Below are 57,671 nucleotides of genomic sequence, written 5' to 3' on the forward strand. Positions count from 1 at the left end.
ATCGCTGTCGGAGTCGGAGTCGCTGTCTGAGTCACTGTCGCTATCTGAGTCAGAGTCGCTGTCTGAGTCTGAATCACTGTCAGAATCAGAGTCGCTATCGGAATCTGAATCGCTGTCAGAATCGGAATCGCTGTCGGAATCAGAGTCACTGTCAGAATCTGAGTCGCTGTCAGAGTCAGAGTCGCTGTCTGAATCGGAATCGCTGTCGGAGTCGGAATCACTGTCGGAGTCGGAATCGCTGTCTGAGTCAGAATCACTATCGGAGTCGCTGTCCGAATCGGAGTCACTGTCGGAGTCGGAATCGCTGTCGGAATCAGAGTCACTGTCGCTATCTGAATCAGAGTCGTTATCATTTGTTGGGACAGTGGCTGTTGCACTATCACCAATACCAGCATTACCTGTTAGATCAGTAAAACTACCATCTGGAATACTGACTGTTACACTGCCTGTAGTTCCTGGATTTCCATTTGCAATTACAGTACCTGTCCAGCTACCGTCAGGTTGTTGAGTCAAGCCTGTAATTGTACCGCCTGTTACCACAACGTCACTTGGATCAAATCCCTGCACAGGCTCACTAAATGTAATCGTAACTTTACCTGTGGCTTCATCAATCGTAATGTTTGCGACTGGAGGAGTCGTGTCGGCTTCATTGTTATTATTAGATCCCGAACCACCTCCACCAGCGGCGGCAATCGCACCACCCGCAACCAGTGCCCCTCCCCACAATGCAGCGGAACTTAACCCCGCCGATGCTGCTGCACCTGTCAATGCAGGTGCTACGGCTGCTATTGGTTGCAATACCGCAGACTCAGCCAAAGCAGGCACAATCGCTGGAAGTTCTTCTAGAAAAACCGCATTTTCATCATCAAAATTATCTGCCGCTACATCGGAGTCTGCATCCGCATCCGCGTCGGCATCTGCGTCAGCATCCGCATCGGCCTCATTTTCTAAATCCTTAAACTGGGCCCATAATAATTGGTTATCGTCACCCTGAAGTACAAGACTATTTTCCGTTGCTCCACCATTATCAAAGAAATTTTGAATAACAATAATTTCTCCATTTTTTAATAGTACAACCGCGTTTGAACCATCTCTTTTTACTTGAGCGATATCGTTAATCTCTACTTTTAGTAATACAACGACTGGTTCAGACGAGGATAGTTTAGTAATGTTATCCGTTGTATTTAAAAGCGTTTTATGGTTTTCCTTGGAAATAATTTGTATCTCAGACATGATATTATTCCTCATTATAATTTATTTGTTTTCAACCGTTTATCAATCATTTTATTGAGTTTTGGTTTGAGTTATTCTGTTTTTGCTTGTGATAGAGTTATCAACTCCACTCTAAAACAATTTAAAAAAATGTTAAATACATCACATAAAATAAAAATAATGTGTAAAAAACACATTACAAAAAATGAGATTTAATTTCATGTTTTTAAATAATTTTTTTATTATCCCAATTATTATTTATTTTTTTAGTTACATTTATACAGCAATAGTAATAAAAACAGTATTAAATCAAATTAAAAAAGCACCCAATTAAATGGATGCTTAATTTAAAGATATAATGAGCAAACATACATAATGACATTTACTCAATAGAGAATATAATATTAAAAATTATCAGGATTTTCTAAACGTTTCACTTCTTCACGTTTATTTGGATGATGTACAGTTGCGACCCCATCATCCGATTTCTTATCCAGTAAAATTTCAGGATTATAAATCGTCAATGTTTCCCGACCCAAGGCATCCTCACCCACAATATATTTAAACCCACGGCGGTTCATTTTATTACATAGGCGTTGATAAACACCTTTAAGTCCTTGAGTTTCTTCATTTGGATTAAAATAAAATGCATTCATTACAGCTGGTAAACCCAATCCACAAACAACACCTGAAAGCAGTACGCTAATAAAAGTATAACCAATCAGGATACTACTATAGGGACTCAACTGAGGAACATTTGCAACAGCAAGGATTAATGCCAGGGAGATCCCACCACGTACCCCACCCCATGAGAGAATGGTTAAACTGCCATTGTAGCTTTTTTTACGGAAAGATGGGAATAATGCAAAAGCTGAGAAGTTTGCTGCGAAACGAGATAAGTGCAGGATTAAAAAGGCAATAATACCGCCAATAATTAAATTGGCACTTAAATCCAGAATAAACAATTCCAAACCAATTAAGGTAAATAGGAAAGAGTTAATAATCCCTTCAACAGTATGCCAAAAATGATTAACTTCCTGAATCTCCTGCTCTTCCCTAAATTCCTGCCATTTATTACCCACGATCAAACCTCCAATAACACAGGCGATCGGAGCGGAGGCATGGGCGAATAAAGCCACCAAATATGAACCACTAGCCAATAATGCAGTGGTTAAAATGAGTGACTCCATCTCATGTTTACCACGTAATAAACGCAAGATTGCCAAACCAAAGCCAAAACCAATAATAACCGCGACAAAAATTTCATATAACAAGGTTTCAATTGTTGAAATCAGTGAAAAATGAGCACCTTGTAGAACTTTTAATAAGGTCATGAATAATGCAATACACATCGCATCATTAAATAGAGATTCACCCTCCAGTTTTACCATTAAGTGATGCGGTGCTTTAATCGAACTTAATACCCCTTTAACACCAATTGGGTCAGTTGCACCTAAAGCCGCACCTAATAATAATAAAACTTCAATTGGTACTGGGTATCCAACAGCCCATTGAAATAAATAGAGTAATCCAGCATAAAATCCAGCACATAACACTAGGGCGATTGTTGCCAGAATACCAATTGGCTTCCAGTAGTTGCGTAAATCAGAAATCTTAAACTTTAATGCAGAGGAGGTTAGAATGAAACAAATGACACCATTGATTAAAAAGTCATAAAAATCAATTTCACGTACAGCAGATTCAATATTGTGAATATTAATGGTAATAAACTGGTTACCATTGAGTAAGCTTGCACCCCATTGCAAGATAAAAACGAAAATTGCCGAAACAATCGGTACCCCTATCGCCTGTGGAAAGCCAAGTATTCGTTTATTAAAAATGGTGGTGGCGATGGAAAGTGCAAAAATAACGGTTAATGCTTGCAGAAGAAAGAAATTGCCCATAACACCTCTTTATTTATATCAATCGCATACACGAAAGTATCTCGTTCAAAATTTATAACTTAAATTCAATAATGTATTTCAAGCTGCCAAGTTAGTCATAATAACTGAATTTTGAAAGGATTTTATCTATAAGTTTTTCATTTTATTCATATCACAATACAAACATATCAACACACTTGCCTAAAGTCTCTAACAATGACCCAACCCCATTCATTTACAATTTATCTTTTTAAATAAGGATGAAATACCTTTAAGCTACTTAAAGGTATCACACTGATTGATATCCCCCGATTTCAGTCCCAACTGGAACCAATGCATACGCTGCTCACTGGTACCATGTGTGAAACTATCAGGAACAACCTGTCCTGTGGCACGTTTCTGCAAATAGTCATCACCAATCTTTTGGGCAGCATCCATCGCTTCCTCGATATCACCCTGCTCCAGAAATTGTGTACGCTGCTGGTTCTGATGTGCCCAGATTCCTGCAAAACAATCCGCCTGCAATTCCAAACGTACTGAAAGCTGGTTGCCCTGTGTCTGACTCATTTGTGAACGTGCCTGCTGCACCTGAGAGGAAATGCCCAACAGATTTTGAATATGATGACCAACCTCATGTGCAATCACATACGCTTGAGCAAAGTCACCCGCCTGATCCTGACGGGAAAGTTCTGTTTGGTTCTGTTCTCCAGAGATTCCCATTTGCTGGCGCATTTCTTTAAAGAATGAGGTATCAATATAGACTTTTTGGTCTGTTGGACAATAAAATGGCCCCATTGCAGCCTGGGCCGTGCCGCAACCAGAGCGCACCACACCATTAAACAGCACTAATCTTGGTGGCTTATAGGACATGCCCAACTGTTGAAAGATAGGAGTCCAGGTATCTTCTGTATCTGCCAGAATGGTTCCGACAAAATCGCTGGCTTCTTTCTGGTCGGCAGTCAGGCTTTGTGGCGCACTGCCCTGTGAGGATTGCGCACTGGTCACAGCCTGAGTCGCCTGATAAGCTTGTTGGGGGTCAACCCCAAAAAACTTCCATGCAACAAAAGCAACAATAAGCCCCAGTATACTGATGCCGCCTGCTTTTGCCCCACCACCACGACGGTCTTCAACATTGGTACTGATTCGACGACCTTTCCAGCGCATAGTGACCTCATATGATTATATTGTCCAAGATTTAAACCGAAGCCTTTGACCACACTTTCTGAATCAACCCAACAATGATCAGTACAATAGCACCTGCAACCAGACCAATACCCAAATTAATCAAGGTCGGTGTCAATGCGCCAATAATTGAACCAACGCTTGGAATCAGTTCCAAATGGTCTACCGTTTCTTCAGTAAAATGATGCAGCAATGGAATGGTATGGCTAATAATGCCACCACCAACCAAGAACATTGCAACCGTTCCAACAATGGAGAGTGTTTTCATCAACACAGGGGCAAAGGCCAGCAAACCACGCCCAATCTTATTTTTAAATTCAGATGCCTGTTGTGTTAAATATAACCCTAGATCATCAATCTTGACGATCATGGCAACAAAGCCATATACGCCAATGGTCATCACAATGGCAATAATGCTTAATACAGTCACTTTAGTCATAAATGCTGCTGTTGCAACGGTACCTAACGAAATTACCACAATTTCAGCGGATAAAATAAAATCGGTACGAATCGCACCTTTCACTTTTTCTTTTTCAAACTTGACCAGATCAACTTCAACCTGTTGCAGGTTTTCACTCGCCTCTTCGGCTGTCTTGGCTTTTTTGTGGTGCAGCATATGCACAACTTTTTCTACACCCTCATAACAGAGGAATAGGCCACCAATCATCAGCAATGGATTAATCAACCACGGCGCAACCACACTGATTAAAAGTGCCAGTGGAACAAGAATCAACTTATTCACAAAAGAGCCTTTGGCGACACTCCAGACCACTGGTAATTCACGGTCAGAACGCACACCACTCACTTGCTGGGCATTCAACGCAAGGTCATCCCCCAATACCCCAGCAGTTTTTTTGGCTGCCATTTTGCTCATCACGGCAACATCATCTAAAACTGTCGCAATATCATCCAGCAGTAATAATAAACCACTCGCCATTTTTATATCCTAGTTTGTATTTATGCGGCTATTGTAAAGTGGATTAAAGCCATTTTTATATTTATCTATTGAAAATTCTTTGCGTATTTTTTGTAGGTCTGTTTTACAGAGATTACCCGCATTCCCGCAATATACCGTACAATATGCTGCATTAAATATTTATCAAATGACTGAATCTTGGAACATATCATGAGCAATGCTGATCAACGTCCAATAATTTTGACAGGCGACCGCCCTACTGGACAACTTCATCTTGGACACTTTGTTGGTTCATTACGCTCTCGTGTAGGCCTACAGGACAGCCATCATCAGCATCTTTTACTGGCCGATGCACAGGCCCTGACTGACAATGCCGATAATCCAGATAAAGTTCGCAACAATATCCTACAAGTGGCTCTCGATTATCTGGCAGTGGGTATTGACCCAACCAAAACAACCATTTGTGTGCAGTCCTGTTTACCTGCCCTGAACGAACTCACCATGCTTTACCTGAACTTTGTCACTGTGGCACGTCTGGAACGCAATCCAACGATCAAGTCAGAAATCCAGATGCGTGGTTTTGAACGTGACATCCCAGCAGGTTTCCTATGCTATCCAGTGGCTCAGGCAGCGGACATCACCGCATTCAAGGCAACTGTGGTGCCTGTGGGTGAAGACCAGATTCCAATGATTGAACAAACCAATGAAATCGTGCGCCGTATCAACCGTCAAATCGGACAGGATTTATTACCTGAATGTAAGGCGCTGTTATCCAATATGGGACGTTTACCAGGTTTTGATGGCAAGGCCAAAATGTCTAAGTCATTGGGCAACACCATTGTCTTAAATGCTTCAGATAAAGACATCAAGAAAGCGGTCAATGCCATGTATACCGACCCAAATCACTTGCGTATTGAAGATCCAGGTCAGGTTGAGGGTAATATTGTATTTACCTATCTGGATGCCTTTGATCCAAACAAGGAAGAGGTTGAGGAACTCAAGGCGCATTACCGTCGTGGCGGTTTAGGTGATGGAACAGTTAAAAAACGTTTAGAGGGTGTGTTGAAAGAATTGATTACTCCTATTCGTGAACGTCGTACAGAACTGGAAAAAGATCCCGACTACATCATGGACATACTCAAGCAAGGCACTGAGAAATGCCGTGACATTACCCAACAAACTTTGGATGAAGTAAAAGCGGGCTTGGGTTTATTTAAATTTTAATTTACGTTACTTTTACCATAAAAAAGCCCATATTTCTGGGCTTTTTTAATTAACTTACTGATTTAAGTCTAATTTAAGAACTACCCAATAAAATTCACAACTAACATTTTTCGTCACTTATTAACATCTATTAACAGTAGGTAACATGAATACCTATGAACTTGGTCAAGTTTTTTTATATTATGGCTATGTAGATTAGAGAAAACTAATCTTATGACATTTCTCCTTTTCATCGGAACTGTTTTTTAACAGATTCGTTGTTCAACGCAATGACAACCCCAATCATTGCGTTTTTTTTCGCCTAAAAAATCCTACCTTTTTACAGGAATATACTCCACAGTGAAATAATCCCAATAAGGCTGAATTGGCATGAATTTAGGTTGAATTTAATACTCATTACATTTACTCTTATAACTGATTTATTTTTATAAAAATTTTATTAATTATCTCCACAAGAAATAAGAGTAATAGTGATGATATGGGATTTATTAACACATCCTTCAAATATTGTTTTTAGCATTTCTTTAATGCTATGCCTGTTTATTGGCGTACTTGAATTCATCTTGCTGCTGTTTGGGGGTAGCTCAAGTTTTCTCGAACAGTTTTTACCAGATAGCCTCACCGATGTAGACCATGCCGATGTCGGAGTGGATCATCCAGAGAATCTCTTTACCCAGTTATTGGAATGGCTGTATTTAGGCAAGGTTCCCTTACTGATCTGGCTCATTATTTTCTTAACTGTATATGCACTAACGGGCCTGATTATTCAGGATATCTTCTTCCACCTAACCGAACATTACCTGTCTGCATGGATTATTGCACCTGCCTGTGTGTTTCTGTGTATGCCTGTCGTGCGTATCAGTGCTGCGCTCATCGCCAGGATTATTCCCAAAGATGAAACCACGGTTATTTATAGTGAAGACTTGATCGGCAGGACAGCCCAAATCATTTTAGGGGATGCCAAACCCAACTCCCCTGCACAGGCCAAAGTGAAAGACCAGTTTGGTCAAACCCATTATGTTTTGGTTGAGCCAGAACTCGACATTGTTTTTCAGCAAGGACAAGAGGTTATTTTGACGCAGAGAACCAAGATTGGTTTTCAGGCAATTTCGATTTAATTTTTATATTGATGATACGAGGGCATTTAAATGTTTAATTCAGCATTGACTGAAATTTTAATTATTACAGGTGTTATTTTTGCGGCACTGATTTTTATAGGGATTATTATTGCTCGCCTGTACACACGTTCCAGCAAGGAAGTGTCTTTTGTACGTACAGGTTTTGGTGGGGAGAAAGTAATTTTAAATGGCGGGGCAATTGTTCTGCCTGTATTGCATGAAATTATTCCTGTAAACATGAACACCTTGCGTCTGGAAGTCAAACGCGCTGCTGATCAGGCACTGATTACCCGTGACCGTATGCGGGTGGATGTCATGGCTGAATTCTATGTTCGGGTAAAACCAACAGGTGAGTCCATTGCAACGGCGGCACAAACGCTGGGTCGCAAAACCATGTCGCCTCAAGAGTTGAAAGACTTGGTTGAGGGTAAGTTTGTTGACTCCCTACGTGCTGTTGCCGCTGAAATGGCGATGGAAGAACTGCATGAAAAGCGTGTTGATTTCGTGCAGAAAGTTCAACAAGTGGTGTCAGAAGATTTATCTAAAAATGGTCTAGAACTTGAAACGGTGTCATTGACTGGCTTAGATCAAACCAGCTTTAAGTTCTTTAACCCACAAAATGCCTTTGATGCGGAAGGTTTAACCAAGCTGACCGAAACCATTGAAGACCGCCGTAAAAAGCGTAACGACATTGAGCAGGATGCTGATCTGGCGATTCGTGCAAAAAATCTGCAAGCTGAACAGGCAAGACTACAAATTTCTCGTGAAGAGGAATATGCCAAGCTACAACAGGAACGTGAAATTTCAATTCGTAAAGCCGAACAAAGTGCTGAAATTGCAGCGCAGGAAGCAGCTAAAAAACGTGAAGCAGAAGAAGCCCGTATTGCTGCTGAACGTGAAGTTGAACTGAAACGGATTGCTTCCGCACGTGATGTGGAAAATGAGAATATCCAGAAAGCTCAGCTCATTCAAAAAGCACAGGTTGAGCAGAAGAAAACCATTGAGCTTGCAGAGCAGGATCGTGCCATTGCGATTGCAGAAAAGTCCCGCGCTGAATCAGAAGCCAAAGCCCAAGCAGATAAAGCCCGTGCCGAAGCAGTAAAAGCCGAGGAAGAAGTTGTGACTGTACGTGAAACACAACGTGCGGAACGTCAAAAAGCGGTGGAACTGGTTGCTGCTAAACAAACCGCTGAAAAAGAAGCAATTGCCATTACCGTTGCTGCTGATGCAGGTAAAAAAGCGGCTGCTGATGAAGCCGAGGCAATACGAATTGGTGCGGAAGCCGAGGCTGAAAAAGTACGTTTAAAAGCCAAAGGTGAAGCGGATGCCAAAATCCTGCTTGCTCAGGCGTTAGAGAAACAATATCAAGTCGATGCAGAGGGTGCCCGTGCAGTGAATGAGGCGGCCAATACCCTTTCTGCTGAACAGGTGGAAATGCAAATTCGTTTAGCCTTGCTCAAACACTTACCTGAAATCATTCGTGAAAGCGTTAAACCAATGGAAAATATTGATGACATCAAGATTTTACAGGTGAATGGTTTAAATGGTTTTGCAGGTGGTTCTGTATCAGGTGAAGCAGTTGAAAATACCCAAACCTCTTTGTCTGATCAGGTTGTGAATAGTGCCCTACGCTATCGTTCACAAGCCCCGTTAATTGATAGCTTAATGAATGAACTTGGTTTACAAGGTGGTGATATCAATGGTTTAACGCAAGGGTTGAAACCAAAAGCAGAGTAAGTGTTTAATATCCTCAAACTGAGATTTATTAAATGATAATAAAAAAACCCCAATGTCTCCATTGGGGTTTTTTAAGATTAAAATCTAACGTATTACGCCAAACCTTTCTCTTTTAAAACTTGTAGCATGGTTGAACCAAGCTCCGCTGGGCTACGTGTATAAGCCATGCCTGCTTTTTCAAACGCAGCAAATTTCTCTTCTGCGGTACCTTTACCACCAGAAATGATCGCACCCGCATGCCCCATACGCTTACCTTTAGGCGCAGTTACACCAGCGATGTAACCTACAACTGGCTTAGTCACATTAGACTTGATGAATTCAGCAGCTTCTTCTTCCGCTGTACCACCAATCTCACCGATCATGATGATTGCATCAGTATCTGGATCGTCCTGGAACAATTGAAGCGCTTCGATCTGGTTCATACCTGGGATTGGGTCACCACCAATACCGATACAAGTAGACTGACCTAAACCAAGCTTGGTTGTTTGAGCAACAGCTTCATAAGTCAATGTACCAGAACGTGAGATAATCCCAATACGACCTGGTTGGTGGATATGGCCAGGCATAATACCGATCTTACATTCACCTGGAGTGATCACGCCTGGGCAGTTAGGACCAACTAAACGAGTACCGTTACCGTTAGTTTCCAAGTAGCGTTTAGCTTTAAGCATGTCGATGGTTGGAACACCTTCAGTGATCACAACGATTAGGCCAACACCTGAATCAACCGCTTCAACGACAGAGTCTAAAACGAATGGCGCTGGTACATAGATGACAGATGCATCAGCATTTGTTTCACGTACAGCATCTTTCATCGTGTTGAATACTGGTAGGTCAAGGTGAGTTGTACCACCTTTACCTGGAGTTACACCCCCCACAACTTTTGTACCGTAATCCAAAGCTTGTGCAGAGTGGAAAGTACCGTTTTTACCAGTAAAACCCTGTACCAATACTTTAGTGTCTTTATTAATTAATACGCTCATGATTGATACTCCCCTTACGCCTTAACTGCAGCTACAACTTTTTCTGCGGCATCAGATAAACCATTCGCAGAAATTAATTTCAAACCAGATTCATCAAGTAATTTCGCACCCAACTCAGCGTTGTTCCCTTCTAAACGAACAACAACTGGTACAGTTACGTTTACTTCCTGAACCGCTGCAATAATCGCTTCAGCAATCATGTCACAACGTACGATACCACCGAAGATGTTAATTAAAACACCTTGTACAGACGTATCAGCAAGGATGATTTTAAACGCTTCGATTACGCGTTCTTTGGTTGCACCGCCACCAACGTCAAGGAAGTTTGCAGGCTGACCACCATAAAGTTTGATAATGTCCATGGTTGCCATTGCAAGGCCAGCACCGTTCACCATACAACCGATGTTACCTTCTAAAGCAACATAGTTAAGGTCAAATTCAGATGCTTTTAATTCACGCTCATTCTCTTGTGATTTGTCACGTAAAGCAGCAACTTCTGGTAAACGGTAAAGCGCATTAGAGTCGATACCAACTTTTGCATCTACACATAAAATCTCGCCATTTTCACGAACTGAAAGTGGATTGATTTCAAATAATGCAAAATCATTTTCTACAAATGCCTGGTAAGCAGCAGACATAATTTTCACAAATTGACCAATTTGCTTGTCTTTCAAACCTAAAGCAAACGCAACTTCGCGCGCCTGGAATGGTTGTAAGCCAACGAGTGGATCAACTTCAACCTTGATAATTTTTTCTGGTGTTTCTTCTGCAACTTTCTCGATTTCTACACCACCTTCGGTAGAAGCCATGAAAGTAATACGACGGCTAGAACGGTCTACAACCGCACCCAGATAAAGCTCACGTTCAACTGGGTAAACATCTTCAGCAACGATAATACTGTTAACAGGTTGACCATTTGCATCTGTTTGATACGTTACAAGACGAGTACCAATGATATTGTTTGCAAATTCGATTACATCTTCTTTTGATTTTGCAACTTTAACACCACCAGCCTTACCACGACCACCAGCATGAACTTGCGCTTTCATTACAGCGAATTTACCACCAAGCTGTTCAAATGCAGCAACTGCCTCATCTGCATTTGTTGCCAAAATACCTTCTTGTACTGGCATGCCATATTTTTTTAATAACGCTTTAGCTTGATACTCATGTAAGTTCATTTAGTTACCTACTATGTTGTTTATTTTGATACAGCCTTAATATTCTTAAAACCAGACTGCTACATATTGAGTAAATGATTGCCTTATAAAACCAATCATCATCATTCAAAAAAGTGTGGCGAACCACACTCAGAGGGTCGGTTGACATTTCAACCATGCTTGCGTTATCGGCTAAAACGACACAAGCAAGGCAGGAAACGCAGGCAATGGCGACTCCCTTGTCAAGTTTCATAACGAAGCTTGTGGATGTTTTAGCCATAACCCTTTGGGACAGTGACATTTTTTGCTGCTACTGCGTTATGTTTTACTTACTTAGATTACTAAGCTTCGCAAAACATGCCTTGTATCATCTAAAAAATGTCCTCTGTCGCAAGCATCTGTGAAATATCAACCGCCCCTCATTACTTACGCTTACGTTGAATGGCGTGGATTGCACGACCATCAACAGAAAGCGCCGCTTCATGTACAACTTCAGAGAATGTTGGATGACCGAAAGTCATTAATTGCAGGTCTTCCACAGAAGAAACAAACTCAAGTGCAATCATGCCTTGGTGTACGATATCAGATGCATTAGGACCCACAACGTGCATTCCTAAAAGACGATCTGTTTTCGCATCAGCAACGAACTTAACAAAACCAGCAGTATCGCCCGCAGCCAATGCACGACCATTCACCGCAAACGGGAATTGACCTGCTTTAACTTCGTGGCCTTTTTCTTTAGCCTGTTCTTCAGTTAAGCCCACCCAAGCCGCTTCTGGATGCGTATAAATGACGCTGATGATGGTGTCATAGTTCACTTGAGCAGCATGACCGTGGATACGCTCAACCGCCATGACACCCTCTTCCATTGCTTTATGGGCAAGCATTGGACCGCGTACCAAATCACCAATCGCGTAAACACCTTCAACAGATGTCTGGCACTGATCATTAACATCAACCAAACCACGTTCGGTCAATTTAATGCCTGAATCTTCAGCTAATAAACCTTCTGCATAGGCTTTACGGCCAACACAAACGATTAACTTGTCAAAAACCTGTTCTTTGTCTTCGCCGGCTTGGTTATATTTAACCGTTACTTCGCGACCATTGGTTTCAGCACCAGAAACTTTGGCACCGATACGGATATCCAAACCTTGTTTCTTCAAGATTTTTTGATATTCCTTCGCCAATGCTTTGTCCGCCATTGGTAAGAATGCATCTAATGCTTCAAACACAACAACTTCTGAACCAAGACGACGCCATACTGAACCAAGTTCTAGACCGATCACACCTGCACCGATGACACCAAGACGCTTAGGAACTTCTGCGAATTTCAACGCACCAGTCGAATCAACAATCAAGTCTTCATCAACAGGCGCCACTGGAATATTGACAGGTACAGAACCCGTTGCAAGGATCACGTATTTCGGTTCTAAGACCTGTACTTCACCTTCAAATGGTGTGAATTCTACTTTCTTACCTGCAAGTAATTTACCCGTACCTTGTAACCATTCGATACCATTACCTTTCAGTAATTGAGCAACACCACCTGTCAATTGATCAACAACCTTGTCTTTACGTGCCAACAAAGTGTCTAGATCAAATTTAACTTCACCTGTGGTGATACCATGTTCAGCAAGTTCGTGAACGGTTGCTTCATAGCGGTGGGAAGAGTCAAGCAGTGCTTTAGATGGGATACAGCCCACATTTAGACAGGTACCACCTAAAGATGGCTTACCGTTGTGGATACGTTTTTCGATACAAGCGACTTTGAAACCAAGTTGTGCAGCACGGATCGCTGCCTCATAACCACCAGGTCCACCGCCAATGACAACAAGATCAAACTGTTGAGACATTTTTATCTCCAAAGTCCCATATAAAGGATCACCTTATATGGGAGATATATTTCTAGTATTAAAGGTCAAGAATGAGTTTAGCAGGTTCTTCCAACAATTCCTTGATCGTCACCAAGAAACCGACAGCTTCTTTACCATCGATTAAACGGTGGTCATAAGAAAGTGCTAAATACATCATTGGCAAGATTTCAACTTGACCATTCACCGCCATAGGACGTTCCTGGATTTTATGCATACCCAAAATCGCAGTTTGTGGCTGGTTTAAAATAGGAGTTGAAAGCAATGAACCGAACGTACCACCATTGGTAATCGTGAATGTACCGCCAGTCATTTCTTCAATTGACAACTTGCCTTCACGCGCTTTCGCAGCATAGCCAGCAATGCCATTCTCAACTTCGGCGTAGTTCATACGGTCAGTATCACGGAGAATTGGCACAACCAGACCACGGTCAGAAGAAACTGCTACACCAATGTCGTAGAAACCGTGATAAACAATGTCATCACCATCAATCGATGCATTTACCGCTGGGTAGCGTTTTAATGCTTCAGTCGCCGCCTTAACAAAGAAAGACATAAAGCCTAAACGCGCACCATGACGCTTTTCAAAAGCATCTTTATATTGCTTGCGCATTTCCATGATTGGCTTCATGTTGACTTCGTTGAATGTTGTCAACATCGCTGTTTGCTGTGTAGCGGCCAATAAACGCTCAGCAACACGCTTACGCAAACGTGTCATTGGAACACGTTTTTCGATACGCTCGCCTACCGCCACGCTTAATGGCTGAACTGATGCAGCTGGTTTCGCCTGATGGCTTGCAACATCTTCTTTGGTGATGCGACCACCGCGACCTGTACCTTGTACATCAGCAGCGTTGATACCAGTTTCAGATAATACTTTACGAACAGCAGGAGCCTGATCCTGCACTGGCACAACTGGTGCCGCACCCGCTTGAGTATTTGCGGCAGCTTGCTCCACCTGAGCAGGTGCTGCACTTTGCACTGCCTGAGTATCGGCAGCACCAGAAACAGCCCCTGCCTCAAACTGTGCGATCACTTCGTCAGATAAAACGGTGTCCCCTTCATTTTTGATGATTGCAACTAAACTACCGTCAGCTGGAGCAACCACTTCTAAAACAACTTTATCGGTTTCAATGTCACAGATCACTTCATCACGTGATACAGGTTCACCTACTTTCTTGTGCCAGGTTGCAATCGTACCGTCAGCAACTGACTCTGGAAATACCGGTGCTTTAATTTCGGTTGCCATTATTTAGAATCTCCTGATTGTTCAGCTTCAATTGCCAGTGCGTCATTGACGAGCTGAGCTTGTTGTTTTGCATGCAAGTATGGTGAGCCACAGGCAGGTGCGGCAGATGCTTCACGACCTGCATAGCTAATGCGAATTTGTTTACCAGATTTAAGAACATCTTCGTATAGACGAGGAACGATAAATAACCAGGCGCCCTGATTCTTCGGTTCTTCCTGTGCCCAGACAAGTTCCTGGATGTTTGGATACTGAGCCATCACTTCAGCTAAACGCTGTTCTGGGTATGGATACAACTGTTCGATACGAACAATCGCAATATGGTTTAAACCAAGCTCACGACGTTTTTCGAGTAAATCGTAATAAACCTTACCACCACACAGCACCAGACGAGTCACATCGGCCTTGTTGACTTGATCAATTTCATCAATCACGGTCTGGAATGAACCGTTTGCCAACTCATCCAAAGTTGAAGTCGCAAGCTTATGACGTAATAACGACTTTGGTGACATTACGATCATTGGCTTACGGATAGGACGAACCGCCTGACGGCGTAACGCATGGAAAATCTGCGCTGGAGTTGTCGGTGTCATCACCTGCATGTTGTCTTCAGCACACAACTGTAGGAAACGTTCCAAACGTGCAGATGAATGCTCTGGACCTTGACCTTCATAACCGTGTGGCAACAACATGGTAAGACCACAAACACGCTCCCACTTGGTTTCACCCGAAGCGATAAATTGGTCAATCACAACCTGTGCACAGTTTGCGAAGTCACCAAACTGGGCTTCCCAAACGATCAGGCTTTTTGGCAAGGTGGTTGAATAACCATATTCAAATGCAAGCACCGCCTCTTCTGACAATAAAGAATCATAAACCGCTGTACGTGGCTGGTTTTCCTTAATGTGGCAAAGTGGGATATAAACCGAACCATCCGCCTGATTGTGCAGTTTGGCATGACGGTGTGAGAATGTACCACGACCAACGTCTTCACCTGTGATACGCACAAGGAAGCCATCATCCAGCAAGGTTGCATAAGCTAGAACCTCAGCAGCACCCCAGTTGAGTGGCATTTCACCCGTTTGCATTTTCAAACGGTCATCAATCACTTTCTGGACCTGACGCTGCAATACAAAACCTTCAGGTAATGTATTCATGGTTCTGCCAAGCTCTTTTAAGCGGTCAATACTGACTGTGGTATCCCAAACATCAGTATATTCATGGCCTAGATATGGAGACCAATCCACAAACATTTTCTTGTTTGGTTCAGTCACCAACGCGTTCGCCACATGGTTACCCGCTTCAAGGTCAGCACGGTAATCTTCAACCATTCTGTCGGCACTTGCGCGATCAAGAATTTGCTGTTGAACCAGTTGGTCAGCATAAAGCGTACGGGTGGTCGCTTTTTTATTAATGATCTGGTACATCAATGGCTGTGTTGCAGATGGTTCATCCGCCTCGTTATGACCACGACGACGGTAACAGAACAAGTCAATCACAACATCTTTACGGAACTCATGACGGAAGTCATGTGCAATCTGGGTGGCAAAAATTACCGCTTCAGGATCATCTCCATTGACATGGAAAATCGGTGCCTGAATCATTTTTGCAATATCGGTACAATATTCAGTAGAGCGGGCATCACGTGGGTCTGATGTGGTAAAACCAACCTGGTTGTTCACAATAATATGAACAGTACCACCAACGGTATAACCACGGGTCTGTGACATCTGGAAAGTTTCCATGTTCACACCCTGACCAGCAAATGCCGCATCACCATGAACGATGAGTGGCAGCACGTCATCACCGCCCACATCTTTACGGCGAACCTGACGGGCACGCACCGAACCTTCAACCACAGGCCCCACAATTTCAAGATGTGATGGGTTAAATGCCAATGCCAAATGCACTTCACCGCCTGGTGTCATCACATTTGAAGAGAAGCCTTGGTGATACTTCACATCACCAGAACCTTTTTTGTGCAGACTTTTGCCTTCAAACTCACCAAAAAGGTCGGCAGGGTTTTTACCCATAATGTTGACAAGCAGGTTAAGACGGCCACGGTGCGGCATCCCAATCACCACTTCTTTACAGCCTACACTACCTGCACGCTGAATGATTTCGTTGACCATTGGAATGAAAGACTCACCGCCTTCCACACCAAAACGCTTCGCGCCAACAAATTTATTACCTAAATATTTTTCCAGACCTTCAGCAGCCGTTAAACGCTCAAGAAAACCTTTTTTCTGCTCGGCAGTGAAGTTGAATTTACCACGCGCACCCTCTAAACGTTGTTGAATCCAGCGTTTTTCCTTGGTGTCAACGATGTGCATATACTCTGCACCAATTGATCCACAGTAGGTTGCCTCCATTGCCTCAACCATCTCAGACAATGTCGCTTCCGCTTTACCAATGGCAAGGTTACCCGTATTGAAAACCGTATCTAAATCAGACTTCGTTAAACCGTGGGCAGACAAATCCAGGTCTGGAACTTCTTCTCGTTTCGCAAGACCTAATGGATCAAGTTTGGCTTTTTGATGACCACGGTTGCGGTAAGCGGCGATGAGTTGTAATACAGCAATCTGGCGACGCTCGTGTTCCGTGCTAACAGCGCTTTGTACGACGGGTTGAACTCGGCTTGCATTACGGCCTAAGAGGAGGAATTGCTCGCGCACATTGCTATGTGGTTGATCACCTTTAGGGTATTTATCAAAATATTCACGCCAGTCCTCTGACACTGAGGTTGGGGACGTTAGGTACTGTTCGTAAAGCTCTTCAATATACGCTGCACTATCAGCGGAAAGTTCAGTGTCAAGACGCAATGCGTCAGCAACTTCTTGCATTTTTGGACCCATTTCCTATTGCAAAAAATAATACAGGTTGCCTTTTAAGCACACCCATGATTCATAGCGTCAAATTGGTAACAAGACACTACTACTCAAGATCATCCAACCTTGAGACATTATTACTACACATCAGGAGTATTCCCTTTGATGTAACAAATGAGTCATGCACCTTCAATTCAAAGCACATAACTCATTCTCATACTCGATAAAATCGAGCAATTTTTTGCAAATCATTTTAGAAAAATTAAATAAGTTTTTAACTTTTCTAAATTGACTTTATTCAAAGAAAACCGCATAAATTCATCAGATATTATCTAAAGATAACGTCAGGAATATGCTTATTTTTTGCTTTCATTTGCTGGCTGAAATCCTATCATGTAATCAAGCTTGAATTGATTTTTTTGACACATACCATTCATAAACCAGCGAAATACACGTATTCAATTATATTCTAATATACCGCCCTTTTTCTAAAAATTGCACTTATATCGACCAAAGTTAAAGATTCTCTACAAATCTCGCACAAACACCCCGCAGAGTGACTAAAAATAAAGCAAATACCCGATTTATATTTATTTTTATTATTTGACTTAATCATAAATTTTATAAGAATCCCTCATATAGCTGGCAGCGGTTATTTTAGATTCATACAAATATTACTCCCCTATGTTTCCAACTTTATAAACAGCCGTATCCAAAAATAAAAAAACGGAAACCTCTTTCGAAGTTTCCGTTTTTTGGTCAGAGAAAGCGATTAGCCCGCTTGATCCAAGAGCATGTTACGAATGTGACCAATTGCCTTGGTTGGGTTTAAACCTTTCGGGCAAACAGATACACAGTTCATGATGCCTTTACAGCGGAACAATGAGAATGGGTCATCTAAACGAGCCAAACGTTCCTGAGTTGCCGTATCACGAGAGTCAATGATAAAGCGGTATGCATTTAACAATGCAGATGGCCCAAGGAACTTGTCAGGGTTCCACCAGAATGATGGGCATGAAGTTGAACAACATGCACAAAGAATACATTCATATAGACCATCAAGATGTTCACGCTCTGCCTGAGACTGTAAACGCTCTTTTGGTGGCGCTGGCTGATTGTTAATCAGGAATGGCTGAATCTTGTTGTACTGGTCATAGAACTGGTTCATGTCTACAACCAAGTCTTTTACCACTGGCAAGCCAGGTAAAGGACGGATCACAATCTTCTCTGGCAAGTCGTTCAGGTTCCACAAACAAGCCAAGCCATTTTTACCATTGATGTTGACACCATCAGAACCACAGATGCCCTCACGGCATGAACGGCGGAACGTTAATGTCTCATCCTGTACTTTCAACGCAAGCAACGCATCAAGCAACATACGGTGCTTGTCGGTTAACTCAAGTTTAAACGTTTGCATGTACGGCGCTTTATCCTTATCAGGATCGTAGCGGTAGATTTCGAATGTACGAGTGCCTCTACTCATCTTTGTTCTCCCGATTAGAATGTACGTGGCTTAGGTTCGATTGCTTCAACCGTTAATGGGCTGAAACGAACTGGCTTATATTCAAGACGGTTGTCTGATGAATACCATAAAGTATGCTTCATCCACTCATCATCACGGCGGCCGTATGAATATGTTGGGTGATCAGGTGCCAACTCATAGTCAACCACTGTATGCGCACCACGACATTCCTTACGTGCAGCAGCAGAGATTAAGGTTGCTTTTGCAACTTCATACAAGTTTTCAACTTCCAATGCCTCAACACGCGCAGTGTTAAAGACTTTAGACTTGTCTTTCAAGTGAATGTTGCGAACACGTGGCTCAATCGCAAGAATCTCTTTTACACCTTTATCAAGCAATGCCTGAGTACGGAATACACCTGCGTGGTCTTGTACGATGTCACGGATTGCGTCTGCAACTTCCTGAGCATTTTCACCAGAAGTTGAGTCATCCAGCTTACGGATACGCGCCAAGGTTTTTTCCAGTACATCATTTGGTAACGGTTGATAATCATCGCCATGATGTTTAGTCACATAGTCAATGATCGTCTCACCCGCTGCTTTACCAAATACCACAAGGTCAAGCAATGAGTTGGTACCTAAACGGTTTGCACCATGTACAGATACGCAAGAACACTCACCAATCGCATAGAACCCTTTCACAGGTTTTACATAATCACGTGTACCTTTATAGGTATATTCTTTGGTGTCCTTGTCATAGTGAGCAGAGAATTCACCCTCTTCCACACCATGCGGCACAACCACTTGACCGTGCATATTGGTCGGAATACCGCCCATTTGATAATGGATGGTTGGTACAACAGGAATTGGTTCTTTGGTACAGTCAACGTTTGCGAACTTCTTGCCAATCTCAAATACAGATGGCAGACGTCTCATAATTGTGTCAGCCCCCAAATGCGTCATATCCAACAGGATATGATCCGCTTTAGGACCACAACCACGCCCTTCCTTAATTTCCTGGTCCATTGAACGCGATACGAAATCACGTGGTGCCAAGTCTTTTAAAGTTGGTGCATAACGTTCCATGAACGGTTCGCCGTCTTTGTTACGAAGGATACCACCCTCACCACGACAACCTTCAGTCAACAATACCCCTGCGCCCGCAACACCTGTTGGGTGGAATTGCCAGAACTCCATATCCTGCAATGGGATACCTGCACGGGCAGCCATACCAAGACCATCACCCGTGTTGATATAGGCATTGGTAGATGCACGGTAAACACGACCCGCACCACCAGTAGCAAACAAGGTTGCTTTGGCCTGGAATACTGCAATGTTACCCGTTTCCTGATCGTATGCAGTCACACCGAGGACATCACCCTCTTCGTTACGGATCAAGTCAAGTGCAATCCATTCAACGAAGAACTCAGTCCCCATTTTGACATTGCTTTGATACAAGGTATGAAGCAATGCGTGACCCGTACGGTCAGCAGCAGCACAGGCACGTGGAACTGCTTTTTCACCATAGTTTGCAGAGTGACCACCGAATGGACGTTGATAAATCGTACCATCTTCATTACGGTCAAACGGCATGCCAAGATGTTCAAGTTCATACACGACTTTTGGTGCTTCACGACACATGAATTCACATGCATCCTGGTCACTTAACCAGTCACCACCTTTTACGGTGTCGTAAAAGTGATAGTGCCAGTTATCTTCCTGCATATTACCTAACGACGCACCAATACCACCTTGGGCAGCAACGGTATGCGAGCGTGTTGGGAATACCTTGGTCAGTACCGCAACTTTTAAACCTGCTTGGGCAAGTTGGTAAGAAGCACGCATACCTGAACCACCACCACCTACGATCACTGCATCGAAAGTGAGGGTTTGAATATTTAAATAATTTTCTTTAGGGGTTGCCATGATCTGTTCCTATCAATTTGCCCAGAAAATCTGGATACCCCAGATTGCGTACACGAACACTGAAATAATGACGGCAGAAGTCAATACAAGGCGTAAACCTGAAGCTGATGGGCCCATCTGACGAGTCGTTACATAATCAGTAAAGACTTGCCACATACCAATCCAGGCATGTGCAACCAGCGACAACACCGCCAATAAAGAAAAAATCTTCATTGGCAGAGTCAACATAAAGCCAGCCCACTGTTCATAGCCAAATCCGCTGTTGCAGAGAATCCAGCCAAACAGAACAACAGTATAGGCAGCCAATACAACCGCACTCACACGCTGGATATACCAGTCGCGAGAACCTGAACCTGTTAAACCTGTAGCACTTTTCATCAGAACATAATCCATACAAAGGCTGCGATAATACCAACCGCAGACAAGATCAATGCGATTGTAGCTGCGATGCGACCGCTCTGTAATTCTTCAGCAAAACCGAGGTCGGCAAGCAAGTGCTTGATTCCTGCGATAAAGTGGAAAATTAATCCAGCTACAAATACCCATACGATGAAACGTACAATGATATTTCCGAAAACGACATTTTTAACGTAGTCAAATCCTTCTGGTGAAGATAAAGATTTATCCAAAATCCATAAAAGAACTGCGACCAATAAGAAAACGATCACACCTGATAAACGGTGCAGAATTGATGCAATAGCCACGGGTGATTTTAAGTTTACAGCTAAAACTTGACCCATGGACAAATTGACAGGTCTGTTGCTTTTCACAGCGGGCATCCTGTAAGTAGAAACTCCAACTGGAGTTTGTTTGAATTAATTCAAAGGAAAGCTGGCATTGTTAGGCAAGCACAGCTCATGCCTAACCTATAACGACACCGAATTATAAAACGTGAAATATCAAAATACAAACAATCAGCTTTCGCTTTAGTCGAAAAAAATAATAAATAAGAATCATTCACATACACAATATTTCCCAGATAAATTAAATTTTTAGCTAAATCCTTTTATCCAATTGTTTTATAAAAATAAAAATACAAAACTTTTTTTTATGAATAGTTCCAAGCTGGAAAAAATCCCCATTATTTATTTCAAAAAAAATATGTTTTTCTCAGTAAAACCCCATTAAATGAGTCGGCTTTAAGCATAGTCATAAATAATACCCCTCATTTATATATTAAATATAATTAACCACTAATCTATTATTCAGGTCTAATCCATATAAATACATCGATTTATTTTTAATCAATCAATCGCACCATAATGAACCACTTATGCCGTTATATATCAGCTTTCAAACTGTTTTTTGAACTATTATTTAACGCGAGACCATGAGATATATAGGGTTTTGGTGAGCTAAGCCCTTAATTTTACAGGCACCAAAATATCACCAGAGTAAAAATTTACTTACAATTGTACTGGTGCTTCATTTTTTTTATGCACCTGAAACATGATTTGACATATTATACTCGACCGATGCTGTGAATTTACTCAATTTTTTCTTTGATACTGAATGACTAATTGACTGTAGCAATGTCATTTTTTATCCCTAAGTATAATTGACAAAATTTTAGTAGCCACTAATCTTATAGCAAATTTTGACACCGTCTGATTCGCACATGACAAGATTAGGATTTCGAGTCAGATAATCATTCACCAGGACAGGAGATCTATTGAATGTCTGCAGCAACTGGCAAAAAAGCCGTATTACAGCTTGATGGCAAAGAAATTGAATTACCAATTTACAGCGGCACATTGGGCCCAGATGTAATTGACGTTAAAGATGTATTGGCATCGGGTCATTTTACTTTCGATCCTGGTTTTATGGCGACAGCTGCTTGCGAATCTAAGATCACATTCATTGATGGTGACAAAGGTGTGTTATTGCACCGTGGCTATCCAATTGATCAATTAGCGACTCAAGCAGACTACCTCGAAACTTGCTATTTACTGTTAAATGGCGAGCTTCCAAATGCTGAACAAAAGGCGGAATTTGACGCTAAGGTACGCAACCACACCATGGTTCACGATCAGGTTAGCCGTTTCTTCAATGGTTTCCGTCGTGATGCTCACCCAATGGCTATAATGGTTGGTGTTGTTGGTGCGTTGTCTGCGTTCTATCACAATGGTTTGGATATCGAAGATATCAACCACCGTGAAATCACTGCAATTCGTCTTATCGCGAAAATTCCTACGCTTGCGGCGTGGAGCTACAAATACACGATTGGACAGCCATTCATTTACCCACGTAACGACCTAAACTATGCAGAAAACTTCCTGCATATGATGTTTGCTACGCCTGCGGATCGTGACTATAAAGTTAATCCGATTTTGTCTAAAGCAATGGACCGTATCTTCACGCTTCATGCTGACCACGAACAAAATGCGTCTACATCTACTGTACGTCTTGCTGGTTCTACTGGTGCAAACCCATATGCATGTATCTCTTCAGGTATTTCTGCACTTTGGGGACCATCACACGGTGGTGCAAACGAAGCTGTACTGAAAATGTTGGCTGAAATCGGTAGCGTTGAAAACGTTGCTGAATTTATGGAAAAAGTAAAACGCAAAGAAGCGAAGCTTATGGGCTTTGGTCACCGTGTTTACAAAAACTTTGACCCACGTGCCAAAGTGATGAAAGAAACCTGTGATGAAGTGCTTGGCGCATTGGGTATCAATGATCCACAACTTGCACTTGCAATGGAACTTGAGCGCATTGCACTTAGCGACCCATACTTCATTGAACGTAAACTTTATCCAAACGTGGACTTCTACTCAGGTATCATCCTAAAAGCAATTGGTATCCCTGTTGATATGTTTACGGTTATTTTTGCATTAGGTCGTACTGTTGGCTGGATCAGCCACTGGTTAGAAATGCACGCTTCCCCATATAAAATTGGCCGTCCACGCCAATTGTATACGGGTGAAAAACAACGTGACATCAAACGTTAATTTTTAAGAAATTAATGTGAAAAAGCTGCCAAATGGCAGCTTTTTTATTACTTCCTAAAGCTCGTCCTCTTCTAGGGCACGCAATAGGTTTGTACTGATCCCATCGGCACGCAGCCAGGCCAGTTCATAGCTTGCCTTGGCTAAAGCCAAGACACGTCGTTCAAACTCATCCCAGACCAGCTTTACCTGTGTGTGGGAAATTCCAAGTCCACTTTCCTGTGCCAAATGCTTATTTTTCTCACAGACTTTTAAAGCATGATACAGCTTACGTCCAGCACTTGCGCTTTCCAGAATACGAATATGCTTGCCGTGGATAAAACCCTCGACATGCTGGAGACTAGCATTGGGCAACAATGGCACCAGAATCTGGTCAAGTTGTGCATCCAAACGCTTCCAGACCACCAACCGCTGTTCAGGCGTATAGGTGTTCCACTGGATCACCTCATGATTAAAACGGCGACATCCACGACACACCAGATCACCAAATACCGTTGAACAACGCCCTGCGCATGGGGTCAGTGATGGGATTCGACGATCATTACTCAAAACTTATTCCTCTAAAACCATATTAATTTTATGGTTTTCTCGCTTATTTTCAAATTTCACGCTAAAATATGCGCCTTGTTTTTCCTATCTTAATACATTTGGAGTTATCCATGAACGCTACTGTAGAACAGCTTGCACCTGTAGAACAGCAAGCGACCAATAATTGGGTTGTTGCGGCACTATATCAATTTAAAGAAGTTGCGGATGCAGCCGATCTGCAAAAACGTCTTCTGGACTTAGTGAATGGCATCAATTTATGTGGAACTCTGATTGTCGCTTCTGAAGGAATTAATGGTACTGTTGCTGGCGACCGTGCAGCAATTGACACGGTTCACCAATTCCTATTGAACGAAGGCTTTGCCGCGATGGAATATAAGGAGTCTGCCAGCTCTGAAAAACCATTCCGCAAGATGAAGATTAAGCTGAAGAACGAAATCGTTACCCTCGGTGTTGAGGTTAAGCCACGTGACCTGGTTGGTCATTATCTTGATCCAAAGGAATGGAATGAGCTGATTAGCCGCGATGACGTGATTCTGGTGGATACCCGCAACGACTACGAATATAAGGCAGGTACATTCAAGGGCGCGATTGATCCCAAGACAGAAACATTCCGTGAATTTCCTGAATATGTAAAACAAAACCTTGAGCAGCACAAAGACAAGAAAATTGCCATGTTCTGTACAGGTGGTATCCGCTGTGAAAAATCCACTTCCCTGCTGTTGCAGGAAGGCTTCAGTGAGGTTTACCACTTAAAAGGCGGTATCCTTAAATATCTGGAAGAAACACCTGCCGAGGAAAGCCTTTGGGAAGGTGAATGTTTTGTATTTGATGGCCGTACTGCCGTGACACATGGGGTTGAAGAAGGTGAGAACATCAAGTGTCACGCATGCGGCTGGCCTTTAACCAAAGAAGAAGCCGAATTACCAAGCTATGAACACGGGGTTTCCTGTGTTTTCTGTATTGATAAAACCACAGAGAAACAGAAAGAGGGTTTCCGTATGCGTCAATCGCAAATTGCAGCAGCAAAACGTAAACGTCTATAAAAGTTAAAAAAATCCTGAAAGCCATAGTTCCACTATGGCTTTTTTATGATAATAATAAAATGATGTAACGATTAGACCATTGAGCATCAAGATTAACCATCCTATGCTAAAAACAATAATCAAATAAATTATATAAGGGTATTATGGGACTTGAAGAATGGGTCTTGTCAGTCATGGAGAAGCTTGGATATTTAGGCATCGCTTTTTTGATGTTTCTGGATAACATTTTTCCTCCTATTCCTTCTGAAATTATTATGCCCTCTGCGGGTTATACCGCCTCCAAGGGGGATTTGAGCTTAATTGGCGTTATCATTGCTGGAAGCGCAGGCTCACTGATTGCGGCAATGATCCTTTATTGGATTGGCCGTAAAATTCCTGAACAGCGCTTATTCAGTTTTATAGAACATTACGGCAAATTCCTTAGAATCAAGGTTACTGACCTTGAAAAGGCCTTGGGCTGGTTCAACCAGCATGGGCATAAAATCGTTTTCTTTGGCCGTATGATTCCAGCGGTGCGCTCGCTGATTAGTATCCCCGCAGGAATGAGCAAGATGCCTTTTGGCAAGTTCATGACTTACAGTGCCTTGGGAACGATCATCTGGACAACATTCCTGGCATTTTTAGGCTATCACTTCAGTGAAAACCAGGCCCTGATGTCTTTAATTATGCAGCGTGTTGGCTATATTATTTTGGCAGTTGTCATACTTTATATCATTTGGAAAATGGCTAAAAAACTTGGGCAGAAATCATAAAAAAGACAAAAATTTCTCCTTTATTATTTATTCATTTCAGTTAAGGAAAAACCATGCAGCATGAGTTTTGGCATCAAAAATGGCAAAAAAATGAGATTGGCTTTCATCTCAACCAGCCTCACCCACTACTGGTTAAATATATGGGTTCCTTAAACCTCTCTCCAAACAGCCGTATTTTTATCCCACTCTGCGGTAAAAGTTTAGATATACATTGGCTTTTAGGTCAGGGCTATCATGTAGTGGGAGTTGACCTGAGTCCAATTGCCATTCAGGACTTAATCTCAACGCTTGGCCTTTCCTTTACCGAAACACAGTCTGGAAATCTTAGCCACTTCCACCATCCACAAATTGACCTGTTTGTTGGTGATGTCCTTGAATTGACAGTTGAACAGACAGGAAAGATTGATGCGATTTATGATCGAGCAGCCTTAGTCGCCCTGCCAGAAGAAATGCGAAGCCAATATGTCCAGCATCTCATTCAGATTGGTGGGCATGCATCACAATTACTGATTAGCTTTGAGTATGATCAATCTATGTTGGCTGGTCCGCCTTTTTCCATTTCCACCCAACAACTTCAAGACTACTATTCCAGTGAATATGACATAGAGCTACTCGATAGCCAAACTGAACTGCTCAAAGGAAAAGTGAATGCCCAGGAAAAAATTTGGCTGCTAAAGAAATAGCCTCATCTCAAAATAAAAAACGTCCATAAGGACGTTTAAATACTTAACCTGGCGTATATATGAGCCGCTATCATTGCGGCGTCAAACCTGTCATCAAGCTGGTGTATGGTACATAAGATAAATCTCATTGAGGTTATCTGGAATTTCCTCAGCCAGTTCATCCATCAACTGACCATTGCGACGGAAAGACTCCATTTGCGGATCCTCCTCATCAATGCCACTAAACACCATGATCGGCAAAGTCAAATCAACCAGCTGTTCTTCATATTCTGGCGTAAACCAGGCATCTTCGTTCAGGAACATGGCATCAACGAAACCGACACTCCAGTCACCTAAACTTGAATCCACATCGGCCTCTTCAATTTCAAATGGAAACTCAATTCCATTTTCATTGGCCAAATCCTGACGAATTGATTCCAGCCAGACTTTAATCTGTTCGATGATCTCACTCGGAACTTTCTTTTGATTGCTCTCGAACAGCTCATCCAGCCAACGGTCAAACTTTGGGCCAACAGCGATAGCACACAAAAAGCCATGAGTCGCCGCAAAATCCAAACCATATTCGTTTTGGTCACCGTCAAGATAATTACTTAACAAGTCTAAATCCAGGGTACTCATTTTTTATCCAGCTCTAAAGTTACATTTTCGACAGCATAACATTTTCAGACGCAAATTCTCAGCAATTTTGCCTAGTCTTCGTCATCAAGGTCATCATCGTCGAAATCGTAGTCAAAATCTTTTAATTCTCGTTCCAAACGACGCTGAGCCAACAGATCATCAATCAAACGGCGTTTTTCCAATGATTCCTTGGCACTGATTTTTCCTGATGATTCATCAAAACCAACATCATCATCGCCGTAGTTATCATCATCTAATTCAAAATCTGTAGAAGACACTAAGTACCTCTTATACGAAAAATATAAATGGGTCTAGCCGCTATTTATCTGTCTTAAACCACCTTGTCAAGTTTTATTTTATTTTTTTGCTATAAATCGGTGATTTGTACTTTTTTTCGGCGGTTTTTTTGTGTAATTATAATCCCAGGACAATACCAATCAAAAAAGTTCTGCAAAAAGGATGGACTGCTTGAAAAATTATGAATTAACCCCATATTCAAGAAACAGACGTGAAATCAATACCATTTTTTATTTAAAGCAAACGGATCAAATCCAGAACATTCCCCGTGAACTGTGCTATCATGCACGGTTTTTCACCGCCACAGATTCAACAAAAGAGTAAGCAAAGATGAGCGATATGAATTCCCCTACTTCGCAAGTAGCGGCTCTGATTAGCCGAGGCAAAGAACAAGGTTACTTAACTTACGCTGAGGTTAACGATCATCTACCAGACTCAATTACGGAAAGTGAGCAGATTGAAGACATCATCCAGATGCTTCAGGACGTTGGTATTCCTGTGCATGAACGTGCGCCTGAAACCGATGACACCATGTTTGGTGAATCTACCGAGGCTGCCGATGAGGTTGCCGAGGAAGAGGCTGCTGCCGTACTGGCATCGGTTGAAAGTGAACCAGGCCGTACCACAGACCCTGTACGCATGTACATGCGTGAAATGGGCACGGTTGAACTTCTTACGCGTGAAGGCGAGATCAGTATTGCAAAACGCATCGAGGAAGGTATCCGTGACGTTTTACACTCAATCGCTTACTGGCCAAATGCCGTGGAAGTCGTTTTAAAAGAATATAATGATTTTTTAACTGGCGAGCGTCGCCTTGCCGATATTCTTTCAGGCTATTTAGATCCTGAAACCGATGAGGATATTCCTGAAGTTCTTGAAGAAGAAGCGGAACTTGAGGAAGATGAAAACGCGACTTCCACCACCAAGGAAGTCAAGCTTGATGATGATGACGAAGAGGAAGAGTCTGAGGGTGATGATGATTCTGAAGGTGATTCAGGTCCAGACCCTGAAGTGGCCAAAGTTCGTTTCTCGGAATTGGAAACTGCCTGGAACCAAACCAAATCTGTCATTGAAAAACATGGTCGCAATAGTGACGAGGCAAAAGCTGCACTAGAGTCTTTGGCTGCCGTGTTTATGATGTTCAAATTTACACCTCGCCTGTTTGACATCATTTCAGAAATGATTCGTGGTACCCATGACCAAATCCGTGCCAATGAACGTGAAATCATGCGTTATGCGGTGCGTCGTGGTCGTATGGATCGCAACCAGTTCCGTATGACGTTCCCAGAACAGGAATCAAACCCAGCCTGGCTGGATGAGCAGATTGCCAAGGCACCTGCTGAAATCAAGGGCCATCTGGAAAAAGTACGCCCAGACGTTTTGGCATTCCAGCAAAAGATTGCTGACATTGAAAAAGAACTGGATTTAAACGTTAAGGATATCAAGGATATTTCTAAACGTATGGCCGTTGGTGAAGCGAAAGCCCGCCGTGCCAAAAAAGAGATGGTTGAGGCCAACCTACGTTTGGTAATTTCGATTGCGAAGAAATACACCAACCGTGGCTTGCAGTTCCTTGACCTGATTCAGGAAGGCAACATCGGTTTGATGAAAGCGGTGGACAAGTTTGAATACCGTCGTGGTTACAAGTTTTCGACCTATGCAACCTGGTGGATTCGTCAGGCGATTACCCGTTCGATTGCGGATCAGGCGCGTACCATTCGGATTCCAGTACACATGATTGAAACCATTAACAAGATCAATCGTGTTTCCCGCCAGTTGCTTCAGGAAATGGGCCGTGAACCAACCCCTGAAGAGTTGGGCGAACGTCTGGAAATGGATGAGGTTAAAGTCCGTAAGGTGCTGAAAATCGCCAAAGAACCGATTTCGATGGAAACACCAATTGGTGATGATGAAGATTCGCATCTTGGTGACTTTATTGAGGACTCCAACATCACTTCTCCAGTGGATGCTGCGACCTCTGAAGGCTTAAAGGAAGCAACCCGTGAAGTGCTTGAGAACCTGACTGAACGTGAAGCGAAAGTGTTGAAAATGCGTTTTGGTATTGATATGCCAACCGACCATACCTTAGAGGAAGTGGGCAAACAGTTCGACGTGACGCGTGAGCGTATTCGTCAGATTGAGGCGAAAGCACTGCGTAAACTACGTCACCCATCTCGTTCAGAGCACCTACGTTCATTCCTTGAAAATGACTAGGGACAACCTGTATCAATAGCAAAACCATGCTCTTGTGCAGGGCTTGAAGTTAAACACTTCATCCCCATTTACTTAGTTAGATCATAAGCGCCTGCACTGATGCAGGCGTTTCAAATTAAGAGGTTACTCATGGTAGACCGCACTCCATCTCGCGAATTGCAAGAACATCTTTGGGTTTTCCCGATGGACTATCCAATCAAGTTGATTGGTCATGCTGGGGATGAACTTCGAGTGGCTGTTGTAGATATTTTGCAAAAGCACTTTCCTGAATTTGATGGTGACTCAGTCAAGGTACAGCCATCACGTACAGGAAAATACCACTCTTTAACCGCGCAGCTGCGATTTGAAGAACTGGAACAGGTTCATGCACTGTATGCTGATCTTGCCGCCTGTCCTTTAATCAAGACAGCACTGTAAATAGAAATCCAAAATACGAAAGTGTTTTGGATTTTTTTCAATAACAATACTTGTTGTATAAAATTTTCATGGATAGGTATTTATCTTAGCTCAATCATTACATAATTAAGCGACTGATAAAATTGAAAGAATCAAAGGAAACATGCAGTAATGAACTTTGATAAACCCTCCCTCATCATTCGTTGTTTCAAAGACCTACAAGACTACAGCTCGCGCTTTGAAGCCATGAAAGACTTTACGGCGAATCGTGACGAAAGCACACCTGACGAGGTCTGGTTATTACAGCATCAAGATGTACTTACACAGGGTCAAGCAGGCAAGGCAGAACATATTCTCGTACAGAGCAACCTCCCCATCGTTCAGACAGACCGTGGAGGGCAAGTGACATGGCATGGACAGGGACAACTGGTCGCCTACTTCCTGTTTGATTTAAACCGCCTGAAATGGCATGTACGCACCTTGGTCAACTTTGCGGAAAAGGCCATGATTGACCTGCTTCAACAATACAATATCCAGGCCTATGCAAAGCCTGATGCACCTGGCGTGTATGTGGACGGGCGCAAGATTGGTTCTCTTGGTTTTAAAATCCGTCGGGGCCGCAGCTACCACGGTTTAGCCCTGAATGTTGACTGTGACCTGACAGGCTTCCAAACCATTAATCCTTGTGGATACGCGGGGTTGGAAATGGTACGCTTGCAAGACCTGCTTGAAGATTACCCAAGCTTCGAGCAGCTCTGTCATGATTTTGTTTGCTATTTAAAAAATACGAATTTCTTTCATGACCCTGAAGTCAAATCTGAATAAACTACTTTTCAATTTTAGAGAAATAAATTAGAGTAATTACTCTAAATTTGCTTTTGCATAATTTTAACAAGGGATACGCAAGTGATTTCGACCAAAGCAGTGAAGCCCACTTTGCAATTTGCCTACGTAAAACTCATGATGGATGTTGTTGGTCGTGGTTTAGTAATGGCAAGCCAAGTGGACGATGAAGTACAACAGGAAGTTTCCAAGTTTCCTGTTGGCTTTATACTTTCAATGAATGTTTTTCCAAATGGACCTGCATTTGTTGCGCGAGTAACAGAAGAAAAACAGTTAGAGCTTCTCTCTAACTATAAAGGCAAGCCTGATTTAACCATCACATTCAAACATCTTACCCATGCATTTCTGGTTTTCTCGTTTCAGGAGAGCACTGCCCAGGCATTTGCCAATGACCGTATGATTGCCGATGGTGATGTATCCAGCGCAATCCGTCTTGTGCGTTGCCTGAACAAGATGGAATCATTGATCCTGCCTAAGCTGATCGCCAACCTTGCAGTCAAGCGTTATCCAGCTGAATTAACATTAAAAGAAAAATTCACTGGTGCAAAAAATATCTACCTCAAAGTCGCACAATCATATTTCAAACGGAGCGCATAACATGGCTAAGCCTTATTACGAATTTTTCTGTCCTGTAAAGGTAATTGCTGGTAATGCCGCGCTAGAGCATATCCCGTTTGAGCTTGCAACTTTAGGCGCAAAACGCCCAATGATCATTACCGATAAAGGTGTGCGCGCCAACGGTTTACTTGGTCCAATCGAGGCGGCATTCAGCACCACTGATGCCGTGATTGGCGCAATCTTTGATGATGTTCCACCAGATTCAAGCCTGGAAGTGGTACGTCAGGCAGCGGAACTTTACCGTAAGCAAAACTGTGATGCGATTATTGCGATTGGTGGCGGTTCAGTGATTGACACCTCTAAGGCAACCAACATCCTTGTGTCTGAGGGTGGCAATGACCTGCTTCAATACTCTGGTGCGCATAATCTTCCAAAACCATTAAAGCCATTCTTCGTAATTCCAACCACGTCTGGTACAGGCTCTGAAGTCACCATGGTTGCCGTGGTATCAGATACCCAGCGTAATGTGAAGCTGGCATTTGCATCTTACTACTTGATGCCTCATGCCGCGATTCTTGACCCACGCATGACCCTGACTTTGCCACCCCACTTAACCGCAATGACTGGAATGGATGCACTCACGCACTGTGTTGAGGCATACACCTGTTTAGCAGCGAATCCATTAAGTGATGCCTATGCAAGTGCAGGAATCAAGAAGATCAGTGAAAACCTGTTCAAGGTGCTGGACAACCCTAGTGATGCCCAAGGCCGTTTAGAGTTGGCACAGGCTTCGACCATGGCAGGTATTGCGTTCTCCAACTCAATGGTTGGTCTGGTTCACTCACTTGGCCATGCCTTGGGTGCTGTGGCTCACCTGCCCCACGGTTTATGCATGAACCTATTCCTGCCATATGTGCTTGAATATAACAAAGAGATCAATGGCGATAAAATTGGTGAATTATTACTGCCACTTGCAGGTGCAGACATTTATGCACAAACACCTGCCAGCCAGCGTGCGGATAAGGCAATTGCAACCATTTTAACCATGCGTGACCGCCTATTCAGCCTCACCAAGCTACCACGTACCCTGCGTGAAACAGGTAAGGTAACTGAAGCGCAGTTGGATGAAGTGGCTGAGAAAGCATTAAATGATGGTTCTATCATTTACAATCCGAAAGAGGCAAGTTTGCAGGATCTACGTGCAATTCTACAAAAAGCTTGGTAATTCATTTATTTAGATAAAAAATTATCATGTATGGGCCCTGATCTGAACCAATGATCGGGGCTTTTTTCATTTCAATGAATTTTTATTCATCTGTTTATCTGCACAACTGGCAAAAAAATTGCTAAAAAAAGCGTAAAAGTACTGACAATGTTCATCAATTTACGATAGATTGGCGAACTTCTTTTTTCTATAGGGGGGATCGTTTTCGTCTCAAACGATCCTTAAACCATAGCTGATCCTTGATCAACGATTATGAGGATAACGCCGTTGACAAATATCTCTGGGACTTCATCGGTAGCTAAGCTGCAAAAAACGCTAGGTCTCTGGCACATTATCATTATTGGCTTAGCCTACATTCAACCCATGACTTTGTTTGACACTTTCGGACTGGTATCGGAAGAAAGTCATCATCATGTTCCGACCTCCTATATTGTTGCCCTAATTGCAATTTTATTCACGTCGATCAGTTATGGTCACATGATTCGTCGTTACCCATCATCAGGGTCGGCTTATACCTATGCACAAAAATCCATCCACCCCAACGTGGGCTTTATGGTGGGCTGGTCATCATGGCTGGACTATCTGCTGTCACCAATGGTCAATATCATTCTGGCGGGCATCTATCTTGACGCATTATTCCCGAATGTAAATCACTGGGTCTGGGTAATTGTCCTGACTGCCTTTATGACTGGCATCAACCTACGTGGTGCACGTTTTGTGGCGAACTTTAACAGCCTGATTGTCCTCGTCCAGCTTATCGTGATTGCTGTATTCACCTATCTGGTCTATAGCAAGCTACAGATGGGATATAATGCTGAAGGTCCAATTACCGCAGAAACCCGTTACCAGCTCTGGAGCCTGGAACCATTCTGGAACGACCTGACTTCTGTAGGGGCATTGATTACAGGTGCAACCCTGCTGTGCTTCTCGTTTACGGGCTTTGACTCGCTCAGCTCACTGGCGGAAGAAACCAAGGACACTGAAAAGACGTTGCCTAAAGCGATTTTCCTGACCGCATTATTTGCAGGTATTGTGTTTATTATCAGTACCTACTTTATGCAAATCTACTTCCCGAATGATCCTAAAACTTATTTTGAGGACGTCGCCGCAACCCAACCTGACATCCTGTTACTGGTGGGTGGCTCGTTATTCCAGTCCTATGTGCTTGCCTTTGCGATTGTGACGGTCATGGCATCAGGGATTTCTGCCCATGCAGGCGTATCACGCTTAATGTATGTGATGGGTCGGGATGGTGTCATTAACAAGAAAATCTTTGGTCATATCAGCCCGAAAACCTTTACGCCATCCTATAACATTCTGATTGTTGGATTGGTGGCATTAAGTGCAGGTTTCATGAGTCTGGATGTAGTGATTTCCATGATCAGTTTTGGTGCCCTGATTGCGTTCACTTTTGTGAACCTGTCCGTGATTTCACGTTATGCCTTACGTGATGGCCGTACCAAGAACTTCAAGGACATTGTGAGCTTTGTGATTATTCCGCTCTTGGGCTTTCTCAGCGTTTTTGCCATGTGGCTTGAAATTGAAGACACGGCATTGAAATATGGTTTATGGTGGGCAATGTTCGGTATTTTATACCTTGGTTATAAAACTAAAGGCTTTAAATACAATGCCCCTCAGCATAATGAGTTTGATGACCGTTAAACCAGTTAAAATAGAAAAGGCGCTCAATGCGCCTTTTTTATCGCCTTTAAAAAGCTTAGCCATGTAGCTTTTCAACAATTGATTTCACACGTTGTGCGTATAGCTTGGCAGTTTCCAAGTCCCCTGCTGGAATTTCATCAACGCCTGCATCTGATGGAGACTGAACCAATAACCCCACTGAACCACCCAAGTTGTTTATATCTTCACGTGTAGCAGCCTTGGTGTTGGCTGGAAGCAGACCCAAACTTACCCAGATACCCCCATGCTGTGAAGCCAGAGTTTGCAATTGAATAAGGGTAACCTGCTTGTCCCCATTCAGGCTTGCACTATTGGTGAAACCTGCAAACACCTTGTCCTGCCAGCCACGTGTAAACCAGATTTTTGAGGATGCATCGGCAAACTTCTTAAACTGCCAAGGTGTGGCAGCCATGTAGGTTGGTGCCCCAAAGACAATGCCCTGTGCATCATTTAAAGTTTGCCAATCCTGTTCTGCAATATCGCCGTTTTGGTCAATTTCGATTAAAGATGCCTCAATGGTTTGAGCAAAGGTTTCAGCAATGACTTTGGTGTGACCATAACCAGAAAAGTAAACAACTGCGATTTTTGACATGGGAGTATCCTAAATTTTTCAAAACTTCGATTTAATGATATATTTTAGAAACTAGGTGTCAATTAGTTACCAATTGGTAACTAGGGTTATAAAATGGGAAACTTGAGGATTCCAGACATGAATCAGGCATTAAAATATGATATTTATCAGCAACATTGTCCTGCCCGATTATTTTTTGAAAAAATTGCGGACAAGTGGGTATTGTTGATTATCAATATCCTTTCCCAGGAAACCCAGCATTTCAATTTATTAAAAAAGAACATTCAGGGGATTTCCCCCAAAGTCCTTTCACAAAAACTGAAAATGCTTGAACGCGATGGCTTTATTGAAAGGCAGGTACAAAACACCTCTCCCATCCGTGTCGATTATTCATTAACCTTGTTAGGGATTGAAGTGGCGAAAATGGCATATCAACTGAAAGACTGGGCGGAAAGCAATATTGAGCAGGTGATCTCGGCCCAGCAACGTTTTGATGCCACACAACAACAAGAAATGTGAGGTTCAATATGTATCCACAACCTTTAATTGCCGTTGCAGATGTTGAAAAAACCAGTCAGTGGTATCAAACAATACTCGGCCTGCAAAGCGGTCACGGTGGCAAGGAATATGAACAGTTGCTGTTTGAACAATGCATGGTCCTACAGCTACACCAATGGCAGGCACATGAACATCCACATATTGGCAGGCCTGAACGAATTGTTGGAAATGGTGTGTTGTTGTGGTTTGAGAGTGCTCACTTTGATCAGCTTGTTGATAAATTACAAGCCCATCAAGTCGAGATTTTAGAGGGGCCTAAATACAATCCTAATGCGAATCATCGGGAGATTTGGTTTAAAGATCCAAACGGTTATACCCTAGTCGTGGCAAGTCCCTATGGTGATATATAAAAACTTTTGGCAATCAGGTCAGTGCATTAAACCCCTGCTGCCGCCAAGCTTCATAGACGATCACCGCGGTTGCGTTGGAAAGGTTCAGGCTTCTTGAATTTTCAGCCATAGGTAAACGAATCCAGTTTTCCTGCGGGAACATCAGGCGCACCTGTTCAGGCAAGCCACGGGTTTCAGGTCCCATCAACAAAGCGACAGGACGATTTAAATCCACTGTATGTGGTGTGGCAGAACCTTTGGTGGTCAATGGAAAAATATCATTGATGCCAATACCCTTTGCCTTTAAATCGGCGAGGCAAAGTTCGATGTTGTCCCAAATCTGCATTCTTGCCCATTCGTGATAATCCAGACCTGCACGTTTCAGTTTCTTATCATCCAGTTCAAAGCCCAAAGGCTTGATCAAATGGAGTTGCGCACCTGTATTGGCACATAAACGAATGATATTGCCTGTGTTGGCTGGAATTTCAGGTTCGTATAGGACAACATGAATCACTTGTTTCTCTCACTTTGTCAGGGCGCAATCATGCGCCCTACAACCATTGTAACTGTTCACGCAGACTCACCACCTCACCAATAATGGTTAAGGTCGGTGCCACAATATGATGTTCAGACACTTTGGCTGCAATATCCGCCAATGTACCCACCAGCACTTTCTGCTCAGGCGTTGTACCTTTGGAAATCAAGGCAACAGGCATGGTTGGTCGTTGGCCATGTGCAATCAATTGCTCACAAATACGCTCCAAGCCCACCAAGCCCATGTACAACACCAAAGTCTGATTTTCATACACAAGTTCATTCCAGGGTAATTCTGGTGAACCCTCTTTTAAGTGCCCAGTTAGGAAACGAACACTTTGTGCATAATCACGATGGGTCAGCGGAATCCCTGCATAGGCTGAACAGCCTGATGCCGCAGTAATTCCAGGCACAACCTGAAAAGTGACACTGGCTTCAACCAGTTCCTGAATTTCTTCACCGCCACGTCCAAAGATAAATGGATCACCACCTTTCAAGCGGCAAACGCGTTTACCTTTTTGTGCATACTCCACCAATAAGGCATTAATACCCTCTTGTGGAACGGAATGATTGGAGCGTGCCTTACCGACATAAATCTTTTCCGCATCACGGCGGCAGAGTTCCAGAATCGGCGCAGACACCAAGCGGTCATAAATCACCACATCCGCCTGCTGCATCAAGCGCAACGCTTTTAAGGTCAGCAGTTCAGGATCACCAGGTCCAGCACCAACCAGATACACCTCACCTTTTGGAGCTATCCATTCAGTCAACGCCTGCTGGATCAGATCATTCGCCACATCCAGATTGTCATTGAACACCTGCTCCTTTAACGGGCTGGCATACAGGTTCTCCCAAAAGATACGGCGTTCATCTGGATTGGAAATCTTTTCCTTGACCTGTTTACGCCAAAGACCTGAAAACTCAGCCAGTTTACCCATGCCATGTGGCACAATTGTTTCAATCTGGGTACGAAGTTGTCTGGATAAAACAGGCGATGCGCCATTGGATGCCACCGAAACCACCAAAGGTGAACGGTCAATAATCGCGGGAACCATGAAACGGCAATGCGGAATATCATCAACACTGTTGACTAGAATATTGCGCTGCTCGCATTGTTCAAAGACTGCCTTGTTCACTTCAGGCTGATCAGTTGCGGCAATCACCAAACGATAACGTGTACCGAGAATATTTTCAGAAAAAACAGCCTGAATATATTGCCCCATTGATTTGTAAATAAGCTGGCGTAACTCAGGCTCAATCTCAGGTGCAATCACATCGACAATCGCACCTGCCTTCACCAATAAACTTGCTTTACGGTAGGCAATATGCCCACCGCCAACAATCAGACAACGTTGCTGCTGCAACTTTAAAGAGATTGGGAAAATTTCCACGACTTGCCTCTAAATTTTAAATCTGATTGAGCTAAAGCAAAAACTATGCACAAATTCGATGCATAGTTTAATCAATATAGCTTGCACCGCCCATATATGGACGTAAAACCTCTGGAACTTCAATTGAACCATCCGCACGCTGATAGTTTTCCATCACTGCAAGCAAGGTACGACCCACAGCCAGACCTGAACCATTCAAGGTATGCACCAATTCGATCTTCTTTTGATCAACACGGTAGCGCGCTTTCATGCGGCGTGCCTGAAAATCGCCCATATTTGAACAGCTAGAGATTTCACGATAGGTATTCTGGCTTGGTACCCACACTTCCAGGTCATAGGTCTTGGTTGAACCAAAGCCCATGTCACCACCACAGAGCAAAATCTTGCGGTAAGGTAAACCCAATGCCTGCAAAATGCCCTCTGCATGTGCTGTCAGCTCTTCCAGTGCCTGCATTGAGTGCTCTGGTTTCACGATTTGCACCATTTCAACCTTGTCAAACTGATGCTGACGAATCAGGCCACGAGTATCACGCCCGTAAGAACCTGCTTCACTACGGAAACATGGTGTATGCGCTGCATATTTCAGTGGTAAACGGTCAGCATCCAGGATTTCGTCACGCACAAAGTTAGTGACAGGCACTTCGGCAGTTGGTATCAGGTAATATTCTTTCTCACCTTGAAGCTTAAATAAATCTTCTTCAAATTTAGGCAACTGCCCTGTACCACGTAAGCTATCCGCATTGACCAGATAAGGTACATAAGCTTCGGTATAGCCATTTTTAAGGGTATGTGTATCCAGCATGAACTGGGTTAGTGCACGTTGTAAACGCGCTAAAGGACCTTTCAATACACTAAAACGTGAACCTGTCAGCTTGGTTGCGGTTTCAAACTCAAGACCACCCATCCATTCACCAAGATCGGTATGATCCTTGATCTCAAAATCAAATTGGCGCGGTGTGCCCCACTTTAAGATTTCAAGGTTGTCACTCTCATCTTTCCCTTCAGGCACAGATTCATCTGGCAGGTTTGGAATGGCAAGTGACTTCTGCTCAAGCTCAGTTTGCAGCTCAGCCAAAGCCACTTCAGCAGCCTTGATCTCATCACCAATGGCAGCCATACGTGCCATGATCTCAGATGCATCACCACCCGACTTTTTGATTTGACCGACCTGTTTAGCACCAGCATTACGCTCTGCCTGCAAGTTTTCAGCCTTGGACTGTAAATCTTTACGGCGCGCTTCTAAATCCGCCCATTCCTGAACATCAAGCTGAATACCACGTTTTGCCAAAGCGGCATTGACCGCTTCAATATTATTTCTGAGTAATTTTGGGTCGATCATAATCAATCATGAATAGAAAAAAACTGGCTATAGTGTAAGGCTTTAACTTGAAAAAATACAGTAATAGACAACAAAGACTCAGCATCCACACACGCTATGTCGATGCTGAATACTGGCTAAACAGGCTCTTTCGGCAGACTTGGCAGATATTGCGGCTTAATAAACTGTTTGGCGGCATAATATGGCAGGGTCAGCTCGCTCATCCCCTCGGCGTACGAAGCCAACTCATACAGCGGATAGACAAACACTATCCCATTGACACCATAATAATAGTTGTCACTGACCTGCAACTGCTCTTTCTTGATGTTGTGGTCTTCCAGCCAGTTCTGATTCGAGGCATATAACTTATCGCGTAGTTTTTGGTTCATGTCAGGTTTAACCAATTCACCTACAGTAATGTGTTTTTTATTGGACAGGTCAAAGTTGACAAATTCCTGATGCGACATGCCATGTGCCGCACCCGCAGGGTAACTATAGGTCTGAATTGCAAAAGTTGCCAAATTATAGTTTTGCCCCACAAAACGCACATAGGTGCTACTTTCACTAAGCGAGGGTTCATCCGCTGGCACCTTGACTTTCTGGTCTGCAATGTTGGCAAAGGCATTCGGCTCTGCCTTTTTCATACGATTGATAAAATATTCATCAATCCATTTTTGCTTGGTCTCGACCGTTTGCAGGTCATAACTGGTACAGCCATCTTCCAGACACAACTTTTGTTTAGGAATCTTGACCGCCACCACTTTGGCCTGAATCAATGGAATATCGACTTTTTCAGCAGTAGCTGCCGATTGTTCCTTTTTAGGTTGACAACCAGTCAGTGCAATGACTGTAAGTATTGGAATGAGTGGAATCAATTGTGATCTTTTTACTATTTTCATCGCTATGCAAGTCTCCAGAATTTTTCTTCACTATACAAAGCCTTGTAGCTAGATGAAATTAAGAAATGTATCTATATCGCGCCCAGCAAAAAGCCGCAACAGATGCGGCTTTTTTAGGGTCTGTTGACATTTCACAGATGCTTGCGACAGAGGACGTTTTTTAGACGGTACAAGGCATGTTTTGCGAAATTTAGTCATTCTAAATGAGCAAGACATAACGCAGTAGCGGCAAAAAATGTCCCTGTCCCACAGGGTTATGGCTAAAACTGCCCCAAACTTCGTTATGAAACTTGACAAGGGAGTCGCCATTGCCTACGTTTCATGCCTTGTTTGTGTGGTTTTAGCCTATAACGCAATGCATGGCTGAAATGTCAACAGACCCTAACATGGTCAAATTCATTACTGATCAATAATATCTGTACCTTTTGGCGGTTCAAAGTTAAAGACCGACGCTGGAATAGCTGGATTCACCTTAATGTTGCTAAAACGCACATAAGTGGTTTGGCCCAAGGAATCCTGCAACACCATCAAGTTCGGCGCCTTATTGGCACCAAAGCTAATGGTTAGGCTTTGGAATGCGCCATCATCCTGTTTTGGATACAAGGTATAGTACAGCTTGGTTCGGTCAGGCTGGGTGACACGGTAAGCATCCATAATCTGGTTGGTATTACCTGACAATAATAGTGCAGGCGTATTGGCCACCTGATCATCCAGACTTTGGCGTACCGCCTGCTGTAAATCTGGATCATAAATCCAGACCACCTTGCCTGTGGTCACAATGGTTTGTTTCGCGGGACTGGTGGTTTCCCAATAGAATTTTCCAGGACGCTCAACTTTCATCACACCCTTAAAGGTCTGATTCATGTGCTGGGCTGTTAAGCCTTTTTTCTGTACAGTTTTATTATTGGTGGTCTTGGTGCTTTGTTCAAAATCTGCGGTCAATCGTTGCAGGCCAGCCAACTGCTGTACCAGACTGCTAGTTGCCTGCTGAGCCGATGCAGCGACAGGTGCGGCAAACACCTGACTTCCCACAACAGGGGCAAGCGTGATGGCACTTAATGTTGCGGCATAAGCTATTTTTTTTACGAAATTCATAAAATGAACCTTCTATCAGATTTCTACTGTTATGACGACATCTTACTGTTTTTGATCACGAAAAAAATGAAGAAATACACAGGTTTTGTGTATTTCGTGTCGCAAAGTCCTGCATTATGTATGAAGTTTCTACCTTTATGTAGAGATTGTAAGTATAAAAAACCGCTTTTTACTCAATAATCCGATATTCATGATACCTGTCTTATAAACCTCGGCATAGGGGATCAACGCGAATTGTATGGCATGCTATATTTGTATGAACACACAGTGATTCAATGCAAGAAATATATTATGAAAAGCCTTGCCTTTCTCCATCGTAATGATACCCGATTTGCCATTGGTGACTTTTATCCTGCGCTATCTGTATTTTCCTATCATGAACTCGGCAATACCACTTCCCCATTTTTACTTCTGGATCATCTGGGACCAGGTCGTTTAGCACCAAAAAGTAATAAAAAAGGTGTGAATCAGCATCCCCACCGTGGTTTTGAAACTGTGACTTTGGTTTTTGCAGGTGAATTGCAGCATCAGGATTCAACAGGTGCTGGCGGGATCACTAAAGCTGGTGATGTGCAGTGGATGACCGCTGCTTCAGGGGTAGAGCATATCGAGCAGTTTAGCCCAGAATTTCGCGAACGGGGTGGCAACTTTGAGATGGTGCAATTGTGGGTCAACCTGCCAGCCAAAGACAAGATGTTGGCACCCCGTTACCAAAGCCTAGCCAGTCACTCTATTCCTAAAATGTTGCTGGAAAACGATGCGGGTTATGTTCGGGTCATTGCTGGTCAGTTTAAAAACATACAGGGAATTGCACAGACTTTCACTCCCATGAATGTGCTGGATCTACATTTGAAAAAAGGCCATCAGATCATACTTCCAGCCAGTCAAGGTGACACAACGCTCCTTTATTTGCGTAGAGGAAAAGTTCGGTTTGCGACTGATGAAGACCTTTTAGAAGAACAAGGAATGGCAGTTATGTCAGCCTTAGGTACAGATGTTGAAATCACGGCACTGGAAAATTGCGATATACTATTTCTATCTGCCCAGCCCCTACATGAACCCATCAATGGTCATGGTCCTTTTGTCATGAACACCTATGATGAAATTCTACAGGCCTATGACGATATTAAGACAGGGAGATTTGGAAAGAACTCCAGCTAAATCTTAAGTGTTGAAAAACGCCATGCATAAAAAAACCCGCTCAAAGCAGGTTTTTCTGAACCATTAAAGCTTAAGCTTCAACAGTTACATAGCGACGACCAAACTGACCTTTCACTTCAAATTTCACTACGCCGTCAGCAGTAGCAAATAAAGTATGGTCACGGCCCATACCAACATTTGCACCAGCGTGGAACTCTGTACCACGTTGACGAACGATGATGTTACCAGCAGTTACAGTTTGACCACCGTAAACTTTAACACCCAACATCTTAGGATTCGAATCACGACCGTTCTTCGTCGATCCACCGGCTTTTTTAGTTGCCATGTCTATTTACTCCTGTGTTAGCCTGCGATACCAGTAATTTTCAACTCGGTAAACCATTGACGGTGACCTTGTTGCTTACGGTAGTGTTTACGACGACGCATTTTGATGATGCGGATTTTTTCGTGACGACCATGGCCAACTACTTCTGCAGTTACTTTTGCGCCAGCTACAACTGGAGCACCGATTTGAATGTTGTCACCGTTTACAACCATTAATACGTCATCAAACGTAATAGTCGCGCCAGTTTCAGCTTTCAATAATTCTACTTTAAGGGTTTCACCCTCAACAACACGGTGCTGTTTACCACCGCTTTGGATTACTGCGTACATAATGTACTCCAACATGCCCGTGTCGTCGTGCCGATAAAGGGATATACCGATCTTAAGACGAACGCCACTGGGGTTATACAAGGCGATAGATTTTAAGTGAAAATTGATCAAACAACAAGTGATTTTGCACAAATGCGCCGATCAACAAATGAGCTATGGATTTCATAATAAAATCAAACAGATTGAGAATACGTTGTTTTTATTGATTCTGATCGGGTTTTGCAATACATTCTAAAAAACCAATTGCGACAATAACAACCTGTGTTCATATAAAGTCACACATACTATGGTATAAAGCTTGGGTTTGGCTATTAGAGACCGCTTTTTTGTCTAACGAAAGCCCCAAAATCATCGCAATGATTTAAATGACTGATTACACAGCCTGTATAACTGTTTAGCAACAGACACATTGATACACTTAACATTATATTTCACCTGTACGAGGTTTTTCTTCATATGGTTATCGATTTTAAGCAAGACATTCTCTCTCCAGTAGCGACAGATTTTGCTGCGATGGATCATTTGATCAATGAAGGAATCAGCTCCAAGGTTGGCCTGGTCATGTCAGTCAGCAAGCATGTGGTTGAGGCTGGCGGTAAGCGTATGCGCCCGATCATGTGCCTACTGGCAGCCCGTGCATGTGGTGTAGCCAATATGCAGCATGCGCAGCATCTGGCTGCCATTATTGAAATGCTGCATACCGCAACGCTGGTACATGATGATGTTGTGGATGAGTCCAGTCTGCGCCGTGGCAGGCCCACTGCCAATGCAACCTGGAACAACCAGACCGCCGTTCTGGTCGGTGACTTCCTGATTGCGCGTGCCTTTGATTTACTGGTAGATTTAAACAACATCACTTTACTCAAGGATTTCTCCACAGGAACCTGTGAGATTGCGGAAGGTGAGGTTTTACAGCTTCAGTCCCAGCACCAGCCAGAGACCACTGAAGAAACCTATCTAAGAATTATTCATGGTAAAACATCACGCCTGTTTGAACTGGCAACTGAAGGCGCGGCTATCTTGGCAGGTACTGAAGAATACCGTGAGCCTCTACGTCGCTTTGCGGGTCACTTTGGCAATGCCTTTCAGATCATTGACGATATTTTAGACTACACCTCCGATGCGGAAACACTGGGTAAAAATATTGGTGATGATTTAATGGAAGGCAAACCGACTTTACCGTTAATTTCAGCATTGGCCCACTCCACTGGTGATGACCATGCGATTATTCGCCGCAGCATTGCAACAGGCGGTGTGGAACATTTGGATAAAGTGATTGAAATTGTTCATCACTCAGGTGGCCTGGATTACTGTCAAAAACGTGCCCAACAAGAAACGGATGCCGCTTTAGAAGCGCTTAAAGCACTTCCAGATAATGAATATCGTCAGGCACTGATGAATCTGACCTTAATGGCCTTACATCGACTACAATAATTTTTCTGAGTGCCTATGCATTTAAATTTATCTGATTTATTTTTAAAAATGCAGGAACAGCTTGAACATCCTGAAGCTGTTCCTGAAAGTCTTCTTGCCAATGAGCAGATCCTCATTGAACTGGTCAACCGCATACGACCAAAAAAACCGAATGATGCTGAAGAAGTCAAACAGCGAATTCATGCATTGATCAAAATTCTTTTGCTGACTCCCACTTCAGCAACTTTACTCCAGAATTTCCTGCTCAAGCTGATCAGCCAGTACAAACAGATCAGCCTCTATGCCGACAGCGGCATTCTTTCACTGGATGGTTTCTGGAATCAGCTTGGGCAACGTCTTGGTGCACATTTCCTGCCTTTAGTAGAGGATGGCAACCAGCTTAAAACCCTCGTTGGCAAAGTCTTTCATGAGCAAAGTGATGGAGAATGGCTTGACCTGATCGAAAATCAGGACTGGATTACCCTCTTCAACCTGATTGGTGAAAGCCAAAGCAACACGAATGAAAAACAGGTGTGTAAAACTGACCTGATCAAGGCCATTACCGTGTTGTCCTATCGAATTAGTGGTATTGGCCTGTATCCAGAATTTATTAATGCACAACCCGACATTATTGAATATGAGTCACCTTTTCTGGTTCAGAACCGTGAAATTGTAGAGTTCATTGAAAAGTATAAACAGCAGATGCACCAGCAGGATACGGTTGCAGTTCTTGCTCCTCCCGATGCGTCACAGGCCTTTGTGATGCTGGACCAATGCCGTGAGGTTGTGCTCAAGATCCGTCGGGCAACCAAGCGTATTGGGGTCAGTATCAGCCTGACCTATTTATTGTCCTTACTGGAGCAGGCGCTTGACCGCATTGAATTATTGCTTGGTTTGCTTGCCAGTAAAAATGATTTCCACTATATCGCACTGGGACAGTTAATTACTGACCTGACACAGGCCCATTATGATGAAAAAAGTGTTCGCCACCTGTTAAATTCAACCAGTGAATTGATTGCCCTGCAAGTCACCGAAAATGCCAGTAAAACAGGCGAACATTATGTAAGTACCGATAAAAAAGGCTTTTTCGGCATGTATAAGGCGGCGGCAGGTGCAGGCGCAATTATTGCCGTCATGGCCACCTTGAAAATTTTAACGACCCGTCTGGTACTTGCTCCATTTATGCATGCGTTTTTATATAGCATGAATTATGGTCTAGGTTTCATGCTGATCCATGTGCTGCATTTTACGGTTGCAACCAAACAACCCGCGATGACGGCTGCGGCACTTGCGGCAACGGTACAGCAGCAGAAAGGCAGTAAAACGGCTCAGATTGCTGAACTGGCGGCCTTGATTATCAATATTATCCGAACTCAATTCATTGCGATTCTGGGGAATATTTCAATCGCCATTCCTGTAGCGGCCTTAATTACCTTTTTATGGCAATACAATCTGGGTGAACCGTTACTTTCCCCAATTAAGGCAGCCAAGACACTACATGATTTAAATCCATTTACTTCGCTGGCTATCCCGCATGCGGCAATTGCAGGTGTCTGTTTATTCCTTTCAGGCCTGATCGCGGGCTATTTCGATAATCTGGCAGTCTACCGAAAGGTTGGCCCCCGTCTAAAACAGCACCGCCGCCTAAAACGCTGGATGGGACAGGTACGACTGGACAAGTTTGCCAACTATATTGAAACCAATCTCGGGGCTTTGGCAGGTAACTTCCTGTTCGGGATTATGCTGGGAAGTATGGGAACCATCGGTTTTATTTTAGGCCTGCCGCTGGATATCCGTCATATTGCCTTTGCATCCGCCAATTTCATTCAGGGCTTAATGACAGTGAGCGGCACACCTGACCTTGGTTTAATCATCGTGTCATTTTTGGGCGTTATGTTGATTGGTCTCACCAACCTGTTTGTCAGCTTTACCCTGACGATTATTGTCGCGTTGCGTGCGCGTCGTGTCCGCTTCTCACAGTGGAAACCCTTGGCTAAATTGGTCATCACCCATTTCCTGACCCGACCAAGTGATTTCTTCTGGCCACCAAAACAGCCTGTTGAAGTGGAAGAGCAAAACACGACCGAGCAAAAAATGAGACATTAATCAAATTTTGTTATGTTTTTTTACTGAACCTTAAAAAAACATGAAAATGAAATTATCATAAAATTTCAAGACTTGACCAAAAGTGTACTCGCAAGTACACTTTCAAACACTCGACAACCCTGAACAATGGTTAAGCAAATAATGAGGTTCGCATGCCGTACCTACTGCTTTGTATTGGTTGCTTTTTTTTAGGACTCGGTGTGTTTGGGCTGGTTTGTCTCGACACATCGACTTTAGACCTTTTGAGTGTTCAAGCTTTATTTGAACACCGTTCGTTTGTGCTTAACCAGGTGACCATTCTGCTTTCTCGACTGGGTGGAATGCCATTTTTATTATTTTTAACCACATTTTTGTGTATTTATCAAACTTGGATTAAAAACTATAAGAATGCAATTTTTATCGCTTTAAGTGTGGGTGGAAGTATTGTGATTGGTTGGCTTCTGAAATGGGGCATTGATCGACCAAGACCCTTGGAATTTTATCACCTGATTCAAAGTTATGGCGCATCTTTCCCAAGTGCCCATAGCCTATATGCTGCGACCCTTGCGAGTATGTTCATGTTGCTGTACAGCACGCATAAATACCGTAACAGCGTCATTTTAGTATCTACTTTATGGTTTGTATTCATGGGGATATCTAGAATTTATGCAGGGGTTCACTACCCAACCGATGTATTGGCAGGTTGGGGAATCGGGTTAATTTGGACTTCGTTGCTTTGGTTTTGGCTGTATCAAGGCAATTTCAGCAACAATTTGTTTTTAGATAAAAAATCTAAATTGAGGTGGAATAATGATGTCAGCTAAGCTTTGGGCTCCTGCCCTCACTGCTTGCGCATTGGCAACAAGCATTGCGCTTGTTGGTTGTAGCAAAGACCCTAAAGATGCACAGCAAGCCGCTGCTGCTCAAAAAATGCCACCTCCTGAAGTCGGTGTCATTGTTGCACAACCGCAAAGTGTAGAACAAAGTGTGGAACTTTCTGGGCGGACCTCCGCCTATCAGGTTTCAGAAGTACGTCCACAAACAGGCGGTGTCATTTTAAAGCGCTTATTTGCTGAAGGCAGTTATGTCCAGGCAGGTCAGGCGCTTTATGAAATCGACGCCAATACCAACCGTGCAAGCGCAGACAGCGCCCGTGCGACCTTATTGCGCCAGCAAGCAAACCTAAATGCATTACGTGTTAAAGAGGGACGTTATCGTCAACTGGTTGGCACCAATGCGGTTTCCAAGCAGGAATATGATGATATTCATGCCCAGGTCCTGTTGGCTGAGGCCGATGTGGCAGCCTCTCAGGCGGCATTGAAAAATGCTGAGATCACTTTGGGCTATTCTACTGTACGTGCGCCAATCTCAGGCCAGTCCAGCCGTTCTTCGGTAACAGCTGGTGCGTTGGTGACAGCGAATCAGGCTGATCCTTTGGTCACGATTCAACAGCTTAACCCGATCTATGTTGATATTAACCAATCCAGTGCCGAAATGTTGCGCCTACGTCAGCAGCTCAGCAAAGGCAGCCTGAACAACAGCAACAACACCCGTGTCAAGATTACGCTTGAAGATGGTTCCGACTATCCTGTTGAAGGCCAGTTGGCTTTCTCTGATGCCAGTGTCAACCCAGACACAGGTACAGTGACCTTGCGTGCAGTTTTCTCAAATCCAAACCACCTGTTGTTACCAGGCATGTATGCAACTGCCAAGATTTCACAGGGCATCATTCCAAATGCCTACCTGATTCCACAGGCGGCTGTGTCACGCCTGCCAACAGGACAGGCCATTGCCCTGGTTGTAAATGCGAAGAATACGGTTGAGGCGCGCCCAATCACAACGGTTGGTGTGAAAGCTCAGGACTGGATTGTCACAGATGGCTTACAGGCGGGTGACAAGATTGTGGTTGATGGTGTTGCCAAGGTTAAGGAAGGCCAGGAAGTTTCTGTAAAACCTTACCAGCCACAGGCAAAAGCACCACAAGGTCAAAATGCTGCACCGCCAGCAGCCGCTGAACAACAAAAGCAAGCCGATTCACCAAAAGCTGAACAAAAAGCTACTTCACAAGCTTAAGGGGTAGATTGCATGGCTCAATTTTTTATCCATCGCCCAATTTTTGCATGGGTGATTGCGTTGGTGATTATGCTGGCGGGTATTCTCTCGCTCAGCAAAATGCCAATTGCACAATATCCTACGGTTGCGCCACCGACGGTCACGATTTCCGCAACCTATCCAGGTGCATCGGCAGCAACGGTGGAAAATACCGTAACCCAGATCATTGAACAGCAGATGAATGGTCTGGATGGTTTGCGCTACATTTCATCAAACAGCTCTGGTAATGGTATGGCATCCATCCAGATTAACTTTAAGCAAGGGATTGATCCTGATATTGCCCAGGTTCAGGTACAGAACAAGTTGCAGTCCGCAACTGCGTTGCTGCCTGAAGATGTACAGCGCCAAGGGGTTAAGGTTTCCAAGTCAGGTGCAAGTTTCCTACAGGTTGTTGCATTTTATTCTCCTGATGGACGCTTATCCGATGCTGACATCAAGGACTATGTAAACTCAAGTATTGCTGAACCGCTTAGCCGTGTTCAGGGTGTGGGTGAGATTCAGGTGTTTGGTGGTTCATACGCCATGCGTATCTGGCTGGACCCTGCCAAATTAAGCAGCTTCAACCTAACACCAACGGATGTTGCAGCGGCAATTCGTGCCCAAAACGCTCAGGTTGCTGTGGGTCAGTTGGGTGGCGCACCGTCAATCAATGGTCAGGTTCTGAACGCGACTGTGACGGCACAAAGCCTGTTGCAGACACCAGAACAGTTTAAGCAGGTCTTCCTGAAAAACCTGCCATCAGGTGCAAAAGTCCGTTTAAATGATGTGGCACGTGTTGAGTTAGGTTCTGATACCTATCAGTTTAATACACAGTTCAATGGCAAGCCTGCGGCGGGTATCGCAATCCGTCTGGCAACAGGTGCCAATGCGCTGGATACTGCCGCAGCGGTTGAAAAGCGTTTAAGTGAACTTCGCCATAACTATCCAACAGGTCTGAAAGACCAGCTTGCGTTTGATACCACCCCATTTATCAAGCTTTCAATTGAAAGTGTGGTACATACCCTGCTTGAAGCGATTGCACTGGTATTCATTGTGATGTTCCTGTTCCTACAGAACTGGCGCGCAACGATTATTCCAACTCTTGCAGTTCCTGTGGTGGTATTGGGTACCTTTGCCATCATCAATATTTTCGGTTTCTCAATCAACACGCTCACCATGTTCGCAATGGTTCTTGCCATTGGTCTGCTGGTGGATGATGCGATTGTTGTGGTCGAAAACGTTGAGCGTGTCATGACCGAAGAACACGGTACACCTGTTGAAGCGACTGAAAAGTCGATGAAACAGATTTCTGGCGCCCTGATGGGGATTACCAGCGTACTGAGTGCGGTATTTATTCCAATGGCATTCTTTGATGGCACAACGGGGGTGATTTACCGTCAGTTCTCCATCACACTTGTGACTGCAATGGTGTTGTCACTGATTGTTGCATTGACATTTACGCCTGCACTGTGTGCAACTATCCTTAAACAGCATGACCCAAATAAGGAACAAAGCAACAATATCTTTGCTCGTTTCTTTAGATGGTTTAACCGAACATTTGACCGTATTTCACATGGCTATCAGGGTGGTGTAGACCGCATGATTCACCATAAAGTATTCTCTGGTGTTCTGTATGCAGTTGTCATTGCTGCACTTATATTCCTGTTCCCGAAACTTCCATCTTCGTTCCTGCCTGATGAAGATCAGGGTGTGGTATTGACGCTGGTACAGCTTCCACCAAATGCAACCCTAAGCCGTACTGATGCAGTACTGGATACCATGACTCATTTCTTTATGGAAAAAGAAAAAGATTCAGTGGAATCTATCTTCACTGTTGCTGGTTTCTCTTTTACGGGGATGGGACAAAATGCAGGTCTGGCATTTGTAAAATTGAAAGACTGGAAAGACCGTACTACAGCTGAGACAAAAATTGGTTCAATTATCCAGCGTGGTATGGCACTGAACATGATTGTCAAGGATGCGTCCTACATCATGCCGTTACAGCTTCCAGCGATGCCTGAACTAGGTGTCACCGCTGGCTTTAACCTACAGTTAAAAGATGTGAGTGGTCAAGGCCATGAAAAGCTGATTGCAGCACGTAACACCATTCTCGGTTTGGCATCCCAAGACAAGCGTCTGATGGGCGTACGTCCAAATGGTCAGGAAGACACACCACAGTATCAGATTGATGTTGATCAGGCCCAGGCGGGTGCAATGGGCGTCAGTGTCGCTGACATTAACAGCACCATGGGCATTGCCTGGGGTGGTTCATACATCAATGACTTCATTGATCGTGGACGCGTGAAAAAGGTATATGTACAGGGTGAAGCCAATGCCCGTATGATGCCTGAAGACCTTAACCAGTGGTATGTGCGTAACAACAAAGGCGAAATGGTTCCGTTCTCTGCATTTGCAACTGGTAAATGGACCTATGGTTCACCACGTCTTGAACGTTATAACGGTGTATCATCCGTCAACATTCAGGGTACGCCTGCCCCAGGTGTAAGTTCTGGCGACTCCATGAAAGCCATGGAAGAAATCATCCAGAAATTACCATCCATGGGCTTGCAGGGCTTTGACTATGAATGGACAGGTTTGTCACTGGAAGAACGTGACTCTGGCGCTCAAGCTCCGTTCTTGTATGCCCTCTCCCTTTTAATTGTATTCTTATGCTTGGCGGCACTGTACGAAAGCTGGTCAATTCCATTCTCGGTATTACTTGTAGTGCCGTTAGGGATTATTGGTGCGGTGATTCTGACATTCCTGGGCATGGTATTGTTTAAGAATCCAAACTTATCCAATAACATCTATTTCCAGGTTGCCATGATTGCGGTGATTGGTCTTTCGGCTAAGAATGCAATCCTGATTGTTGAATTCGCAAAAGAATTACAGGAAAAAGGTGAAGAGTTGCTTGAAGCAACCCTGCATGCATCCAAAATGCGTCTACGTCCAATTATCATGACCACACTGGCATTCGGCTTTGGTGTCTTGCCATTGGCGCTTGCAAGCGGTGCGGGTGCGGGTAGCCAGCACTCAGTCGGTTATGGTGTATTGGGTGGTGTCATTTCCTCAACACTTTTAGGTATCTTCTTCATCCCTGTATTCTTCGTGTGGATTCGTAGTATCTTTAAGTACAAACCTAAAACTTTAAATACTCAGGAGCATTGATCGTGATGCAAACTGTATGGTCTATTTCCAGTCGTGGCATTGCAATCTCTGCACTCGCGCTGTCTTTGGCTGCCTGCCAAAGCATGCGCGGGCCAGAGCCTGTTGTGAACACAGATATTCCTGAAAGCTTTGCCTCTTATGGCAAGTCTTCTGGAACATCAATCGCTGAACAGGGTTACAAAGACTTCTTTGCTGACCAGCGTTTACTGCAAGTGATTGATATGGCACTTGCCAATAACCGTGACTTGCGTACGGCCGTGCTAAACATTCAAAAAGCACAGCAACAATACCAAATCTCAGAAAACAACAGATTACCAACCATTGGTGTCGGGGGTGGCGCAACTCGACAGGTATCCCCTAGTCATGATCCAAACAATCCTTATTCGACTTATCAAGTGGGTATACCACAAACAACGTATGAGTTGGATTTTTGGGGCCGTGTTGCCAGCTTAAAAGATGCGGCACTGGACAGCTACCTTGCGACACAGAGTGCACGTGATGCCACCCAAATTAGTTTAATCAGCCAGATTACTCAGGTCTGGTTAAATTATTCATATGCAAGCGCACAGTTGAAACTTGCGGATCAAACCCTCAAGGCACAGCAAGACTCGTTTAACCTGAACAAGAAACGTTTCGATGTGGGCATTGATAGTGAGATTCCATTACGTCAGGCGCAAATTTCGGTTGAAACCGCACGTAATGATGTTGCCAACTATAAAACACAGATCGCACAAGCACAAAACTTGTTAAATTTACTTGTTGGACAAACAGTTCCTCAAAACTTATTGCCACAACAGCAAATTTCTCAAATTACCAAACAAAGTGCTTTAAGTGCTGGTTTGCCAAGTGATTTGCTCAATAATCGTCCAGATATCAAGGCGGCTGAATATCAACTCAGTGCAGCAGGTGCAAATATTGGTGCAGCCAAAGCACAACTCTACCCGACGATTAGCCTGACAGGTTCGGCAGGTTATGCTTCAACAGATTTGAGCAACCTTTTTAAGGCGGGTAATGCAGCCTGGTCAATTGGGCCAAATATCAGCTTGCCAATCTTCGACTGGGGTACACGTAAAGCCAACATCAAGATTTCAGAGACTGATCAGAAAATTGCCTTGGCAAACTATGAAAAGTCAGTTCAATCTGCTTTCCGTGAAGTGAATGATGCCTTGGCAACCCGTGCCAACATTGGTGACCGTTTAACCGCGCAACGCCGTTTGGTGGATGCAACCAACACTACCTATAAGCTGTCTAACGCCCGTTTCCGTGCAGGTATTGATAGTTATTTAACCGTGTTGGATGCCCAGCGTTCAGCGTATTCGGCTGAGCAAGGTTTACTGTTGTTACAGCAGGCAAACCTGAACAACCAGGTTGAGCTTTACAAAACATTGGGTGGAGGTTTAAAGGCCAATACCAGTGATACGGTAACGCCTCAACCCTCTAGTGCTGAAATACATGCTGCACAATAAACCTTAATATAATGTACTATCTATAGCCATCTCCCGAGATGGCTATTTTATTTTAAGCCCAACTGAATAATAATTTAATCCCAAATGATTGGCATATTGTGCCGCTTCGGCACGCGATGAAATTCCCAGTTTATGGTAAATCGACTTAATATGGCTTGCGACGGTACTTTCTGCAATCTCCAGCTGTTTTGCCACCTCACCATTGCGTAAACCCTGACCAATATAAAGCAATACCTGTTTTTCCCTCTCGGTTAAATTATGCTCTATGGTGGCCACAGATCGGGTGGACTGGAAATGGGCCATCAAACGGCGGGCAATCGAGGGGGATAATGCAGGGATTCCTAAACGTAACTGCCTTAGTTGATGAATAATCAATTCCTTGGGTTGTTCCTTTACTAAGTAACCCTCTGCTCCCCCTGCCAATGCATTGACAATATGTAGGTCATCACCCAGTACACTCATCACCACACATTGCGTATCAGGATGACGCTGGCGTAGATAACTTAACACTTCAATCCCCGAACCATCGGGCAAACCCAGATCAATCAGTGCAATCTGAAATTGCTGATCCAAACAGATCGACAGACCCTCCTTGACCGAATTTGCCGCTTTAATCCTTGCATCAGGAAAAGCATCTACAATAACGGTCTGCAACCATTGCCGTGTTTCCAAACTATCCTCAACAACCAGAATATGCATTTGTAATTATTCCCTATTTGAGCCAAGTGGCAACTTCATGTCAATCAACAACCCCTGTTGATTGAGGAATTGTATTTCTCCCCCCAATAGTTGCACCCTTGTCTGCATATTGGTTAAACCTTGTCCCTGTCCTATTTTAAGCTCAGCTAAACCCTGCCCATCATCCTGAACCTGCAACAATAAAAACTGGGTTTCAATCCGAATTTTAATTTTGAGATGTTGGGCATAAGCATGACGGATACAGTTATTGGTCGCTTCACGTAGAATTGAACGTAGCCCATGAATCATCTCCAGACTCATGGCTTGCTGTACATTGCCTGTCATTGACCAATCCAACTGAATATCTGCCAATGCCAGACGTTCGGCAATTTCAGCTCGGATATTGATCAATAATTCCTCAAAGCATATTCCACCCGACATACTGTGATTAATCACATCCCTTAAATCTGTCAGGGTATTACGAATCATATCGTCCTTACGCTGTGGTTGCTGGCTATGCAAGGCATTGACCAGTTGCGAACTGATATTGTCATGTAAATCCCGACGAATACGTTGACGTTCCTCGATCACACCTGCTTCATAAGCCATCTTCGCCTGTATCGCATAATCCAGCATCTCACAAAGCTCTGTTGCAATGGCAACATCATACTGTGAAAAAAGGCGACGTCCCTGCCCTGCATAGCCCAGTGTCACCGCATGCAGTTGTTGAATGGCGGGAATGTGCAACTGTAAACCCTGCTGTGCCAAAACTGGCGCTTCGGTATATATACCCTCATCAACCTGCAAGGCGGCAAAGTTTTTCTGCAAAACTTCCTGCCAGAGCTGCTGTTGGTTTTGCTGTGCCGTTGCCAAGGTAACACCAATAATTTCACGGAATTGCAGCTCTCGCTTTGGGCTAAGATAGCCTAAAAACTTTTCCCAGATCCAGCCACGCAAAGGTAACCAGAGTATTCCACAAACAACCAAGGCCAAGGTCATGGAAATCTTTGGGGAGAGATTTAACAGGCTAATAAAGATAATATCGAGCAAGATTAAAAACAAAATGGCAATCAGCAATAATAGGATTCTTCCCCACCAGATCCCAAGTTCAAATAAACGATAACGTAAAATACCAAATGCCAAACCAATATAGACCAGTAAAAACAAGGTAAAGGCATAGCCCTGTAATGCTGAGGTATCAAAACCAAATAAGGTGGGCAATAAGATAAACAGAACAAACAGGGATGTCCCCAATAGCCAGGACAATAAAAACCATTGCAAGGCAGCGCGCTCAAGCGGAGCATATTGGGAGAACCACCAATGTATTGCAGCGAGAACAAATGAGCAGAGCAAACCGAGCATCACTAAAAAGCGTCGGGCAAAGGTCATGGACTCAAACATGCCCATCTGCTGGGCGATAAACCAAAGCACAAAAATACCAATAACACCCACCCCCACCCAGTTGGGTGCGATACGGCGTGGGTAATATAAAAGCAAGGCAACAAAACTGGCGATAAATACACTACCACCAAAGAAATTTAGGTCACTCAGAAATTGAAATAATGTTGTGGGTAATGCAATCTCTCTGGTGCTATAAATTCCAGCAAAACTGGAAAATACCAAGGTGCATATCCCTGATAATAATAGATAACGTGCTGCCAATTCATTTGATCGGAATGCGTATACGGCCGCAGAAATCAACCATGCCACCACACCAACAATCAACTGCACCCAGAAAGCCAGATCAAATGTTTTTACTGGACGATGGGGCGTCACAGATATCGAATAGACCTGACCATCACCAAGTGTGAGTTCTAGTTTTTGCTGCCGCAACATATCTGCAATTTGTCCCTGCCTTTCCAGAAACTGGGCATAATTACGATAGGTTCCCATTGCACTGTCAGGTTCTGGTGCCAAATCCATCGGAATCAGGTCAATGGCTTGATTTGGTATGCTGATTCTTTTCAACACCTGATTTTTAGGACTCTCCATCGTTCCTGCTAAACTGGAATCCGTATCCAGTATCCTAATCTGCTCACCCACAATCCCTAGCTTTAAGCCCATATACGGCTGGTTAAAGCTCACCCATATCACAGCCCCCGACCACATGATTGCGAAAATCGCAGCCATAAATAAAATGGAAACAGGTGTAAACCTCGTCATTATTTTCATACTCGCGTCCCTACACACGACATTCCCTAAAAAGTTTTTTGCGATAGCTTTATTATTTTCCATTAAATTTGCCAAATATTCCTCCCCTGTTCAGAGGATAGTATTCTCCTTTATTTGATCCATAATAAAAAATACCTTAAAGAACAAAATCTTGCAAAACAAGGGAAAGGAGATCAGGAATGTCTATTAAAACTGGGAAAACATGGATACTTGCACCACTAAGCTTGAGCATGATGCTGGCATTAACAGGATGCTGGTTTGATGATGGTTCTTCAACAAGCAGTTCGAACTCAGCAAAAACTGATACGCCTAAAGATGAGACACCTGCAAATACCACAACACTGACAGGAACAGCGGCAATTGGTGCACCTTTGGTTGGGGCAAATATCAGTTTAAACTGCGCTGGATATAACAAAAGCAATGCCACAACCACAGGCAATACAGGAAACTGGAACTTTGCTGTACCTACAGCGAATTTACCTTGTGTTGTGAATGTGGCGGGAGGAACTGCCAATAATATTGCAAACACACAAAACCTATATGGTCTAAGTCTGGGCAATCAAACCAATGTCAATATCACACCACTTACCACACTGGCTTTGGCAGGTGCCTCCAATAATGCACTGGGTTTAAAACTGGAAGATTTATTCAAGGCGGCAAATATTGATTTCAGCAAGCTTGCTGCCCAAATTGATGCGGCGGTCAACAAGCTCAAAAACGACTTAACGGCACAAGGTTTTAACTATCCAGATATTGTGGATTTCAATCCATTTTTTACCGCTTTTGATCCTCAGGCAGGTAACAGTTACGATGATCTGCTTGAGGCGGTTATGGCCGCAATTCAGGCAGCCAACAGCAATCTGGCGGCATTGACCACAACCTATGCAACAGGAGGCACATTACCTGCTGCAAGTACAGGCAACAATGGTGGCAACAACAATAATAATGGGGGTAATAGCAACAATGGAAATAATAATGGCGGCACAACGACACCTGCCAATGCGATTGGATTAGCCACATTTAACAACTATAGTGCTGCCAATAATGAAGCTTTCTTTAACAGCGTAAAAGGAACTTACCCTGTTGCCATTTTCCGTGCACCAGCAGGAAAAGAAAGCCATATTGGCGAGGGTAGTCTTACCATCAGTGGCACAGCAGAAAACTGGTCATTACAACTTAAAGCGCATGATGGCACAGTGATTAACGCCTTAAATAATAAATCGGTAATCTATGGTGCATTGACTCCTGCTATCGGTAAATTATTTTTAAATAATGGAAATACCCCTGATAAACATATTAGTGTGGAGTTAACCAAAAGCGGCCAAATTACAGGCTGGGCAGGTGGTTTTGCTGAATATGGATTCCGTAACAATGTGCTTGCCTATGGTGCTGCTCTACCCGAAGTCTTTAAACATATTGCAGGAATCTGGCGAGGCGAGTCGATGGCAAATACCTGTAATAAACCCAAAATTACTGTTACGGTCAAGGCGGATGGCTCTGTAAGTAACTCAGGTAAATCAGCCCTAGGGTGT

Annotated in this window: 50 protein-coding genes (1 of these 50 running past the window's edge); 24 read left to right on the top strand and 26 right to left on the bottom strand. The window is 43.5% G+C overall.

Annotation, left to right across the window (positions count from 1 at the left end):
- The 4 genes from N5J47_RS06935 to N5J47_RS06950 all read right to left on the bottom strand — a co-directional run.
- The coding region (locus N5J47_RS06935) for a BapA prefix-like domain-containing protein (RefSeq protein ID WP_279993389.1) at positions 1-1,233 on the bottom strand (1,233 nt) is incomplete at its 3' end.
- 383 nt (positions 1,234-1,616) lie between these two features.
- On the bottom strand, positions 1,617-3,116 hold the full coding sequence (locus tag N5J47_RS06940; RefSeq protein WP_279959437.1) for a cation:proton antiporter: 1,500 nt from the start codon (positions 3,114-3,116) through the stop codon (positions 1,617-1,619).
- A gap of 255 nt (positions 3,117-3,371) precedes the next feature.
- Positions 3,372-4,259 (bottom strand): zinc metallopeptidase, encoded by an 888-nt coding sequence (locus N5J47_RS06945; RefSeq protein WP_279959436.1) that lies wholly within the window; start codon positions 4,257-4,259, stop codon positions 3,372-3,374.
- Positions 4,260-4,290: 31 nt separating this feature from the next.
- Complete coding sequence (locus N5J47_RS06950; protein WP_279959435.1) at positions 4,291-5,214, bottom strand: DUF808 domain-containing protein; 924 nt, start codon at positions 5,212-5,214, stop codon at positions 4,291-4,293.
- 189 nt (positions 5,215-5,403) lie between these two features.
- Here N5J47_RS06950 and trpS point away from each other — a divergent pair, with 189 nt between their 5' ends.
- The 3 genes from trpS to N5J47_RS06965 all read left to right on the top strand — a co-directional run bounded on the left by trpS (position 5,404) and on the right by N5J47_RS06965 (position 9,272).
- Positions 5,404-6,417 carry a tryptophan--tRNA ligase gene (trpS, locus tag N5J47_RS06955; RefSeq protein ID WP_279959434.1) on the top strand — a complete coding sequence of 338 codons (1,014 nt, stop codon included), beginning with the start codon at positions 5,404-5,406 and terminating at the stop codon, positions 6,415-6,417.
- Between the two features lie 473 nt (positions 6,418-6,890).
- Positions 6,891-7,535, top strand: a complete 645-nt coding sequence (locus tag N5J47_RS06960) for a YqiJ family protein (RefSeq protein ID WP_267982226.1) — start codon at positions 6,891-6,893, stop codon at positions 7,533-7,535.
- 30 nt (positions 7,536-7,565) lie between these two features.
- Positions 7,566-9,272, top strand: coding sequence for a flotillin domain-containing protein (locus N5J47_RS06965; RefSeq protein WP_279959433.1), 1,707 nt, complete (start codon positions 7,566-7,568; stop codon positions 9,270-9,272).
- 92 nt (positions 9,273-9,364) lie between these two features.
- On the opposite strand, the gene sucD is transcribed toward N5J47_RS06965, so the two are convergent.
- The 9 genes from sucD to sdhC form a co-directional block, all read right to left on the bottom strand.
- Positions 9,365-10,255 carry a succinate--CoA ligase subunit alpha gene (gene sucD / locus N5J47_RS06970; RefSeq protein WP_279959432.1) on the bottom strand — a complete coding sequence of 297 codons (891 nt, stop codon included), beginning with the start codon at positions 10,253-10,255 and terminating at the stop codon, positions 9,365-9,367.
- 14 nt (positions 10,256-10,269) lie between these two features.
- The gene (gene sucC, locus N5J47_RS06975) at positions 10,270-11,436 is read right to left on the bottom strand and encodes an ADP-forming succinate--CoA ligase subunit beta (RefSeq protein WP_004674927.1); all 1,167 of its coding nucleotides are present in this window, start codon (positions 11,434-11,436) and stop codon (positions 10,270-10,272) included.
- 401 nt (positions 11,437-11,837) lie between these two features.
- Positions 11,838-13,271, bottom strand: a complete 1,434-nt coding sequence (gene lpdA, locus N5J47_RS06980; RefSeq protein WP_279959431.1) for a dihydrolipoyl dehydrogenase — start codon at positions 13,269-13,271, stop codon at positions 11,838-11,840.
- A 58-nt stretch (positions 13,272-13,329) separates the two neighbouring features.
- A complete protein-coding gene (gene odhB / locus N5J47_RS06985; protein WP_279959430.1) occupies positions 13,330-14,538 on the bottom strand; it encodes a 2-oxoglutarate dehydrogenase complex dihydrolipoyllysine-residue succinyltransferase in 1,209 nt (402 codons plus the stop codon).
- The gene (locus N5J47_RS06990) at positions 14,538-17,378 is read right to left on the bottom strand and encodes a 2-oxoglutarate dehydrogenase E1 component (protein WP_279959429.1); all 2,841 of its coding nucleotides are present in this window, start codon (positions 17,376-17,378) and stop codon (positions 14,538-14,540) included. The genes odhB and N5J47_RS06990 overlap by 1 nt, the downstream gene beginning before the upstream one ends.
- Positions 17,379-18,135: 757 nt before the next feature.
- Entirely contained in the window at positions 18,136-18,846 is a 711-nt protein-coding gene (locus tag N5J47_RS07000; protein WP_004755939.1) for a succinate dehydrogenase iron-sulfur subunit, read from the bottom strand.
- A 14-nt stretch (positions 18,847-18,860) separates the two neighbouring features.
- The gene (gene sdhA / locus N5J47_RS07005; protein ID WP_279959428.1) at positions 18,861-20,750 is read right to left on the bottom strand and encodes a succinate dehydrogenase flavoprotein subunit; all 1,890 of its coding nucleotides are present in this window, start codon (positions 20,748-20,750) and stop codon (positions 18,861-18,863) included.
- A 12-nt stretch (positions 20,751-20,762) separates the two neighbouring features.
- Positions 20,763-21,128 (bottom strand): succinate dehydrogenase, hydrophobic membrane anchor protein, encoded by a 366-nt coding sequence (sdhD, locus tag N5J47_RS07010; RefSeq protein WP_004652198.1) that lies wholly within the window; start codon positions 21,126-21,128, stop codon positions 20,763-20,765.
- Complete coding sequence (gene sdhC / locus N5J47_RS07015) at positions 21,128-21,529, bottom strand: succinate dehydrogenase, cytochrome b556 subunit (RefSeq protein WP_004681507.1); 402 nt, start codon at positions 21,527-21,529, stop codon at positions 21,128-21,130. The genes sdhD and sdhC overlap by 1 nt, the downstream gene beginning before the upstream one ends.
- Positions 21,530-22,426: 897 nt before the next feature.
- Here sdhC and gltA point away from each other — a divergent pair.
- On the top strand, positions 22,427-23,701 hold the full coding sequence (gene gltA / locus N5J47_RS07020; RefSeq protein WP_004674939.1) for a citrate synthase: 1,275 nt from the start codon (positions 22,427-22,429) through the stop codon (positions 23,699-23,701).
- A gap of 54 nt (positions 23,702-23,755) precedes the next feature.
- Here the strand turns inward: gltA and N5J47_RS07025 are convergent, their stop codons facing one another.
- Positions 23,756-24,247, bottom strand: a complete 492-nt coding sequence (locus N5J47_RS07025; protein WP_279959427.1) for a DUF1289 domain-containing protein — start codon at positions 24,245-24,247, stop codon at positions 23,756-23,758.
- A 110-nt stretch (positions 24,248-24,357) separates the two neighbouring features.
- Here N5J47_RS07025 and N5J47_RS07030 point away from each other — a divergent pair, with 110 nt between their 5' ends.
- The 3 genes from N5J47_RS07030 (at position 24,358) to tmpT (ending at position 26,725) form a co-directional block, all read left to right on the top strand.
- Complete coding sequence (locus N5J47_RS07030) at positions 24,358-25,290, top strand: rhodanese-related sulfurtransferase (RefSeq protein WP_279959426.1); 933 nt, start codon at positions 24,358-24,360, stop codon at positions 25,288-25,290.
- 143 nt (positions 25,291-25,433) lie between these two features.
- Positions 25,434-26,042 (top strand): DedA family protein, encoded by a 609-nt coding sequence (locus N5J47_RS07035; protein WP_267982235.1) that lies wholly within the window; start codon positions 25,434-25,436, stop codon positions 26,040-26,042.
- A 53-nt stretch (positions 26,043-26,095) separates the two neighbouring features.
- Positions 26,096-26,725 carry a thiopurine S-methyltransferase gene (gene tmpT / locus N5J47_RS07040; RefSeq protein ID WP_279959425.1) on the top strand — a complete coding sequence of 210 codons (630 nt, stop codon included), beginning with the start codon at positions 26,096-26,098 and terminating at the stop codon, positions 26,723-26,725.
- 93 nt (positions 26,726-26,818) lie between these two features.
- Here tmpT and N5J47_RS07045 read toward each other — a convergent pair whose 3' ends face one another.
- Both N5J47_RS07045 and N5J47_RS07050 read right to left on the bottom strand, forming a co-directional pair.
- Positions 26,819-27,343, bottom strand: coding sequence for a YecA family protein (locus N5J47_RS07045; protein WP_267982237.1), 525 nt, complete (start codon positions 27,341-27,343; stop codon positions 26,819-26,821).
- Positions 27,344-27,414: 71 nt separating this feature from the next.
- Positions 27,415-27,621 (bottom strand): hypothetical protein, encoded by a 207-nt coding sequence (locus tag N5J47_RS07050; protein WP_004908399.1) that lies wholly within the window; start codon positions 27,619-27,621, stop codon positions 27,415-27,417.
- A gap of 190 nt (positions 27,622-27,811) precedes the next feature.
- On the opposite strand from N5J47_RS07050, the gene N5J47_RS07055 reads away from it, so the two are divergent.
- The 7 genes from N5J47_RS07055 (at position 27,812) to N5J47_RS07085 (ending at position 34,538) form a co-directional block, all read left to right on the top strand.
- Complete coding sequence (locus N5J47_RS07055; RefSeq protein ID WP_279959424.1) at positions 27,812-27,964, top strand: hypothetical protein; 153 nt, start codon at positions 27,812-27,814, stop codon at positions 27,962-27,964.
- Between the two features lie 6 nt (positions 27,965-27,970).
- Positions 27,971-29,854, top strand: coding sequence for an RNA polymerase sigma factor RpoD (gene rpoD, locus N5J47_RS07060; protein WP_267982238.1), 1,884 nt, complete (start codon positions 27,971-27,973; stop codon positions 29,852-29,854).
- Between the two features lie 129 nt (positions 29,855-29,983).
- Positions 29,984-30,271 carry a DUF493 domain-containing protein gene (locus N5J47_RS07065; RefSeq protein ID WP_267982239.1) on the top strand — a complete coding sequence of 96 codons (288 nt, stop codon included), beginning with the start codon at positions 29,984-29,986 and terminating at the stop codon, positions 30,269-30,271.
- A 150-nt stretch (positions 30,272-30,421) separates the two neighbouring features.
- Positions 30,422-31,075, top strand: coding sequence for a lipoyl(octanoyl) transferase LipB (gene lipB / locus N5J47_RS07070; protein ID WP_279959423.1), 654 nt, complete (start codon positions 30,422-30,424; stop codon positions 31,073-31,075).
- An 81-nt stretch (positions 31,076-31,156) separates the two neighbouring features.
- A complete protein-coding gene (locus N5J47_RS07075; protein ID WP_279959422.1) occupies positions 31,157-31,690 on the top strand; it encodes a hypothetical protein in 534 nt (177 codons plus the stop codon).
- Between the two features lies 1 nt (position 31,691).
- Positions 31,692-32,876, top strand: coding sequence for an iron-containing alcohol dehydrogenase (locus N5J47_RS07080; protein WP_267982243.1), 1,185 nt, complete (start codon positions 31,692-31,694; stop codon positions 32,874-32,876).
- Between the two features lie 252 nt (positions 32,877-33,128).
- Positions 33,129-34,538, top strand: coding sequence for an APC family permease (locus tag N5J47_RS07085; RefSeq protein ID WP_279959421.1), 1,410 nt, complete (start codon positions 33,129-33,131; stop codon positions 34,536-34,538).
- Between the two features lie 55 nt (positions 34,539-34,593).
- Here N5J47_RS07085 and N5J47_RS07090 read toward each other — a convergent pair whose 3' ends face one another.
- Positions 34,594-35,148: a flavodoxin family protein gene (locus tag N5J47_RS07090; protein ID WP_279959420.1), complete on the bottom strand. Its 555-nt coding sequence runs from the start codon at positions 35,146-35,148 to the stop codon at positions 34,594-34,596.
- Positions 35,149-35,265: 117 nt separating this feature from the next.
- Between N5J47_RS07090 and N5J47_RS07095 the strand changes: the two genes are divergently transcribed.
- Positions 35,266-35,646 (top strand): helix-turn-helix domain-containing protein, encoded by a 381-nt coding sequence (locus N5J47_RS07095; protein WP_279959419.1) that lies wholly within the window; start codon positions 35,266-35,268, stop codon positions 35,644-35,646.
- Between the two features lie 8 nt (positions 35,647-35,654).
- Positions 35,655-36,035, top strand: coding sequence for a VOC family protein (locus N5J47_RS07100; RefSeq protein ID WP_279959418.1), 381 nt, complete (start codon positions 35,655-35,657; stop codon positions 36,033-36,035).
- A gap of 13 nt (positions 36,036-36,048) precedes the next feature.
- On the opposite strand, the gene N5J47_RS07105 is transcribed toward N5J47_RS07100, so the two are convergent.
- From N5J47_RS07105 to lolA, 5 genes are all read right to left on the bottom strand, one after another.
- Positions 36,049-36,528 carry a tRNA (cytidine(34)-2'-O)-methyltransferase gene (locus N5J47_RS07105; protein ID WP_267982247.1) on the bottom strand — a complete coding sequence of 160 codons (480 nt, stop codon included), beginning with the start codon at positions 36,526-36,528 and terminating at the stop codon, positions 36,049-36,051.
- 37 nt (positions 36,529-36,565) lie between these two features.
- Positions 36,566-37,939 (bottom strand): siroheme synthase CysG, encoded by a 1,374-nt coding sequence (gene cysG / locus N5J47_RS07110; RefSeq protein WP_279959417.1) that lies wholly within the window; start codon positions 37,937-37,939, stop codon positions 36,566-36,568.
- 67 nt (positions 37,940-38,006) lie between these two features.
- The gene (gene serS / locus N5J47_RS07115) at positions 38,007-39,278 is read right to left on the bottom strand and encodes a serine--tRNA ligase (RefSeq protein ID WP_267982249.1); all 1,272 of its coding nucleotides are present in this window, start codon (positions 39,276-39,278) and stop codon (positions 38,007-38,009) included.
- 116 nt (positions 39,279-39,394) lie between these two features.
- Positions 39,395-40,156: an RsiV family protein gene (locus tag N5J47_RS07120; protein WP_279959416.1), complete on the bottom strand. Its 762-nt coding sequence runs from the start codon at positions 40,154-40,156 to the stop codon at positions 39,395-39,397.
- A 399-nt stretch (positions 40,157-40,555) separates the two neighbouring features.
- Positions 40,556-41,251 carry an outer membrane lipoprotein chaperone LolA gene (gene lolA, locus N5J47_RS07125; protein WP_279959415.1) on the bottom strand — a complete coding sequence of 232 codons (696 nt, stop codon included), beginning with the start codon at positions 41,249-41,251 and terminating at the stop codon, positions 40,556-40,558.
- Positions 41,252-41,542: 291 nt separating this feature from the next.
- Between lolA and N5J47_RS07130 the strand changes: the two genes are divergently transcribed.
- Positions 41,543-42,412 carry a pirin family protein gene (locus tag N5J47_RS07130; protein WP_279959414.1) on the top strand — a complete coding sequence of 290 codons (870 nt, stop codon included), beginning with the start codon at positions 41,543-41,545 and terminating at the stop codon, positions 42,410-42,412.
- A 70-nt stretch (positions 42,413-42,482) separates the two neighbouring features.
- Here N5J47_RS07130 and rpmA read toward each other — a convergent pair whose 3' ends face one another.
- Positions 42,483-42,737, bottom strand: a complete 255-nt coding sequence (gene rpmA / locus N5J47_RS07135; RefSeq protein WP_004640422.1) for a 50S ribosomal protein L27 — start codon at positions 42,735-42,737, stop codon at positions 42,483-42,485.
- Between the two features lie 17 nt (positions 42,738-42,754).
- Complete coding sequence (gene rplU / locus N5J47_RS07140; RefSeq protein WP_279959413.1) at positions 42,755-43,066, bottom strand: 50S ribosomal protein L21; 312 nt, start codon at positions 43,064-43,066, stop codon at positions 42,755-42,757.
- 456 nt (positions 43,067-43,522) lie between these two features.
- Here rplU and sdsA point away from each other — a divergent pair, with 456 nt between their 5' ends.
- The 6 genes from sdsA (at position 43,523) to adeK (ending at position 53,289) form a co-directional block, all read left to right on the top strand.
- The gene (gene sdsA, locus N5J47_RS07145) at positions 43,523-44,500 is read left to right on the top strand and encodes an All-trans-nonaprenyl-diphosphate synthase (RefSeq protein WP_267982207.1); all 978 of its coding nucleotides are present in this window, start codon (positions 43,523-43,525) and stop codon (positions 44,498-44,500) included.
- 15 nt (positions 44,501-44,515) lie between these two features.
- Positions 44,516-46,585, top strand: coding sequence for a site-specific recombinase (locus N5J47_RS07150; RefSeq protein ID WP_279959412.1), 2,070 nt, complete (start codon positions 44,516-44,518; stop codon positions 46,583-46,585).
- Between the two features lie 152 nt (positions 46,586-46,737).
- Entirely contained in the window at positions 46,738-47,388 is a 651-nt protein-coding gene (locus N5J47_RS07155) for a phosphatase PAP2 family protein (protein ID WP_279959411.1), read from the top strand.
- A complete protein-coding gene (locus tag N5J47_RS07160; RefSeq protein ID WP_279959410.1) occupies positions 47,375-48,637 on the top strand; it encodes an efflux RND transporter periplasmic adaptor subunit in 1,263 nt (420 codons plus the stop codon). Before N5J47_RS07155 ends, N5J47_RS07160 begins: the two co-directional genes overlap by 14 nt.
- Before the next feature lie 12 nt (positions 48,638-48,649).
- Positions 48,650-51,823, top strand: a complete 3,174-nt coding sequence (adeJ, locus tag N5J47_RS07165; RefSeq protein WP_279959409.1) for a multidrug efflux RND transporter permease subunit AdeJ — start codon at positions 48,650-48,652, stop codon at positions 51,821-51,823.
- Between the two features lie 5 nt (positions 51,824-51,828).
- Positions 51,829-53,289 carry a multidrug efflux RND transporter AdeIJK outer membrane channel subunit AdeK gene (gene adeK / locus N5J47_RS07170; RefSeq protein WP_267982210.1) on the top strand — a complete coding sequence of 487 codons (1,461 nt, stop codon included), beginning with the start codon at positions 51,829-51,831 and terminating at the stop codon, positions 53,287-53,289.
- A gap of 42 nt (positions 53,290-53,331) precedes the next feature.
- On the opposite strand, the gene N5J47_RS07175 is transcribed toward adeK, so the two are convergent.
- Together N5J47_RS07175 and N5J47_RS07180 are read right to left on the bottom strand one after the other, a co-directional pair.
- Positions 53,332-53,988 (bottom strand): response regulator transcription factor, encoded by a 657-nt coding sequence (locus tag N5J47_RS07175; protein ID WP_279959408.1) that lies wholly within the window; start codon positions 53,986-53,988, stop codon positions 53,332-53,334.
- 6 nt (positions 53,989-53,994) lie between these two features.
- Positions 53,995-56,139 (bottom strand): ATP-binding protein, encoded by a 2,145-nt coding sequence (locus tag N5J47_RS07180; protein ID WP_279959407.1) that lies wholly within the window; start codon positions 56,137-56,139, stop codon positions 53,995-53,997.
- A gap of 179 nt (positions 56,140-56,318) precedes the next feature.
- Between N5J47_RS07180 and N5J47_RS07185 the strand changes: the two genes are divergently transcribed.
- Positions 56,319-57,671, top strand: the 5' portion of a protein-coding gene (locus N5J47_RS07185) for a hypothetical protein (RefSeq protein ID WP_279959406.1). 798 nt of this gene lie beyond the right edge of the window; 1,353 of the gene's 2,151 nt are visible here — the first part of the coding sequence; it begins with the start codon at positions 56,319-56,321; its stop codon lies off the right edge, out of view.

The organism is Acinetobacter sp. GD03645 (assembly GCF_029845285.1).
Taxonomy (GTDB): Bacteria; Pseudomonadota; Gammaproteobacteria; order Pseudomonadales; family Moraxellaceae; genus Acinetobacter; species Acinetobacter corruptisaponis.

Coding starts and splice junctions, on each gene's coding strand:
- N5J47_RS06940 (WP_279959437.1), bottom strand. CDS start 3,116: ATGGGCAATTTCTTTCTTCTGCAAGCATTAACCGTTATTTTTGCACTT.
- N5J47_RS06945 (WP_279959436.1), bottom strand. CDS start 4,259: ATGCGCTGGAAAGGTCGTCGAATCAGTACCAATGTTGAAGACCGTCGT.
- N5J47_RS06950 (WP_279959435.1), bottom strand. CDS start 5,214: ATGGCGAGTGGTTTATTATTACTGCTGGATGATATTGCGACAGTTTTA.
- trpS (WP_279959434.1), top strand. CDS start 5,404: ATGAGCAATGCTGATCAACGTCCAATAATTTTGACAGGCGACCGCCCT.
- N5J47_RS06960 (WP_267982226.1), top strand. CDS start 6,891: ATGATATGGGATTTATTAACACATCCTTCAAATATTGTTTTTAGCATT.
- N5J47_RS06965 (WP_279959433.1), top strand. CDS start 7,566: ATGTTTAATTCAGCATTGACTGAAATTTTAATTATTACAGGTGTTATT.
- sucD (WP_279959432.1), bottom strand. CDS start 10,255: ATGAGCGTATTAATTAATAAAGACACTAAAGTATTGGTACAGGGTTTT.
- sucC (WP_004674927.1), bottom strand. CDS start 11,436: ATGAACTTACATGAGTATCAAGCTAAAGCGTTATTAAAAAAATATGGC.
- lpdA (WP_279959431.1), bottom strand. CDS start 13,271: ATGTCTCAACAGTTTGATCTTGTTGTCATTGGCGGTGGACCTGGTGGT.
- odhB (WP_279959430.1), bottom strand. CDS start 14,538: ATGGCAACCGAAATTAAAGCACCGGTATTTCCAGAGTCAGTTGCTGAC.
- N5J47_RS06990 (WP_279959429.1), bottom strand. CDS start 17,378: ATGCAAGAAGTTGCTGACGCATTGCGTCTTGACACTGAACTTTCCGCT.
- N5J47_RS07000 (WP_004755939.1), bottom strand. CDS start 18,846: ATGAGTAGAGGCACTCGTACATTCGAAATCTACCGCTACGATCCTGAT.
- sdhA (WP_279959428.1), bottom strand. CDS start 20,750: ATGGCAACCCCTAAAGAAAATTATTTAAATATTCAAACCCTCACTTTC.
- sdhD (WP_004652198.1), bottom strand. CDS start 21,128: ATGAAAAGTGCTACAGGTTTAACAGGTTCAGGTTCTCGCGACTGGTAT.
- sdhC (WP_004681507.1), bottom strand. CDS start 21,529: ATGCCCGCTGTGAAAAGCAACAGACCTGTCAATTTGTCCATGGGTCAA.
- gltA (WP_004674939.1), top strand. CDS start 22,427: ATGTCTGCAGCAACTGGCAAAAAAGCCGTATTACAGCTTGATGGCAAA.
- N5J47_RS07030 (WP_279959426.1), top strand. CDS start 24,358: ATGAACGCTACTGTAGAACAGCTTGCACCTGTAGAACAGCAAGCGACC.
- N5J47_RS07035 (WP_267982235.1), top strand. CDS start 25,434: ATGGGACTTGAAGAATGGGTCTTGTCAGTCATGGAGAAGCTTGGATAT.
- tmpT (WP_279959425.1), top strand. CDS start 26,096: ATGCAGCATGAGTTTTGGCATCAAAAATGGCAAAAAAATGAGATTGGC.
- N5J47_RS07045 (WP_267982237.1), bottom strand. CDS start 27,343: ATGAGTACCCTGGATTTAGACTTGTTAAGTAATTATCTTGACGGTGAC.
- rpoD (WP_267982238.1), top strand. CDS start 27,971: ATGAGCGATATGAATTCCCCTACTTCGCAAGTAGCGGCTCTGATTAGC.
- N5J47_RS07065 (WP_267982239.1), top strand. CDS start 29,984: ATGGTAGACCGCACTCCATCTCGCGAATTGCAAGAACATCTTTGGGTT.
- lipB (WP_279959423.1), top strand. CDS start 30,422: ATGAACTTTGATAAACCCTCCCTCATCATTCGTTGTTTCAAAGACCTA.
- N5J47_RS07080 (WP_267982243.1), top strand. CDS start 31,692: ATGGCTAAGCCTTATTACGAATTTTTCTGTCCTGTAAAGGTAATTGCT.
- N5J47_RS07085 (WP_279959421.1), top strand. CDS start 33,129: ATGAGGATAACGCCGTTGACAAATATCTCTGGGACTTCATCGGTAGCT.
- N5J47_RS07090 (WP_279959420.1), bottom strand. CDS start 35,148: ATGTCAAAAATCGCAGTTGTTTACTTTTCTGGTTATGGTCACACCAAA.
- N5J47_RS07095 (WP_279959419.1), top strand. CDS start 35,266: ATGAATCAGGCATTAAAATATGATATTTATCAGCAACATTGTCCTGCC.
- N5J47_RS07100 (WP_279959418.1), top strand. CDS start 35,655: ATGTATCCACAACCTTTAATTGCCGTTGCAGATGTTGAAAAAACCAGT.
- serS (WP_267982249.1), bottom strand. CDS start 39,278: ATGATCGACCCAAAATTACTCAGAAATAATATTGAAGCGGTCAATGCC.
- N5J47_RS07120 (WP_279959416.1), bottom strand. CDS start 40,156: ATGAAAATAGTAAAAAGATCACAATTGATTCCACTCATTCCAATACTT.
- lolA (WP_279959415.1), bottom strand. CDS start 41,251: ATGAATTTCGTAAAAAAAATAGCTTATGCCGCAACATTAAGTGCCATC.
- N5J47_RS07130 (WP_279959414.1), top strand. CDS start 41,543: ATGAAAAGCCTTGCCTTTCTCCATCGTAATGATACCCGATTTGCCATT.
- rpmA (WP_004640422.1), bottom strand. CDS start 42,737: ATGGCAACTAAAAAAGCCGGTGGATCGACGAAGAACGGTCGTGATTCG.
- rplU (WP_279959413.1), bottom strand. CDS start 43,066: ATGTACGCAGTAATCCAAAGCGGTGGTAAACAGCACCGTGTTGTTGAG.
- sdsA (WP_267982207.1), top strand. CDS start 43,523: ATGGTTATCGATTTTAAGCAAGACATTCTCTCTCCAGTAGCGACAGAT.
- N5J47_RS07150 (WP_279959412.1), top strand. CDS start 44,516: ATGCATTTAAATTTATCTGATTTATTTTTAAAAATGCAGGAACAGCTT.
- N5J47_RS07155 (WP_279959411.1), top strand. CDS start 46,738: ATGCCGTACCTACTGCTTTGTATTGGTTGCTTTTTTTTAGGACTCGGT.
- N5J47_RS07160 (WP_279959410.1), top strand. CDS start 47,375: ATGATGTCAGCTAAGCTTTGGGCTCCTGCCCTCACTGCTTGCGCATTG.
- adeJ (WP_279959409.1), top strand. CDS start 48,650: ATGGCTCAATTTTTTATCCATCGCCCAATTTTTGCATGGGTGATTGCG.
- adeK (WP_267982210.1), top strand. CDS start 51,829: ATGCAAACTGTATGGTCTATTTCCAGTCGTGGCATTGCAATCTCTGCA.
- N5J47_RS07175 (WP_279959408.1), bottom strand. CDS start 53,988: ATGCATATTCTGGTTGTTGAGGATAGTTTGGAAACACGGCAATGGTTG.
- N5J47_RS07180 (WP_279959407.1), bottom strand. CDS start 56,139: ATGAAAATAATGACGAGGTTTACACCTGTTTCCATTTTATTTATGGCT.